General features: G+C 72.9%; 51 protein-coding genes and 1 pseudogene (1 of these 52 running past the window's edge). 21 read left to right on the top strand and 31 right to left on the bottom strand.

Annotation, left to right across the window (positions count from 1 at the left end):
• From KR546_RS13135 to dacB, 7 genes are all read left to right on the top strand, one after another.
• On the top strand, window positions 1–1,209 hold the 3' portion of the coding sequence (locus tag KR546_RS13135; RefSeq protein WP_238445171.1) for an HD family phosphohydrolase. It extends 1,098 nt beyond the left edge of the window; the window shows 1,209 of its 2,307 coding nt (coding positions 1,099–2,307); its start codon lies off the left edge, out of view; the stop codon is at window positions 1,207–1,209.
• Window positions 1,206–2,027 carry an MGMT family protein gene (locus KR546_RS19755; protein WP_338019155.1) on the top strand — a complete coding sequence of 274 codons (822 nt, stop codon included), beginning with the start codon at window positions 1,206–1,208 and terminating at the stop codon, window positions 2,025–2,027. Before KR546_RS13135 ends, KR546_RS19755 begins: the two co-directional genes overlap by 4 nt.
• 371 nt (window positions 2,028–2,398) lie before the next feature.
• Window positions 2,399–3,562, top strand: a complete 1,164-nt coding sequence (locus tag KR546_RS13120; RefSeq protein ID WP_238445170.1) for a sigma-70 family RNA polymerase sigma factor — start codon at window positions 2,399–2,401, stop codon at window positions 3,560–3,562.
• Between the two features lie 186 nt (window positions 3,563–3,748).
• On the top strand, window positions 3,749–4,996 hold the full coding sequence (locus KR546_RS13115) for a YibE/F family protein (RefSeq protein WP_238445169.1): 1,248 nt from the start codon (window positions 3,749–3,751) through the stop codon (window positions 4,994–4,996).
• 142 nt (window positions 4,997–5,138) lie between these two features.
• A complete protein-coding gene (locus KR546_RS13110) occupies window positions 5,139–6,992 on the top strand; it encodes a cation:proton antiporter domain-containing protein (protein ID WP_238445168.1) in 1,854 nt (617 codons plus the stop codon).
• Window positions 6,993–7,150: 158 nt separating this feature from the next.
• Window positions 7,151–8,296 (top strand): sigma-70 family RNA polymerase sigma factor, encoded by a 1,146-nt coding sequence (locus KR546_RS13105; RefSeq protein ID WP_238445167.1) that lies wholly within the window; start codon window positions 7,151–7,153, stop codon window positions 8,294–8,296.
• Window positions 8,293–9,912: a D-alanyl-D-alanine carboxypeptidase/D-alanyl-D-alanine endopeptidase gene (gene dacB, locus KR546_RS13100; protein WP_238445166.1), complete on the top strand. Its 1,620-nt coding sequence runs from the start codon at window positions 8,293–8,295 to the stop codon at window positions 9,910–9,912. The genes KR546_RS13105 and dacB overlap by 4 nt, the downstream gene beginning before the upstream one ends.
• 7 nt (window positions 9,913–9,919) lie before the next feature.
• Here dacB and KR546_RS13095 read toward each other — a convergent pair whose 3' ends face one another.
• Genes KR546_RS13095 through KR546_RS13085 form a run of 3 tightly spaced genes read right to left on the bottom strand, consistent with a single transcriptional unit; the run spans window position 9,920 to window position 12,389 of the window.
• Window positions 9,920–10,861 carry a DNA-3-methyladenine glycosylase family protein gene (locus KR546_RS13095; protein ID WP_238445165.1) on the bottom strand — a complete coding sequence of 314 codons (942 nt, stop codon included), beginning with the start codon at window positions 10,859–10,861 and terminating at the stop codon, window positions 9,920–9,922.
• On the bottom strand, window positions 10,858–11,265 hold the full coding sequence (locus tag KR546_RS13090) for a RidA family protein (RefSeq protein WP_238445164.1): 408 nt from the start codon (window positions 11,263–11,265) through the stop codon (window positions 10,858–10,860). Before KR546_RS13090 ends, KR546_RS13095 begins: the two co-directional genes overlap by 4 nt.
• A gap of 38 nt (window positions 11,266–11,303) precedes the next feature.
• Entirely contained in the window at window positions 11,304–12,389 is a 1,086-nt protein-coding gene (locus KR546_RS13085; protein ID WP_238445163.1) for a 5'-3' exonuclease, read from the bottom strand.
• Window positions 12,390–12,611: 222 nt separating this feature from the next.
• On the opposite strand from KR546_RS13085, the gene KR546_RS13080 reads away from it, so the two are divergent.
• Together KR546_RS13080 and KR546_RS19750 are read left to right on the top strand one after the other, a co-directional pair.
• Complete coding sequence (locus KR546_RS13080) at window positions 12,612–13,076, top strand: hypothetical protein (protein ID WP_238445162.1); 465 nt, start codon at window positions 12,612–12,614, stop codon at window positions 13,074–13,076.
• On the top strand, window positions 13,073–14,353 hold the full coding sequence (locus KR546_RS19750; protein WP_238445161.1) for an N-acetylmuramoyl-L-alanine amidase family protein: 1,281 nt from the start codon (window positions 13,073–13,075) through the stop codon (window positions 14,351–14,353). The genes KR546_RS13080 and KR546_RS19750 overlap by 4 nt, the downstream gene beginning before the upstream one ends.
• On the opposite strand, the gene KR546_RS13070 is transcribed toward KR546_RS19750, so the two are convergent.
• The 6 genes from KR546_RS13070 to KR546_RS13045 form a co-directional block, all read right to left on the bottom strand.
• A complete protein-coding gene (locus KR546_RS13070) occupies window positions 14,263–15,375 on the bottom strand; it encodes a DMT family transporter (RefSeq protein WP_238445160.1) in 1,113 nt (370 codons plus the stop codon). The two genes, KR546_RS19750 and KR546_RS13070, sit on opposite strands and share 91 nt — an antisense overlap.
• 39 nt (window positions 15,376–15,414) lie before the next feature.
• Complete coding sequence (locus tag KR546_RS13065) at window positions 15,415–16,227, bottom strand: methyltransferase domain-containing protein (protein WP_238445159.1); 813 nt, start codon at window positions 16,225–16,227, stop codon at window positions 15,415–15,417.
• Between the two features lie 31 nt (window positions 16,228–16,258).
• Window positions 16,259–16,813, bottom strand: a complete 555-nt coding sequence (locus KR546_RS13060) for a GNAT family N-acetyltransferase (RefSeq protein WP_238445158.1) — start codon at window positions 16,811–16,813, stop codon at window positions 16,259–16,261.
• Complete coding sequence (locus tag KR546_RS13055) at window positions 16,810–17,643, bottom strand: putative protein N(5)-glutamine methyltransferase (RefSeq protein WP_238445157.1); 834 nt, start codon at window positions 17,641–17,643, stop codon at window positions 16,810–16,812. The genes KR546_RS13060 and KR546_RS13055 overlap by 4 nt, the downstream gene beginning before the upstream one ends.
• Window positions 17,644–17,671: 28 nt before the next feature.
• Window positions 17,672–17,896, bottom strand: a complete 225-nt coding sequence (locus KR546_RS13050) for a hypothetical protein (protein WP_238445156.1) — start codon at window positions 17,894–17,896, stop codon at window positions 17,672–17,674.
• A 73-nt stretch (window positions 17,897–17,969) separates the two neighbouring features.
• Window positions 17,970–20,957 carry an AfsR/SARP family transcriptional regulator gene (locus KR546_RS13045; protein WP_238445155.1) on the bottom strand — a complete coding sequence of 996 codons (2,988 nt, stop codon included), beginning with the start codon at window positions 20,955–20,957 and terminating at the stop codon, window positions 17,970–17,972.
• A 102-nt stretch (window positions 20,958–21,059) separates the two neighbouring features.
• On the opposite strand from KR546_RS13045, the gene KR546_RS13040 reads away from it, so the two are divergent.
• A complete protein-coding gene (locus tag KR546_RS13040) occupies window positions 21,060–21,362 on the top strand; it encodes a hypothetical protein (protein WP_238445154.1) in 303 nt (100 codons plus the stop codon).
• Here the strand turns inward: KR546_RS13040 and KR546_RS13035 are convergent.
• Window positions 21,341–21,841, bottom strand: coding sequence for a GNAT family N-acetyltransferase (locus tag KR546_RS13035; protein WP_238445153.1), 501 nt, complete (start codon window positions 21,839–21,841; stop codon window positions 21,341–21,343). The genes KR546_RS13040 and KR546_RS13035 overlap by 22 nt on opposite strands.
• 192 nt (window positions 21,842–22,033) lie before the next feature.
• Between KR546_RS13035 and KR546_RS13030 the strand changes: the two genes are divergently transcribed.
• On the top strand, window positions 22,034–23,428 hold the full coding sequence (locus KR546_RS13030) for an HNH endonuclease signature motif containing protein (RefSeq protein WP_238445152.1): 1,395 nt from the start codon (window positions 22,034–22,036) through the stop codon (window positions 23,426–23,428).
• 23 nt (window positions 23,429–23,451) lie between these two features.
• Here the strand turns inward: KR546_RS13030 and KR546_RS13025 are convergent, their stop codons facing one another.
• Window positions 23,452–25,179, bottom strand: coding sequence for an ABC-F family ATP-binding cassette domain-containing protein (locus tag KR546_RS13025; protein ID WP_238445151.1), 1,728 nt, complete (start codon window positions 25,177–25,179; stop codon window positions 23,452–23,454).
• Window positions 25,180–25,299: 120 nt separating this feature from the next.
• On the opposite strand from KR546_RS13025, the gene KR546_RS13020 reads away from it, so the two are divergent.
• Window positions 25,300–26,190, top strand: a complete 891-nt coding sequence (locus KR546_RS13020; RefSeq protein ID WP_238445150.1) for an aldo/keto reductase — start codon at window positions 25,300–25,302, stop codon at window positions 26,188–26,190.
• Window positions 26,187–27,062, top strand: coding sequence for an NAD-dependent epimerase/dehydratase family protein (locus tag KR546_RS13015; protein ID WP_238445149.1), 876 nt, complete (start codon window positions 26,187–26,189; stop codon window positions 27,060–27,062). The genes KR546_RS13020 and KR546_RS13015 overlap by 4 nt, the downstream gene beginning before the upstream one ends.
• Window positions 27,063–27,091: 29 nt before the next feature.
• Here KR546_RS13015 and KR546_RS13010 read toward each other — a convergent pair whose 3' ends face one another.
• The 9 genes from KR546_RS13010 to KR546_RS12970 form a co-directional block, all read right to left on the bottom strand.
• Window positions 27,092–27,850, bottom strand: a complete 759-nt coding sequence (locus tag KR546_RS13010) for an IclR family transcriptional regulator (protein ID WP_238445148.1) — start codon at window positions 27,848–27,850, stop codon at window positions 27,092–27,094.
• 62 nt (window positions 27,851–27,912) lie between these two features.
• Complete coding sequence (locus tag KR546_RS13005; RefSeq protein WP_238445147.1) at window positions 27,913–29,448, bottom strand: trimethylamine methyltransferase family protein; 1,536 nt, start codon at window positions 29,446–29,448, stop codon at window positions 27,913–27,915.
• A 40-nt stretch (window positions 29,449–29,488) separates the two neighbouring features.
• Window positions 29,489–31,528: an ASKHA domain-containing protein gene (locus tag KR546_RS13000; protein WP_238445146.1), complete on the bottom strand. Its 2,040-nt coding sequence runs from the start codon at window positions 31,526–31,528 to the stop codon at window positions 29,489–29,491.
• Window positions 31,525–32,445, bottom strand: coding sequence for a dihydropteroate synthase (locus KR546_RS12995; RefSeq protein ID WP_238445145.1), 921 nt, complete (start codon window positions 32,443–32,445; stop codon window positions 31,525–31,527). Before KR546_RS12995 ends, KR546_RS13000 begins: the two co-directional genes overlap by 4 nt.
• A complete protein-coding gene (locus KR546_RS12990) occupies window positions 32,442–32,873 on the bottom strand; it encodes a virulence factor (protein WP_238445144.1) in 432 nt (143 codons plus the stop codon). The genes KR546_RS12995 and KR546_RS12990 overlap by 4 nt, the downstream gene beginning before the upstream one ends.
• A complete protein-coding gene (locus KR546_RS12985) occupies window positions 32,870–33,493 on the bottom strand; it encodes a DUF1638 domain-containing protein (RefSeq protein WP_238445143.1) in 624 nt (207 codons plus the stop codon). Before KR546_RS12985 ends, KR546_RS12990 begins: the two co-directional genes overlap by 4 nt.
• Window positions 33,494–33,495: 2 nt before the next feature.
• Window positions 33,496–34,227, bottom strand: coding sequence for a corrinoid protein (locus tag KR546_RS12980; RefSeq protein ID WP_238445142.1), 732 nt, complete (start codon window positions 34,225–34,227; stop codon window positions 33,496–33,498).
• Between the two features lie 179 nt (window positions 34,228–34,406).
• Complete coding sequence (locus KR546_RS12975; protein ID WP_238445141.1) at window positions 34,407–34,997, bottom strand: DUF3105 domain-containing protein; 591 nt, start codon at window positions 34,995–34,997, stop codon at window positions 34,407–34,409.
• A complete protein-coding gene (locus KR546_RS12970; protein ID WP_238445140.1) occupies window positions 34,994–37,369 on the bottom strand; it encodes an FdhF/YdeP family oxidoreductase in 2,376 nt (791 codons plus the stop codon). The genes KR546_RS12975 and KR546_RS12970 overlap by 4 nt, the downstream gene beginning before the upstream one ends.
• A 255-nt stretch (window positions 37,370–37,624) precedes the next feature.
• Between KR546_RS12970 and trhA the strand changes: the two genes are divergently transcribed.
• Window positions 37,625–38,272, top strand: coding sequence for a PAQR family membrane homeostasis protein TrhA (gene trhA, locus KR546_RS12965; protein ID WP_238445139.1), 648 nt, complete (start codon window positions 37,625–37,627; stop codon window positions 38,270–38,272).
• A gap of 172 nt (window positions 38,273–38,444) precedes the next feature.
• On the opposite strand, the gene KR546_RS12960 is transcribed toward trhA, so the two are convergent.
• Window positions 38,445–39,512 (bottom strand): alpha/beta hydrolase, encoded by a 1,068-nt coding sequence (locus KR546_RS12960; protein WP_238445138.1) that lies wholly within the window; start codon window positions 39,510–39,512, stop codon window positions 38,445–38,447.
• A gap of 287 nt (window positions 39,513–39,799) precedes the next feature.
• On the opposite strand from KR546_RS12960, the gene KR546_RS12955 reads away from it, so the two are divergent.
• Entirely contained in the window at window positions 39,800–40,519 is a 720-nt protein-coding gene (locus KR546_RS12955) for a DM13 domain-containing protein (protein WP_238445137.1), read from the top strand.
• Between the two features lie 34 nt (window positions 40,520–40,553).
• Here KR546_RS12955 and KR546_RS12950 read toward each other — a convergent pair whose 3' ends face one another.
• On the bottom strand, window positions 40,554–41,072 hold the full coding sequence (locus KR546_RS12950) for a DinB family protein (protein ID WP_238445136.1): 519 nt from the start codon (window positions 41,070–41,072) through the stop codon (window positions 40,554–40,556).
• An 87-nt stretch (window positions 41,073–41,159) separates the two neighbouring features.
• On the opposite strand from KR546_RS12950, the gene KR546_RS12945 reads away from it, so the two are divergent.
• Together KR546_RS12945 and KR546_RS12940 are read left to right on the top strand one after the other, a co-directional pair.
• Window positions 41,160–41,870, top strand: coding sequence for a Crp/Fnr family transcriptional regulator (locus KR546_RS12945; protein WP_238445176.1), 711 nt, complete (start codon window positions 41,160–41,162; stop codon window positions 41,868–41,870).
• A gap of 52 nt (window positions 41,871–41,922) precedes the next feature.
• On the top strand, window positions 41,923–43,326 hold the full coding sequence (locus KR546_RS12940; protein WP_238445135.1) for an FAD-binding oxidoreductase: 1,404 nt from the start codon (window positions 41,923–41,925) through the stop codon (window positions 43,324–43,326).
• Window positions 43,327–43,332: 6 nt separating this feature from the next.
• On the opposite strand, the gene KR546_RS12935 is transcribed toward KR546_RS12940, so the two are convergent.
• From KR546_RS12935 to KR546_RS12910, 6 genes are all read right to left on the bottom strand, one after another.
• A complete protein-coding gene (locus tag KR546_RS12935) occupies window positions 43,333–43,983 on the bottom strand; it encodes a cytochrome c biogenesis CcdA family protein (protein ID WP_238445134.1) in 651 nt (216 codons plus the stop codon).
• Entirely contained in the window at window positions 43,980–44,705 is a 726-nt protein-coding gene (locus tag KR546_RS12930; RefSeq protein ID WP_238445133.1) for a TlpA family protein disulfide reductase, read from the bottom strand. Before KR546_RS12930 ends, KR546_RS12935 begins: the two co-directional genes overlap by 4 nt.
• 203 nt (window positions 44,706–44,908) lie before the next feature.
• Window positions 44,909–45,742 carry a formate dehydrogenase accessory sulfurtransferase FdhD gene (fdhD, locus tag KR546_RS12925; RefSeq protein WP_238445132.1) on the bottom strand — a complete coding sequence of 278 codons (834 nt, stop codon included), beginning with the start codon at window positions 45,740–45,742 and terminating at the stop codon, window positions 44,909–44,911.
• A complete protein-coding gene (locus KR546_RS12920) occupies window positions 45,739–46,617 on the bottom strand; it encodes an SURF1 family protein (RefSeq protein WP_238445131.1) in 879 nt (292 codons plus the stop codon). Before KR546_RS12920 ends, fdhD begins: the two co-directional genes overlap by 4 nt.
• Window position 46,618: 1 nt before the next feature.
• Complete coding sequence (locus KR546_RS12915) at window positions 46,619–48,265, bottom strand: glycerol-3-phosphate dehydrogenase/oxidase (protein ID WP_238445175.1); 1,647 nt, start codon at window positions 48,263–48,265, stop codon at window positions 46,619–46,621.
• 184 nt (window positions 48,266–48,449) lie between these two features.
• Entirely contained in the window at window positions 48,450–49,463 is a 1,014-nt protein-coding gene (locus KR546_RS12910; protein WP_238445130.1) for an alpha/beta fold hydrolase, read from the bottom strand.
• A 166-nt stretch (window positions 49,464–49,629) separates the two neighbouring features.
• On the opposite strand from KR546_RS12910, the gene KR546_RS12905 reads away from it, so the two are divergent.
• From KR546_RS12905 to KR546_RS12895, 3 genes are all read left to right on the top strand, one after another.
• Complete coding sequence (locus KR546_RS12905; protein WP_238445129.1) at window positions 49,630–50,823, top strand: DNA recombination protein RmuC; 1,194 nt, start codon at window positions 49,630–49,632, stop codon at window positions 50,821–50,823.
• Window positions 50,824–50,950: 127 nt separating this feature from the next.
• Complete coding sequence (locus tag KR546_RS12900) at window positions 50,951–51,418, top strand: peroxiredoxin (protein ID WP_238445128.1); 468 nt, start codon at window positions 50,951–50,953, stop codon at window positions 51,416–51,418.
• 40 nt (window positions 51,419–51,458) lie between these two features.
• Window positions 51,459–53,216, top strand: coding sequence for an SLC13 family permease (locus KR546_RS12895; protein WP_238445127.1), 1,758 nt, complete (start codon window positions 51,459–51,461; stop codon window positions 53,214–53,216).
• A 1-nt stretch (window position 53,217) separates the two neighbouring features.
• Here the strand turns inward: KR546_RS12895 and ppk2 are convergent, their stop codons facing one another.
• Entirely contained in the window at window positions 53,218–54,033 is an 816-nt protein-coding gene (gene ppk2 / locus KR546_RS12890) for a polyphosphate kinase 2 (protein ID WP_238445126.1), read from the bottom strand.
• Between the two features lie 192 nt (window positions 54,034–54,225).
• Between ppk2 and KR546_RS12885 the strand changes: the two genes are divergently transcribed.
• The gene (locus KR546_RS12885; RefSeq protein WP_238445125.1) at window positions 54,226–56,187 is read left to right on the top strand and encodes an FG-GAP repeat domain-containing protein; all 1,962 of its coding nucleotides are present in this window, start codon (window positions 54,226–54,228) and stop codon (window positions 56,185–56,187) included.
• 2 nt (window positions 56,188–56,189) lie between these two features.
• Here the strand turns inward: KR546_RS12885 and KR546_RS12880 are convergent, their stop codons facing one another.
• Window positions 56,190–56,813 (bottom strand): DUF4126 domain-containing protein, encoded by a 624-nt coding sequence (locus tag KR546_RS12880; protein WP_238445124.1) that lies wholly within the window; start codon window positions 56,811–56,813, stop codon window positions 56,190–56,192.
• A 51-nt stretch (window positions 56,814–56,864) separates the two neighbouring features.
• Window positions 56,865–57,671: pseudogene (locus tag KR546_RS12875) on the bottom strand (hypothetical protein); the annotation flags it as partial.

Genomic DNA, 57,671 nt, shown 5'->3' with positions numbered 1-57,671 from the left:
CATCCCGTCGTCGCCATCGCCTCGATGCTGCCCGCGGTCGCCCTGGTCACCCTGTCCGCCCCGCTGTCCAACGGCGTGGCGGTGTTCACGGCGGGGGCCGTCCTGCTGTCCGTGCCGCTGTCGATCGGGTTGCAGTCCCGGTCCGACCTGCGGTCGGCGACGTTCCGGGCCGGCCTGGCCATGCCGGTGCTGGCAGCCATCTCGATCCTGGTGTTCGGTCCCCGGGCCGAGTTCTGGGAGGCAGTGGGTGCGGCGGCCCTCAACGGGCTGCTGATCGCCCTGCTGGTCCAGGGCGTGCTGCCGTTCCTCGAGACCCTGTTCCGCCTGCCGACCGTCACGGCCCTGCTCGACCTCGCCGACCGCAACCACCCGTTGCTGCGCGAGCTCGAGACCAAGGCGATCGGCTCCTACAACCACTCCGTGATGGTCGCCTCGCTGACCGAGCGGGCCTGTCGCGAGATCGGCGCCGACCCGCTGCTCGGCTCGGTCGCGGCGCTCTACCACGACATCGGCAAGATCCGCCGGCCCCACTTCTTCATCGAGAACCAGTACGGGATCCCCAACCCGCACGACGAGCTCGAGCCCGAGGTCTCGGCGGTCATCATCATGGACCACGTCATCGACGGTGTCCGCATGGCGACCGAGTACAAGCTGCCGCCGGAGGTCGTGGCCGCGATCGGCTCCCACCACGGCACGATGGTGGTCAGCTACTTCTACAACAAGGCGGTGGAGGCGGCCGGGCACGCCGACGACGTCGACGAGGACACCTTCCGCTACAAGGGCTCAAAGCCCCGCTCCAAGGAGGCCGCGGTCCTGGTGATCGCCGACTGCAGCGAGGCCGCGACCCGGTCGATGGCGATGAAGGAGGGGACCCTGTCGCGGGCCGCGATCGAGGAGACCGTCGACGGGCTCGTCCGGGCGCGGGTCGACGACGGACAGTTCGACCAGTCCGCACTGACCTTCGACGAACTGCGCCAGGTCCAGGAATCGGTCGTGGCCGCGCTGGAGGGGATCTACCACCCGCGGATCGCCTACCCCGGTGGCTCGCGGCCCGACGATGCCGGTGGGAGGTCCGCGCGGCCCGCCCTCGACGGGGCGTCGTCCGGTCGGGCCGACGCGGCCGGGCCCTCGCCCCGCCAGGCCGAGGCCACGCCCGACGAGCCGGCAACCGGTGAGCCGGCGCCCGACGTGGTCGCCCCCGGTCGGTGACGGCCTTCCGCCGGCGGGTCCGGCACCTGGTCGCCGGACTGCCTCCGGGCACGGTCGTCACCTATGGGGACGTGGCCCGCGAGATCGGTCACCCCGGGGCTGCCCGGGCGGTCGGCCAGGCCCTGCGCGACACCGGAGCGGACCTGCCGTGGTGGCGGGTGGTGTCGGCGTCCGGGCGCCTGGCCGACCACCTGGTGGATCGCCAGTCGGCCCGCCTGCGGTCCGAGGGGGTGGACGTGGTGGACGGGCGCGTGCGCAGGGGCGACGGCTCGAGTGACGACCACCGGTCGGCGTCGACAGCCGGGCCGCCGGCTGCCTACCGTGGCGGCCCACCCGTCGCGAAAGACGCTGTCGTGCCCCCAGCCGAACCCGGCCCTGCCTCGGGCCCGTCGGTGACCACCCCGGCGGCCGCCCCCGGGGCGATCCACCACCTGGAGCTGTACGTGTCGGACCTCGAGCGGTCCGCGCGGTTCTGGGGCTGGCTGCTGGGGAGGTTCGGCTACGAGCCGTTCCAGGAGTGGGACGACGGGATCTCGTTCCGCACGCCGTCGACCTACCTGGTGTTCGTCGAGGCACCCGACGACAGTCGCCGCCTGGATCGGCGGGCTGCCGGGCTCAACCACCTCGCCTTCGCCCTCACCAGCCCCGAGCTGGTCGACGACCTGCGTCACGACCTGGCAGAACGCGAGGTCCGGCTGCTCTACGACGACCGCTACCCCCATGCCGGCGGCGCGGACCACTACGCGGTGTTCTTCGAGGACCCCGACGGGCTCAAGGTCGAGGTCGTGGCGACGTCGCCCGAGGGCTCCGCGGGCTGACCCACGTGGCCCGATCGGGCAGGCTCGGGAACAACGAGGGTCCCGTGCCCCGTTATCCTCGTCGACCGCGGTCACCCTGCCCCGAGGTGGCCGGTCCACAACGGGCTCGCAGCCTGCCCGCCCGACGATCCCCACGTGTTCGTCCCATCGTGCGTCCGGAGCAGCTTGCCGGTGTCGACGGCCCCGTCGACAGTGGTGGCGATTTCGGTTTCGCACCACGATGTGCGACCATGGAGGGCCGACCGGGCCCGTCCCGGACGTCCCCGTCGAGCTGTCGCCAGCCCGGCGGACCACCGCTGCGGACGCGAGTCCGCCGTGACCGGGGCTGGCCCGACCCCGGCCACCAGCCGTGCGGGGCGAGAGGAGAAGCCATGAGCAGTGTCGACCTGCCGATTGCCGAAGTCGCTGTCGAGGAGTTGATCGAGCGTTCCCAGGAGCGCGGCTTCGTGCTGTTGAGCGAGATCAACGAGATCGAGCAGCCCGACCCGGCCCTGCAGGACTTCATCGAGGACTCGCTCGGCCGGGTGCGCCAGGCCGGCCTGGAGGTCATCGACGACGTCGCCGACGACGCCCCCGAGGGCGTGGAGTACGACACGGGCCACCTCACCACCGACCTGGTCCGTCAGTACCTCAACGACGCCGGCAAGCACGCACTGCTGACCAAGGAGGACGAGGCCGACCTGGCGAAGCGCTACCAGGCCCACCTCGCCGCCGAGGCCATGATGACCGCCGACGAGGACATGGACGCGGCACGCAAGCGCCTGCTGCGACGGATCTCCTCCGACGGCCGTCGTGCCAAGGAGCGCATGGTCCAGGCCAACCTCCGCCTGGTGGTCCCGCAGGCCCGCAAGTTCTCCGGTCGTGACCTCGACTTCATCGAGCTCATCCAGGAGGGCAACCTCGGCCTGCTCCGGGCGGTCGAGAAGTTCGACCACACCAAGGGCTACAAGTTCTCGACCTACGCCGTGTGGTGGATCCGGCAGGCGCTGCAGCGTGGAGTCGCGTCCAAGGCGCGCACGATCCGGGTCCCGGCCCACGTCTGGGAGCTGTACGGCAAGCTGCGCTCGGCCGAGACGCGGATCCGCCAGCGCAAGGGCGCCGACCCGACCGACGAAGAGGTCGCCGACGAGGTCGGCCTGACCGCCGAGCGGGTCCGCGAGGTCCGTGACGCGATGCAGGACCTCGTGTCGCTGGACAAGCCGATCGGCGAGGACGGCGACGCCACCATGGGCGACCTGATCGCCGACGAGGGTGGCTCCGACCCGGCCGAGTCGGCCCAGAAGGAGGACGCCGTCGCGCAGATCGAGGCCGCCCTGGGCGAGCTCGACGAGCGCGAGCGCGTCATCCTCATCCTGCGCTTCGGCCTGGACGGCCAGGAACCACGCACCCTCGAGGAGGTCGGCCAGCACTTCGGGCTGACCCGCGAGCGCATCCGCCAGATGCAGAATCGCGCGTTGTCGAAGCTGCGCCACCCGTCCCGTGCCCACCACCTGTCGGGCCTGCTGAGCGTGCTCGAGAAGGCGATCGCCGCGTAACGCTTCGCGTCAGGTTGGAGTTTGCAAGAACGGCAAACTCCAGCCCGGCTTCGTAGAGCGCCTACCTTCGCGTCAGGTTGGAGTTGCTCGCTTCGCTCGCAACGGCCAGCCCGGCTCCGGAGAAGGCTCAGTTCGCCGCGCTCGACGGGCGCCCGCACCCATTCGCCGAGACGAGGTCAGTTCGCCGTGGCGTTGGAACGACCACCACGACGTATTCCGGTCCTGGCGGTGGCGGTGGGTGTCATCGTCGTCGCCACGGTCGTGGGGCTGGTCGTGCTGTGGCCACCGGCGGTGGTCGACGACCGGCCCGCTCCCGCACCGCTGCTGCCGGCCACGATCACCTCCGTCGAGCCACTGCCCGAGGACGACATGGGCGGCGCACAGGCCACCGTGGGGTTCGAGGTGACCGGGGGTGACCTGGCCGGGCGGACCGAGGTCGTCGACACCCAGTTGGAGGGGATGCCCGACCTGTCGGTGGGCGACGAGGTCCTGGTGGCTCGTGCCGGCGAGGCCGACGAGACGCTCTACATCGCCGACTTCCAGCGCTCGTCACCGCTGGCCTGGCTCGTCGCCCTGTTCGTCGGCGTCGTGCTGCTGGTCGGCCGATGGCATGGCGTGCGGTCACTGCTGGGACTCGGGCTGAGCCTGCTGCTGGTGACCCGCTTCATCGTCCCCGGGATCCTTGCCGGGCAGCCACCGGCGCTGGTGGCGCTGGTCGGTGCGGTCGCCGTGATGCTCACCACCCTCTACCTCACCCACGGCGTGTCACCACGGACCACCGCCGCGGTCATCGGCACCACGATCGCCCTGGGGATCACCGTGGCCCTGGGCGTGGTGTTCGTGGACTGGGCCGCGATCTCGGGGTTCGCCTCCGAGGAGGCACGGTTCGCCCGCGTGGTGGTCGAGGGACTCGACGTCGCCGGTCTCGTGCTGGCGGGGCTGATCATCGCCGCGCTGGGCGTCCTCGACGACGTCACCGTGGCCCAGGCGGCCACGGTGTGGGCCCTCCACGACACCGATCCACGCCAGGGACCGTGGGACCTGTTCCGCTCGGCGATGTCGGTGGGGCGCGACCACATCGCCTCGACGGTCAACACGCTCTTCCTGGCCTATGCCGGTGCGTCGCTCACGCTGCTGGTGCTGTTCTCGACCTCCGGACGCCAGATCGCCGAGATCGCCACGTCCGAACTCGTCGCCACCGAGCTGGTCAAGACCCTGGTCGGCTCGCTCGGCCTGGTCGCCGCGGTCCCCATCACCACGGCCCTCGCGGCGGTCCTGGCCAGCAGGCGGGACGACCTCGAGGTCGAGCGCAGCCGGCGCGACCGTGGCCACCGCGGCGAGCTGCCGGGCACGGGGCCCGACGCGGCCGCAACGACCCGGACGCAGCCGCCCGCGGCGTCGTCCGGCACCTCCGAGCTGGGCCCGTCGACGTGACCGGTCACGACATCCCACGAGCCGGTCACCTAACCTCATCGTCCACCACCGGCCGACGTCCTGCCCCGTTGCCGCCCCCGGCCGCGGCTGCTGCCACCCGTCGCGGCCGTGATCTCGTCCCCGGTCCCACCCAGGAGCCTCGATGCCGATGACCTCGTTCGCAGCGGCCGCCTCAGCCGTCGGCCCGTGGCTGGCCACCGAGGCGTCCACTGCCAGCAGTGGGCTCGCCAACGAGCGCGGCCTGATGCTGATCGCCGGCCTGGGGGTGGTCGCCTTCCTGGTCGGCCACGTGACGCAGCGCTGGGTGTCGGAGGTGATCGTCTTCCTGGCCATCGGCGTGTTGGTCGGGCCGGACGTGCTGAACCTCGTCACGGCCCAGACCCTGTCGGCCCTGGACCCGGTCATCTCGGTCGCGCTGGGTGCGATCGTCTTCGCGATCGGTGAGCGACTCGAACTGCCGGTCCTGCGACGCCTGCGCTCCACCCTGACCCCGATCGCCCTGCTCGAGAACGCGGCCGTGTTCGGGCTGGTGTTCCTCGGCCTGACCTTCGTCGGACTCGGGCCCGGTGCGGCCTACCTGCTGGCCGCGATCGCCGTGTCGACCTCGCCCACCACCCTCGTCGCGGTGATCGCGACGAAGAACGCCCGAGGTCGCTTCACCGACCACATGCTGTCGCTCACGGCGTTGAACAACCTGGTGTCCGCGTTGCTGTACGGCCTGGGACTGCCGATCATCCTGACGGCGTCCTCCCCGGGGGTCAGCCAGGGCGTGCTGGCGTTCGTGCAGCTGATCGTGTTCTCGGCCGTCATCGGGCTGGTCGGCGCCTACGCGATGCGGTGGCTGATGGCCACGCTGCACCGCTCGGGTGAGCGCCTGCTGTTCGTCTTCGTCACGCTGATCGCGGTCGTGGCGGTCTCGCGGGCCGTCGGCGCCCCGGTCGTGATCTCCACGCTGATCATGGGCGCGGTGGTGGCCAACGACCCGCGGGACACCCGGCCGCTGTTCGGGGCCATCAAGACGCTCGAGGCACCGATCTTCCTGATCTTCTTCGTGGTGGCCGGGGCCGGCATCCACCTCGAGGAACTGGCCACGGTCGGGATCCCGGGCCTGGTCTACGTGCTCGCCCGCACCATCGGCAAGGTCGGCGGCGGCTGGGTCGGGGCCGAGCTGACCCGGTCCGGCCGGCGGGCCGGCTGGGGACCCTGGATCGGTGCGGCCCTGTCCCCGTTCGCCGGCATGGCCATCGGGCTGGCGGCCTTCACGCTGGAGCGGGCGACGGAGGCCGGCCTCGACGCCTTCGGGTCGCAGGTCTCGGCCATCGTGCTGGGGTCGGTGGTCGTGTTCGAACTCGCGGGGCCGATCGCCGTCGGACGTGCCCTGGACACCGTCGGGGACTCGTCGACGGACGAGGACGGCGGCGAGCCCGGGGCACAGCAGATCGTCAACAGCATCCTGGTCCCGCTGTCCAACCCCGGCATGGCGCGGCGCAAGGCCCCCCAGATCGTCGACCTGGCCGCCTCCACGGGTGCCGCGCTGACCGGCCTGCACGTCGTCGGCCCCGACCAGCCCGTGGACGGACCGATCCCACCGGCACTGCGGTTCGTCAGCCTGGTCGCGGCGGCGCGTGACGTGCCCTTCGACCACGTGACCGCGACCGGAGCCAGCGTGGCCGACACGATCGTGTCGACGGCCCGCCGAGTGGGCGCCGACCTGATCGTGCTGGGCGAGCCGTTCCCGCGTCGGGGATCGGCGTCGTCGATCGTCGAGGACGTGACCGGGCAGGCCGCACCCGACATCCGGGTCCTGGTGATCCCGACCAGCGACGGGGCGGTGGAGGGCAGCCAGCGTCCGTCCGACGTCGCCGCGGCGGTGGCCTCCGCGGCCGAGCAGGACCCGCTGTCGACCGGTGAGCTGCCCGCCGTCGTCGTGGCCAGCGAGTCGCTCGACGGTGCCCCGGCGGGCGACGAGGTGGATGTCGACCAGTCGTCGGACTGAACGCCCCGCGCTGCCGGTGTGGTCCCGGCCTCCCACGGCCCGGCGTCCGACGGGCGCTCTGACACCGTCCCGGTGCGACCGTACGCTGGCGCCAGCCGGGCGGGCGCGGCCCCCGGCCGGTGCACGGATCCCGGGCCGCATGGCAGGGCGGCCCATGGGTGGTTGACCACGACCAGGCAACGCTCCTCTCGGAGCTGTTCGAGCGCGCGGCCAGTCGTGGCTACATGCTCCTGTCGGAGCTCACCGAGCTCCACGACCCGCTGCTGCACCCCGACGACTGGGTCGAGGACACCGCGCAGCGTGCCCGGGACCTGGGGATGCAGGTCATCGACGACCTCGTCGAGGACTCCGAGCGCCCGGAGGTCAACCCGCTGTCGGCGTCGGCCGACTCGGTGCGCCAGTACCTCAACGAGATCGGTCGCACCGAGCTGTTGACCGCCGAGGAGGAGGTCGACCTCGCCAAGCGGTACCAGGCCGGCCTGCACGCCGCCCGGGTGCTGGGTGCACGCCAGGACCTCAACGCCCGTGAACGGGCCCAGCTGCGCCTGATCATGCGCCAGGGGCGGCGCGCGAAGGACCACATGATCCGCGCCAACCTGCGGCTGGTCGTGTCGGTCGCCCGCAAGTTCCGTGGTCGCGGCGTGGACCTCCTGGCGCTGATCCAGGAGGGCAACCTCGGACTGATCCGGGGGGTCGAGAAGTTCGACCACACCAAGGGCTACAAGTTCTCGACCTACGCCACGTGGTGGATCCGCCAGGCGCTGCAGCGGGGCCTGGCCAACACCGGCCGGACGGTGCGACTCCCGGTCCACGTCCACGAGCTCATGGGCAAGATCCGCTACGCCGAGTTCGCCCTGTTGCAGGTGCTCGGCCGTGATCCCACGGAGGAGGAGATCGCCGACGAGCTGGGCCTGACCGTCGATCGGCTCCGTGAGGTCAAGATCGCGGCCCAGGACGTCGCGTCCCTGGACAAGCCCATCGGCGAGGACGGCGACGCGACCATGGGGGAACTGGTCGCCGACGACGACGCGCTGGACCCGGCGGTCAGTGCCACGGCCACGATGGCCCGCCACGAGGTCCAGCGCGCGCTGTCCGCGCTGACCGACCGCGAGCGCACCGTCCTGATGCTGCGCTACGGGCTGATGGATGGTGAGGAGCACACGCTGGAGGACATCGGCTCGCAGTTCGGGTTGACTCGGGAGCGCATCCGCCAGATCGAGAAGAAGACCTTGACCAAGTTGCGTCACCCCTCGCGGGGCTTCCAGTTGCGTGGACTCCTCGACAGCGTCGAGGTCTCCCGGTGAGGTCGACGGTGATGCATGCCCGGGTCGGCGCCGGGCCGGGACGGCTGGCGACCGCGCTGGCCGGGATGCTGGTGCTCGCGCTCGTGCTCGGCCAGCCCGCGGCGACGGCGGCCCAGCCCGTGGACGCCACCCCGTCGCCGCCGGGGACCGACGCCCCACCCAAGGATGCGACGGCCGCCGATCCGGCGACCGACCTGCCTGCCCGGCTCGACGCCGTCATGGCGCGGTTCGGGGACCTGACGGGCTCGTCCACGGTGTCCGTCGTGGTCACCGACGACCAGGGCGAGCGCATCTGGTCGGCCGGGCCCGACCGGGCGCTGATGCCGGCCTCGACGATGAAGGTGCTGACCGCGGCCAGCGTGCTCGACGAGTTCGGGCCCACCGGGGTCGTGCACACCGGGGCGGCCGCGACCGCGCCGGTGGACGGCGACGGGGTGGTCGACGGCGACGTGGTGGTGGTGGGCAGTGGCGACCCGACCCTGACCACCGACGACTACCGACGGTGGATCTACCCGTCCCGGCCGTCCACGGAGATCGAGGGCCTGGCCGACACGATCGTGGCTGCCGGGATCACCCGGATCACCGGCGACCTGGTGGGGGACGGGTCACGCTTCGGTCCCTCGCAGACGGCCGCAGGGTGGCCGGAGCGCTACTTCGCCGACTTCGACGCCCATCGGCTGGCGTCCCTGTCGGTCGACACCGGCCGGGACGTCCTGGTCGACGAGTCGTCCAGCCCGCCGCGGGTGGTCATGGGCCACGACGCCGATCCCGCCCTGGGCGCGACGGTGGCGCTCGCCGAGGCGCTCGCCGACCGCGGCGTGACGATCGATCGCTACGCCCGGCGATCCCTGGGGCCGAGTGCGGGCATGGTCCCGCTCGGCCGGGTGAAGTCGCCGCCGATGACCGAGGTGCTGGGCTTCATGCTGCGCGAGTCGGACAACCACATGGCCGACACCCTGGTGCGCACGGCCGCCCTGCGGGAGACCGGGGACGGCTCGTGGTCGGCGGCCGACGGCCGTGTCCGCGAGGCACTCGACGGCCTGGGCGTGGACACGGGTGGCCTGGTCGTGGCGGACGGCTCCGGGTTGTCCCGCAACAACCGCGTCACCCCGACCCAACTCGTCCTGACCGACGTCGGCCTGACCACCGCGTTCGGCGACACCTGGTCCTCGATGCTCGCCGTGGGTGGCGAGTCCGGCACGCTGCAGAACCGCCTGCTGGGCACGTCGGCCCAGGGCCGCCTCTACGGCAAGACCGGCACCCTGGCCGACGTCCGGGCGCTGGTCGGCCACGTGGTCGGGACCGACGACGCCCGCTACCACTTCGCGATGATCGTCAACGACGTGGACACGGGGATCCGCTACCTGGCCTCGGTGCTGGCCGACGAGCTCGCGCTGGTCCTGACCGACGCCCTGGACGGGTGCCGACGCGTCCGCGAGGTGACCGTGGAGGTGCCGGCGGAGGAAGGCACCGGCGCTGCGGATGCGAGCCCGGCTCCGGAGTCGTCGGACGCCCCGGCGCCGACCGAGACCACGACGGCGGTGCCCGCGACGGTCGACGACCCCGGCCCGTACCTGCAGGACGGTGGCTGGCAGCGGGTCTGCCCCGACGACTGAGTCGTCCTCACCGTCGTCGACGGGCCCCGAAGCTGCGGACCTGGTGACGCGGGCCACGCTTGGGGGCGAACGACCCGGCCAACTCGCACAGCCGCGCCACCCGGCCCCGGTGGCCCGCGAACGGGGCGAGCAGGGCGAGCATCCGCTCGTCGTCGGCGCGGGGTTCCCGTGCCAGGTTCCACGCGACGGTGTTGGGCAGGTGGAAGTCCCCGACCTCGATCGCGTCCGGGTCACCGCGGGCCAGCCGCTCCACGATCGCCGCGGTCCAGGCACCGATGCCACGGATCGCGGTCAGGCGGACCCGGGCGTCGGCCGGCGTCATGGCGATCGCCTCCTCCAGCCGGTCGATGCGCCGGTGGGCCTCGATGAGCGTGCGGGCGCGCGTGCCGTCCACGCCAGCCGCGGTGTACTGCCAGGTCGGCGTGTGACCCCACCACTCGGCCGGTGGGGGCAGGAGCAGGTCGTCCGGCAGGTCGGGCCCGCCCGGCGCGGGGTGGTCGGCCACGCGGACCAGGTGCTGGAACGACTCGACGGCCTCGCCTCCCGTCACCTTCTGGGCCAGGATCGTGGGGGCGAGCACGTCGACCACCTGCAGCGTGCGACCGATGCGGAATCCGGGGAGGCGGCGGTCGTAGCGGGCCACCACCTCGTGGCGGTCGGGCGCGAAGCCGCGGCGGTCGTCGTGCAGTCCCAGCAGGTCCGGGACGTGCTCCAGGGCGTGGTCCGCCCCCGGGCCTGCCGCGACCGCGTCGAGTCGGCCCGTCGCCGCATCCAGGTCGACGCGCAGGGTGGCCGGGCCCTGGGGGGTCCACGTGGCCCGCACCAGCGTGCGGTCGTCCAGCCGCATGGTCGGGTCGCGGTGGCCGACCCGCAGGGCGGCCAGCGTCCGACGCAGGTCGAGTGGTCCGTCGACCTCGAGGGTGCGGTGCCGCACCGGGGTCCCGGTCACGCCGCACCTGGGCGTGGCCGGCGGGCCGTCGCCTCGATCTCGATGCGCATCCGCGGGTCGGCAAGTCCCGCGACGACCAGCATCGTGGCTGCCGGCCGTGCGACCGCGAAGGCCTCGCGCAGGACCGGCCAGCAGGGTGGGAAGTCGTCGGCGTCGACCAGCAGGTAGCGGACCCGGACGACGTCGTCGAGGCCGGCTCCGGCGGGAGCGAGCGCCTGTGCGACGTTGTCGAGGGTCGTGCGGCACTGGTCGACGACGTCGTCGGCGATCGTCATCGTTGCGTAGTCGAACCCGGTGGTGCCGGCCACCCAGACCGTGTCGTCGTCGTAGACCGCCCGGCTGTAGCCGACCTGCTCCTCGAAGGTCGAGCCACTGGACACGTGGTGGCGGGGGCCGGTGGTCATGCTGGCCTCGGGGTCCGTGGCGGGTGGTCCGTCGGGGGTCAGAACAGTTGTGGCTGCTCGCCGTGCTGGGGCACGAGCCGGCCGAGGTCGACCGGCGCCGGCCCCACGGGGATGGCGTCGTCCGGGTGCAGATCCGTGTCGGGGTCCGCCGCCTCGGGTTCGGCCGCCTCGGGGTCGGTCGCCACAGGGTTGGCCGCCTCGAGATCGTCCCACTCCTCGAGGACGTCGGGTGGCGGCGGCTCCCGCGGTGGCTCCCAGGCCGGTGGCAGGACGGCGTTGCGCTCGGCCAGGTCCAGGTGCTGGGCCAGTCGTCGGCCCGCCCGCGACTGGTCGAGCGCGTCGAGGGCCTGGCGGGCCCGGTCGACGTCGAGCGGTCCCACCGCGTCCAGGTCGACGGTCACGTCCAGCGGGGTCATGACGGCGAGGTTGTCGTAGGCGACGGCCCGGCCCTGTCGCAGGGCCCGCTCGTCGCGAGGGGGCAGGAAGCACAGGTTCGCGTAGAGCCCGTCGAGGTCGCCGTGCTCGGCCAGCAGGCGGGCCGCGGTCTTGGCGCCGATGCCGGGCACCCCCGGCAGGCCGTCGGAGGGATCACCTCGCAGGGCCGCGAGATGGCGATAGGCGACGGGCTCGACGCCGTACTCGGCCACCACGGTCGACGGCTCGTAGACCACCAGGTCCGACATCGTCGCCCGCGGTCGCAGCAGCCGGACCCGGTCGTCGACGAGTGGGAGCAGGTCGCGGTCGCCGGACAGGATCGACGTGCGCCAGCCACGGCTGGTCGCCTGGTGGGCCGCGGCCGCCAGCAGGTCGTCCGCCTCGGCGCCCGCGACGGTGGCGGTGGCGATGCCGGCGTCGGCGAGGTGGCCGGGCAGCTCCCGCAACCGGGTGCGCAGGTCCGGGTCCGTCGACCGATCGGCCTTGTAGGTGGGATGGGACTGCTTGCGCTGGTTCACCTCGTCGTCCAGCGCCACCAGCACCAGGTCGAAGGGCCCGTGGTGCCAGACGCCGGCCACGAGGGTCACCACACCACCCAGGACGAACGCGCCGACGGCGTCGTCACCGTCGCGGATGGCATGCCACGCGCGATGCGCCATGGAGTTGCCGTCCACGGCCAGCAGGTGCATGCAGTCGTCCTCGTCGTGGGTTCGTGCCCGGGGTCCTCGCAGGGAGGGAACCGGTCGCCCGACGGTCACGTCCGGACGTCCGGTCACCGTATCGGCGGGCTGTGCCACGCCACTACCCTGAACGCGAACGTCGAGGGTCCCCGGCGGCCCGAACGCCCGCCCGACCAGCGCCCCCGCAACGCCCCCATCAATCCCCCTCGATCCCCAGAATCCCAGGAGTGCATGTCCGTGTCGACCACCGCCGTCCGCTTCCTGGTGGCACGTGGCCAGCCGCTCATGGCACTCGACATCGACGGTGAGCGGCCCGACGGCCCAGTGCTCGAACCGGGCCTGTACCGCTCGCTGCTCGAATCCGGCATGGTCGTGATCGAGTCGTTCTTCGGTACCGACCTGCCTCGCGGCGCCCGGCTGGGCTGGGTCCTCGAGACCGGGGAGTTGCGCCTGGAGACCGAGGGTGGGGACAAGCTGCTTCGCATGGACCGATCGGGTGTCGACCGGGAGTGGCGTCGGGCGGCGCTGGCGATGAAGGGCACGATGCTGCTGGCCGGACACGCCCTCGACCTCGACCCGGACGAAACACCCCGGGACGTGGCCCGCCGACTGGACGAGGCTGCCCGACGACGTGACCTGCTCGGTGCGATCGTGGGCGTCGGCGAGGCCACCACGGGCTTGCCCCTGTTCTCGTGACGCCACGCGACACCGGCTCCGGCCACCGGCGGGCGAGGACACCCGACTCGCCCCGCCCGGTCACGGAACGGCTCGGCCTGGTCCTGGTCGCCGCGGTGGTCGCGACCGCCATGGTGGCCGCCACCGTCGCCGATGGTCCCGCTGCCCCGACCGACGTCGAGACCACCCGTCCGGTCGGCGCCGAGCTGGCCGCCGCGGCCACCGCCAGTCCCCGTCCCACGCCGACGCCCCCGCCACGCCCGGTGGGGGATCCGGCCTCCTGGGTCGTGGCCGGCCCGGACGGCGCCGCGCTGGCCGCGACGCCCGGCGGCCCGATCGACGAGGTCGCCGCACCCGGCCTCACCTGGCCCATCCTCGAGGAGGTCGACGGCGGCTACCGGGTGGCGACGCACTGCGCCCGTGACGGCTGGGTGGACGCCGACGACGTCGAGCGTCCGGACGTCGCCCGGGGTGCGGGCATGGCCGGGGCCGTGATCGTCGTGGATGCGGGCCACGGTGGGCTCGACGCCGGGGCGAGTGGCCCCGCCGGGGTGCTCGAGAGCGAGGTCAACCTCGCCGTCGCGGTGCGCCTGCGTGACCTGCTGGAGCGCGCCAACGACATCGACGACGAGACCGGCGAGGTGACCCCGGGCGACACGGTCCCCCCGGTCGCCGCCGTGGTGATGACCCGGGACCCCGACGACGGCAAGGGTGGTGACCAGCGCACGGCGCTGACCTTCCGCGGCCGCCTGGCGACCGGGGCCGGCGCCGATGCCTTCGTGTCCGTCCACCACAACGCGGGCGACACCCGGACCTTCGACGAGCCACCGACGGAGGTGTTCTACTCGGTGGCCGACGAGGAGTCGGGCCGACTGGCCGGGCTCGTCCTCGAGGAACTCCGTCGGTCGCTGGCGCCCCTGGCGGACCAGTGGCGCGGCACGACGCTCGCGGGGACGATCGGTCGTGAGGACCCCGACGGCACCGACTACTACACGGTGCTGGAGGAGGCCCGGGTGCCGGCGGTGATCGCCGAGGCGGTGTACCTGTCCGACCCGGCGGCCGAGGAGCTGGCCGCGACCGACGAGTTCCAGGAGATCTACGCCGCGGCGTTGTACCGCGCGCTGGTCCGGTTCCTCGCGACCGAGGCCACCGGGTCCGAGGTCAACGAACCGATCGAGTTCACGCCGGGCGGCGCTGAGCCCTACGACTACTCGTCGTGCAGCCTCGCCGTTCCCCCAGAGGACGGGGGAGAGGACGGGGGCGAGGACGACGGGGCCGAGGACGATGGGGGCGAGTGAGCCGGACCCGGGCCGGCCGCGTCGACCGCCGTCGTCGTGGTCGTCACCGGGGCCGCGTCACGCGTCGTGCCACGTGCCGCAAGGGCGACCCCCAGCAGCACCACCGGGCCCGACAGCAGCAGTCCCGTCGGGGGGAGCTGTCCCAGCAGCCACCAGGCCAGCAGTGACCCGATCACGGGCTCGGCGAGGACGGCGGTCGCCACCAGCGTGGGCGGCAGGTCACTGAGCACGGTCTGGAGCAGGAAGTGGCCCAGCAGTTGGGGGCCGGCGACCATGGCCGCCACGGCCCACCACTGGCGGCCGGACCACGGTGCGAGGGGGGCGTCGGCCAGCAGCGCGACGACGACCAGCGTGATCGTCGCCGCACCGAACACCACGGCGGAGTACTGCGCGGCGGGAACGGCGGCGCGGTGGCGTCGGCCGACCAGCAGGGTGCCGGCGACGGCGGCGGCCGCCGCCAGGGCCATCAGGTCACCGGCCAGGGCGGTCGGCGAGGTGGTCCCGAGCACGTCCGAGGCGGTCAGCGCCACGCCGGCGACGACCGTGATGCCCACGCCGAGCACCGTCATGCGACTTGGTGGCTCGTGGAGGAACACCCGGGCCCCGATCGCGACGAACACCGGGCTGAGCGTGACCAGCGTCGTGACGGCGGCGACCGAGGTCAGGCCGAGTGCTGCGTGGAACAGGGCGAAGTGCACCGCCAGGAAGACCCCCGACGCGGTGATCCAGCGCCACTGCCGCGCGTCCAGCCGGACCCGCCGCGACCGCAGCGCCACCAGTGCCAGCACGGTGGCACCGCCGGCGCAGCGCCACAGTGCGACGCTGATGCCCAGCCGCGGCTCGGGCGGGTCGCCCAGCAGCCAGGTCGCGATCACCGCCGACGTCGACACGGCGAGCACCGCGACGGCCAGCAGGACACCGGCCCGCCTCGTGTCCGGGGCGGCACCGACAGCGGGGTCAGGTGACTGGGTGATGGGCAGGGTCCCGGGTTCGGGCGTCGCGCCGGAGGCTAACGCGGACACGGTCCCGGCACGCTCGTGCGGCGGGTGGGACGTCGTCGGTCAGGCCGGGGGGTGGCAGCGGACCTCGCCGTGCGGGACGACGAACCAACCGTCGGGATCGCTGGCCCAGCGTCGCCACGCGTCGGCGATCCCGGCCAGGTCGTCGTGGTCCGCCAGGCCGCGGTCCAGGGCCTGCGTGGCGAAGGCCGACGACTCGCTCCGCTCGGCCCACAGGCCACCCCACCAGGCGCGGTCCTCGGGCGTCGCGAAGCACCACGTGGAGGCTGACGGGCGCACGTCGGTGCATCCGGCCGCGTTGGCCCAGGCGAGGAGGTGGCGACCCGCGTCCGGCTCCGCCCCGTTGCCCCGGGCGACCGTCGTGTACAGGTCGCGCCAGGCGTCCAGCCCGGGGACGTGTGGGTACCAGGCGAAGGCGCCGTAGTCGGCGTCACGGGCCGCGACGGTGCCCCCGGGGCGGGTCACCCGGGACAGCTCCCGCAGCATGGCGACCGGGTCCGACACGTGCTGGAGGACCTGGTGGGCGTGGACCAGGTCGAAGGCGTCGCCGGCCAGGTCGAGGTCGTAGCCGTCCGCGACGGCGAACTCGACGGTGTCGACCCCGGCCGCGTCGGCGTGGTCGCGGGCCTCGTCCAGCGGCGCTCCGGCCACGTCGATGGCCAGAACCCTGCCCGGTGCGACGTGGCGAGCGAGGTCGACGCTGAGGGTGCCCGGACCACAGCCCACGTCCAGCACGGACGTGCCGGGTCGGAGCTCGTCGCGGAGGTAGGCGGCGCACGTGGCGACGGTCCGGCTCCGGTGCGACCGCAGCACGCTGTCGTGGTGGCCGTGGGTGTAGGTGTCACGTGGGGACATCTGGTGACCATAGGCCAGGGTGCACGACGCGTCACAACCCTTCCGGTCGCGCCGGCTGGTCGCCGGGGGCGAGGTCGACGGCCCACAATTGGTGGGGACGGCCGGCATGGACCACCTCGTCGACGGCCGCCATCCCGAGTCGCCCCGCCACGGCCTGCGACGCCGTGTTGGCGGGCACGATCGCGGCCCACACCCGGTCGACGCCGTGGCGCGCGGCGTGGGCGAGCATCCCGGCCGCTGCCTCCGTGGCGCAGCCGCGATGCTGGTGGGCGACGGCGACGTGCCAGCCGATCTCGACCAGCGTGGCGTCCCAGCCGCCGGGCTGGAGCACCACGTCGCCCATGAACGCGCCGTCGCGCCGACGCCAGATCCCGCACCATCCGGAGTCCGGGACCCCGGCGACCCGGCGTCCCAGGAACTCGCCCAGCAGACGACGCGACGTGGCAAGGTCCTCCGTGGCACCCCACCAGATCACCGCAGGGTCGCTCCACACCTCGTGGAAGTCCTCGAGGTCGTCGCCGGTCAGGGGCCGCACCCGGTAGCGGCGCGTCGAGAAGCCCGTCGATCCGTCCGACTCGCCACTCACGTCGCGTCCGATCGACGTGCCCCGGGTGATTCCCCGACTGCGAGCCGTTCACCGACGACGACCGTCGCCTCCAGCTCGTCGGACGTCACCACCCGCGTCCACAACCCTCGGCGTTGCACCAGGTCGACGGTGCGACCGACCTGGTCGCGGCTGGTCTCGATCGCGATCGCCCCGCCCGGCGCCAGCCAGTCGCCCACCTCGGCCAGGACCCGGCGCTGGACGTCCAGTCCGTCGGACCCACCGTCCAGCGCCACCACGGGTTCGTGGAGCCGTGCCTCGCGGGGCAGCAGCGCGATCGCCGCGGTCGGCACGTAGGGCGCGTTCACGGCGACCAGGTCCACCCATCCCTGCAGGTCGGGTGGGAGCGCCTGCAGCAGGTCGCCCCGGGCGACCTCGGCGTCCGCCGGGAGGTTGTCGCGGGCACACCGCACCGCGACGGGGTCGACGTCGACCGCCCACAGCCGGATCGCGGGCACGGCGGTGGCGATGGCGAGCCCGACGGCCCCACTGCCGCAGCACAGGTCCACCACGACGGCGCCGGGCCGTGCCAGCGCGGCGGCCTCCCGGACAAGCAGCTCCGTGCGTCGTCGTGGCACGAACACGCCGGGGGTCACGCCGACGCGCAGGCCCAGGAACGACGCCCAGCCGACGACCTGTTCGAGTGGCCTTCCCTCGATCCGGGAGGCCAGCATCCGCTCGAGCTCCGCGGGCGTGTCGGACGTCTCCAGCAGCAGGTCCGCCTCGCGCTCGGCGAAGACGCAGCCGGCCGCCCGCAGCCGGGCCGCGATCGCGGCCCGTCGGTCGTCGGAACGGGCGGTCGACGGGTCCATCCCGCCGACGCTACCCCCGTGGTGGTGGTCAGCCGCGCTCGGGCGGCCGGGGCACGTGGCGGGTCCACGCCGATGCCGGCAACCAGAAGAAGGCCCACGGCCCCGCGGCCCGGCGCACGTCGGCCATCACCTGCTCGGCCCGGGCGGCCCGCTCGGCCGGGGTCGACCGCCGCCGTCGCCGGCGGTCGCGCCGGTGCGTGGTCGTGCGTGGCAGCCGCTCTGACGTCGGGTGGTGGGTGGTGGTCGTCGGCATGGCCGCTCCGTCTCCGCGAGTGCCACCACCGTCGTCGCCGGTGGTCGCGGACCGGTTGCGAATCGGTCGCGGTTCAGGGGAACGTGGTGTCCACGAGGTCGAGCAGCACCTCCCGGGCCAGCCAGGCCGCGTCCGCGTCCCCGAGCCCGCGGCCGCGTTCGCGGGCTCGCGCGGTGGGCTCGGGGCCCAGTACCCGGGCGGCCTCGTCGCCGGCGTCGACCAGTTGGCGGCGCTGCTCACCGAGCAGCCCCGGGGCCGCGTCCGAGACCTCGCCGGCCGCCAGCAGGACGAGCAGTTCCTCGTGGCGGTCGTGCCGGGCCATGACCACCATCGCCTCGCGCACGGTGTTCCACTCGTACCGCCACGACCCGCGACGCCCCCACTGTCCCAGCAGCGCGGCCAACCCCCGCGCCGCCGCCACGTCGTCCCCGACCCGCCCGGCCTGCGCCGCGATCAGCATCAGGATGATGCTCTCGGCCAGCCAGTTGCGTGCCGCCCGGGCGTGCTCGACCGCGGACCGGAGGGTCGCGAGGGACTCGTCGGGTGACAGTCCCGGGGTGGCGGACAGGCCGGCCTCCGCCCAGGCGAGCAGTCCCGGGCTGCCCAGGTCCGACGCCATCCGGTGCAGGCGCCGCGAGCGCGTCGCCGCCCGGGCCAGTTCCCCCCGGTACGCCTCGAACGGGACGATCCCGGCCTCGACCAGGCCCAGGCCGACCGCGTCGAGACCCGTGTCGCGCGCGCGCTCGAGCGCGTCACGTGCCCCAGCGAGGTCGTAGGCGCGTCCTCGCAGCTCGACGTCACACCGCCACCACGTCACGGGCAGTGGCTGGCCGACGGCCTCGGCCGCCACGACGGCGTGTGCCAGTGCGGCGATCGCGGCGGCACGGTCGTCCAGGTGTAGCCGCCACAGGGCGCCGTGTGCCCAGACCTCGCTGGCCAGGGGATGTGGCTGCCCGCCGAACGTCTCGAGCGTCCCCTCGACGACGGCAGCCAGGTCACCGCGGACCCCCCACCACATCGGCTGGGCGACGCCCGCCGCGATCCGCAGGGCGACGTCCGCGTCGCCGCCATCCATGGCCCAGTCGTGGGCCGCCAGGATCTCGTCGAGGGTGTCGTCGACGAGCATCGCCATCGCCGGCTCCGCCGCCGACAGGTAGTCGGCGGCGACGCGGTCGGCCAGGCCGGCCACCCACGTCGCGTGTCGGGCCCGCATCCGCGCCAGTCCGCGACCGCCGAGGGCCCGACGCGCGTGGGCGCGGACGGTCTCCAGCTGGCGGAACCGGGATGGCGTGCCGCCGAGGGACTCGACCAGGCCACGGTCGGCCAGGGCGGACACGTCGCGTTCGGTCTCGGCCGGCGTCGTGTCCGGCTCGGCGCACACCTGCACGACCATGTCGGCGTCGAAGGGGCCGGTGAAGACCCCCAGCCGGCGCAGCAGCGTGCGCAGCCGCGGCGAGAGCAGCGCCTCGGACCAGGCGACCGTCCCGGCGAGGTCACGTCGCCGGCCGGTGGCGTCCCACGCCACGTCCAGCAGCCCGAACCGGTCGTCCAGCCCGCTCGTGACGGCCTCGACCCCGAGTCGTTCCACCAGCGGCGCGGCCAGTTCCAGGGCCAACGGCAGTCCGTCGAGGCGCTCGCACAGGACCGCGACCCGCTCCGGGTCCACGTCGTCGAGCGTGCCGCCTCGCCGGGCCACGGCTCGCTGCAGCAGTGACGCGGCCGGCCCGTGGGCGCCCGACGCCAGGGGCGCCAGGGCGACGACGTGCTCGCCGGCCAACCCCAGGGGCTGCCGGGACGTCGCCAGCACCCGCAGCCGCGGGCAGTGGCGCACGAGTCGTGCCACGGTCGCGCGGGCGTCGTCGAGCACGTGCTCGCAGTTGTCCAGCACCAGCAGCAGGTCAGTCGCGCCAACCAGTCGTTGGGCGGTGGTGAGGGGATCGTCCTCCGGGCCGGACCTGCCACCGATGGCCGTCAGCACCGCCCTGGCGATCGACGAGTCGACCGGGCGCACCACCAGGTCCGCCCATGCCACCGGGCCGGGGCCGTTGCCGGCCACCACCGCCGCGAGGGCCGTCTTGCCGACCCCACCGGTCCCCGTGATCGTGACCAGCCGCCCGTCGACCAGTGCCGCGGTGACCGTCGCGGCGTCGGCGTCCCGACCGACGAGCGCGGCCAGGGCCGGTGGTGAGGGCACGCGGTCGGCGAGCCGGTCGAGCTCCGGTCGTGCCACCCGGGCGGCCGGTCCGGGCCGGTCTCCGACACCGGCGCCGGCGGGTGCCCGTGGAGCGGCGGCGCCCGGCGGGTCGCGGGACAGGAGCCGCTCGTAGGCGTCCTCCAGCGCGGGGGAGGGATCGAGGCCGAGCTCGTCCGCGTGGTGTCGCCGCGCCCGGTGGTAGGCCTCGATCGCGACGGTGCGCTCGCCTGCGGCGTCGTGGGTGGCCATCAGGGCCAGCCACAACCCGTCCCGGTCAGGATGCCTCGCCAGCACGGCCTCGAGCTCGCCGGCCAGGCCGTCGAGTCGTCCGGTCGTGACCCGGGCGCGTGCCCACGCCTCGACCGCCTGGAGGCGGGCCTCGACCCATCGACGTCGCCAGGCCGCGGCCGCGTCGGTGTCGCCGAGCCCGGCCGGCTCGTCGGCGCGCCAGCGGGCAAGCGCGCGTCCCAGCACGTCCGCGGCCGCCGCGGCGTCGCCCGCGGCGAGGGCGTCGGTCCCGCTGGCCAGCTCGGTCCGGAAGGCCAGTCCGTCCACCGCCTCTGCGGGCAGGTCGAGGACGTAGGTACGGCCTCGCCGGGCCAGGACGTCGAGGTCCAGGTCGAGCATCGTGCGCACCCGGGAGACGTGGGTCTGGAGGGACTTGTCGACCGTGCGGGGCGGCGCGGTGCCCCACAGCAGGTCGATGATCCGCCCCACGCCGACCGGTCGACCGGCCTCGGAGGCCAGCAGGGCCAGCAGGTGGCGCTCGCGTCGTCCCGCGACGTCGCGTTGCCGGCCCCCCACGACGACCTCCAGCGGCCCGAGGAAGTTGACCGCGACGCCTGGCTGCAGGCCCCCGTCCACCACGCTCCCTCCAGCGGATCGCGACCGCCTCGCAACCCCCACTCACCACCCTAATCGTCCTAGCCACGAGTCCGGAGACACCGGGCTGGGGCCCGGGAGGACAGCATGTACAAGGTCACCGAAGTCATCGAGTGCCCCGCGAACGGCGACGTCGCCGGGCTCCCCCTGGACGAGTACGTCGCGCTCGTGCGTGGCCTGGACGTCGCGGAGCGGGTCGAGGTCGCGCGGCCGCTGGCGGAGCCGGGGTTCCCGGAGCCCGACCACGTCCTGGTCATCGAGGGCTGGTTCGCCGACCTCGCGGACGCCCAGGCCGTCCCGGACCGGCCGGAGTTCGCGCGCCTGGACGAGCTCGCCACCATGATCCACGCCGCCGCCGGGATCCGGCGCTACTTCTCCGAGGTCGCCTGACCCGGCACGGGCCCGTGGCCGGGTCGGGGTTCGCCGTCCAGCGCAAGCTTCATGCCCAGGTGCGTGGCGGTGAAACCCAGCGACTCGTAGAACCGATGTGCGTCGGGACGGCGGCGGTCGGTGGTGAGCTGGACCATGCGACAGCCACGGGTGGCGGCCCGGTCGATGGCCCAGCGGAGCAGGACGGCGCCCAAGCCCTCGCCTCGGCGGTCCGCGGCGACCCGGACACCCTCGACCTGGCCGCGCCAACTGCCACGGTGGGTCAGGGACGGGACCAGGCTGAGCTGGAGCGTGCCGATGGGCCGGCCGTCGTCGTCGAGCACGACCAGCTCCTGGTTGGGGTCCTGGTCGATGGCGGCGAACGCTGCCCGGTACGTCCCGAGGTCGTCGGGGTCCTCGCGGGTCCGGCCGAGCTCGTCGTCAGCGAGGAGTTCGACGATCGCGGGCAGGTCCTCGGCAGTGGCAGCACGCACGTGCACGGTTCGGCCTGTCGTTCGGCGAACGGGGGGTCCGGGGACAGCATGCCCGCACCGCCGGGTCGATGACGGGCCCCGGCCCGCCCGGCGCGAACCCGCGCGCCTCCGACATCGAGGACGTCGAGCGCGCGCCGAACGCACGTGGAACTGCACGGAAGGCATTGGAGTGTCGCAGGGAGGTCGTACGGTTCCACCATGACGTCGAAGCCGCTCCGCCCCGTCGCCGACCTGGCCGGCAGTGCCCCGGTACCCGCGGCCGTCCCCGAGCTGGACTGGGCCGGGTCGCCGGCGGAGGCGTCGGTGGGCCGACTGTTGGACGCCGTGCACGCGTGGGACCGGATGGCCGTGCAGGTGGTGGAGTCGTTGGTCCGGGTCGTCGAGTCCGGGGCCACCGACGAGGCGCTGGGGGTGGCGGTGGAACTGGTGCTGTCGCAGTCGGCACGCATGGTCCGCTTCGAGCGCACCACGCTGTTGCGGGTCGCCACCACCCTCGTCGCGATGCCGTCCGTCCGCCAGGCCTTCCGAGAGGACTGGATCTCCTTCAGCCACGTCAAGGCCATCGTCACCGCGGTCCGTCGCGTGCCCGTGGCCGACCGCGACCAGGTCGATGCCCTGGTGGGTCGGATCGCCCACGACTACCGCGACCACGAGGCCGATGCGGTGGTGCACGAGGTCGACTGGCTGGTCGACCACCTGGTCGCCCGGCACCAACAGGATCGCGAGGCGCAGTCGGTCGAGGTCAACCGCACCTGCCTGACCCCGCGACTGGACGGGTCCGGCACGTCGTTCTCGGAGTGGGACGCGGACCACTTCCCGCTGTTCGTCCAGGCGATCGACAACGCCGCGGATCATCGGCATCCGTTCCAGGCCGAGCCCGACACGGACGACCTGCCGGAGGATGCCGACGACACGGCGCCCACGGAGGCGCACCGCAGGGCGTGGCAGGTGCGGGGCCGTACTGCTTCGCGTCGAGCGAAGGCACTCTTCGAACTGGTCACCGGCTGCGACCACGACACCCTCGCCCCGATGGCCGACGGCACCCGGTCGTCGGGCCGCCCCTCGGTCTCGATCACCTGCACCGTCCAGGCCCTGCTGGAGGGCACTGCGCCTGCCTGGGTGCTCAACCGGCTCGGGGGCCGCATCTCGGTCACCTCGGCCACCGCCCGGCGGTGGCTGGACGTCGCCGGGGCGGACGCGAGCGTGTTCCTGTTCGACGACTGCGGCGAGGTCGTCGGGTACGGCCGTCGCCAACGCCACGCCCGAGGATGGCTGCGGGACGCGATCGTCGCGCGTGACCTGCACGACACCGCACCCTGCTCGACCACCCCGGCGGCGTTCTGCGACGTCGACCACGTGCGCGCCTGGGAGTCCGGCGGCCCGACCGACGCACCCAACCTGGGCCTGCTGTCGCGCCGATGGCACACCGACAAGACCGACGGTCACTGGCGGCTGACCCGCCACGCCGACGGCACCCGCACGTGGACCCAGTCCCGCTCCGGCTACGCGATCTCCCAACCTCGGCCCCCGCACCTCGCCACACGCCCGACCACGACCCAGCCCCGACCGGACCAGCACGGCCCGAGCCCCTGAGGTGGCCGTGTGAAGGATTCCGGTCAGACGGTGGCCTCGAGCCACTCGTGCTCGACCGCGGCGAGCTCGTCGCGGACCGCCTGGAGGTCGGCGTGCAACCGGGTGGCGGTCTCGACGTCGCTGCCGGCCTGGGCCAGTTCGGACTCCAGCTCGCGGGCCCGGCGCTCCAGTCGATGCATCTGCGTGTCGAGGGACCGGACGTGGCGGCGGCGTCGCTGGCGGGCGCGGTTGTCCTCCGCCGTGGCATCGTCGCCGTCCGACGTGCCCGATCCCGTGGACGACGTGGTGTCGAGCAGGCGGCGGTAGTCCGCCCAGTCGGCCACCTCGGTCAGTCGCCCCCCCTGCACCGCCAGCATCCGGTCGGTGGTCCGGTCCAGCAGGAAGCGGTCGTGCGATGCGACCACCAGGGTGCCGTCGAACCCCTCCAGGTGGTGCTCCAGGGCCCGGAGCGTGTCCAGGTCGAGGTCGTTGGTCGGCTCGTCCAGCAGGATCACGTTCGGGGCGGCCACCAGCAGGTGCAGCAGCGCCAGGCGACGCCGCTCGCCACCCGAGAGGTCGTTGACCCGGGTGTGGGCGAGGCGGTCGTCGAACCCGAACCGCTCCGCGAGCCGGCCGGCGGACAGCTGTGAGCCGTCGGCCATCGGCACGAAGTCGGCGATGGCGGTCACGGTGTCGATGACGGTCGTGTCACTCGGCGCCGTGCGTGCCTCCTGGTGGTACATCGCCCGCTCCACGGTCGGACCCCAGTCGACCACGCCGGCGGCCGGCTCGACCTCGCCGTGCAGGGCGGCCAGCAACGAGGTCTTGCCCGACCCGTTGCGGCCGACGAGCGCCACACGGTCACCCCGGCCGACCAGCAGGTCCACGCCCGACAGCACCGTGCGCTCCCCACGCTGCACCGCCAGCCCCTCCACCTCTAGGACCTTGGTGCCCAGCCGGCGTCGTCCGGTGGGGAAGGCCAGCTCACGGTCGTCGTCGGCCGCGTCGTCCGCCACCTGGGCCTGCAGCCTGACCGCCTGGTCGACCCGGTGGTCGGCCTTCGTGCCACGCGCCTTGGGAGCGCGTTGCAGCCACGCCAGCTCGCGACGCAACTGGCTGCGGCGGGCGCGTGCCGCCCGGTCCCGGACGTCGGCGCGCTGCGCGCGGTCGGCCAGCACGTCCGAGTAGGTGCCGTCGATCCAGGTCGGCACGTCGTGGAGGTCCAACAGGCGGGTGGTGACCCGTTCGAGCAGGTAGCGGTCGTGGGTCACCAGTGCCAGGCCACCGTTGCGGTGTCGCAGGTGGTCCTCGAGCCGTTCGATCGCGTCGGCATCGAGGTGGTTGGTCGGCTCGTCGAGCACCAACAGGTCGGCCGGCGTGACCAGTGCTCCCACCAGGGTGACGCGGCGTCGTTGGCCCCCGGACAGGCGTCCGACCGGCTGCCCGGGGTCCACGCCGAACTGGTCCAGCAGGGGCTCGGCCTCGTGGCGTCGCACGTCGGGGGCCGCCGCCGCGGCCTCGATCGCGAGCAGGTCGTCGGGCAGGTCGGGGTGCTGTTCGAGGTGGACGATGCGCGCGTCCCGGTTGACCGTCACCTGGCCCTCGTCGGGCTGGACCTCCCCCGCGAGGATCTTCAACAGGGTCGACTTCCCGGACCCGTTCGGTCCGACCACGGCGACCTCGTCGCGGTCGGACAGTCCGAACGACAGGTCGTGGAACAGGGTCCGGCCGTCGTAGCCGTGGCCCAGTCCGGAGGCGGAGAGGATGTGCATGTGCGACAGGCTAGGGGTGTCCCGCGGGCCCGCACGACCGGGCTCCGACGGCCCGACCGGGAACGCCTACGCTGTGCCCGCACTCGTGCGTCTTCCCCCGACCCGCGACAAAGGATCCCGATGGCCACGCCTGCCGATGCGGCCACCGACATCGACCAGCCCGCCCATCGCGCCGGCACCTTCCACTTCCTGGGTGGCCCCGAGGTCACCAGGATGGGCTACGGCGCGATGCGCATCACCGGACCCGGGATCTGGGGACCGCCCGACGACCCCGACGAGGCGATCGCGATCCTGCGCCGGGCCGTCGAGCTGGGGGTCGACTTCATCGACACGGCCGACTCCTACGGACCGTTCGTGTCCGAGGACCTCATCCGGGAGGCCCTGCACCCCTACGACGGGTTGACCGTCGCCACCAAGGCCGGCCTGCTGCGCACGGGTCCCGAGAAGTGGATCCCGTGTGGCCGCCCGGCCTACCTGCGCCAGTGCGTCGAGATGAGCCTGCGTCGCCTGGACGTCGAGCAGATCGACCTGCTGCAGCTGCACCGGATCGACGCCGACGTGCCGATGGCCGACCAGGTCGGTGAGCTCGCCGACCTGCGCGAGGAGGGCAAGATCGCCGCGATCGGGCTGTCCCAGGTCGACGTCGAGACGCTCGAGGACGCCCGCGAGATCACCGACATCGTGGCCGTGCAGAACCTCTACAACCTCGCCGACCGGTCCTCCCACGACGTCCTGGAGCGGTGCGAGGCGCTGAGCATCGGGTTCGTCCCGTGGTTCCCCATCGCCGGCTCCGAGCTGGTCGACGGCGGCGGAGCGGTGTCCGACGTCGCCGACGACCTCGAGGCGACCCCGGCGCAGGTGGCGTTGGCCTGGCTGCTGGCGACCTCGCCGGTGATGCTGCCGATCCCCGGGACGTCCTCGCTCGACCACCTCGAGGAGAACGTCCGGGCGGCGGAGCTCGAACTGTCCAACGAGCAGATGACCGCCCTCGACTCGGTGGCCAGCGCATGATCCTGGTCACGGGTGCCAATGGCTTCGTCGGGTCCCGCCTGTGCCACGAGCTGGCCGATCGGGAGGTCGAGGTGCGCGCGCTGGTGCGTCGCGCCGGCACGGCACCCGACCGGGACGGGGTCACCGAGGTGGTCGGGGAGTTCGACGACCCCGACGCGGCCCCGGGATTCGTCGACGGCGTCGATGCCGTGGTGACGACCGTGGCGCCGATGGGCGCCGACCAGGAGACCCAGCACCGGGTCTCGGTGGACGGGACGACGATGCTGGCGGCCGTGGCCCGTGACGCCGGTGTCGGTCGACTCGTGCACGTGTCGACCTGCGCCGTCTACGACCGGGACCCCGAGCAGGGCGATGTCGACGAGACCTCGGCCTACGTGGACGACGACGGCGGTGCCTACGCGGTGACCAAGCGCGACGCGGACCTCGAACTGGCCGAGCTGGACGGGATCACCCGCGTGCTCGTCCGTCCCCCCGCGATCATGGGGCCCGGCCCGACCTCGGTGTGGAACACCCTGCGACCGGCGCGACTGGAAGAGGACCCGTCGTCGCTGGCACCGAACCCGGACCAGACCTTCGCCTGGGTCCACGTCGACGACCTCGCCCGCTTCCTGGCCGACGTCGCGACCGGCGTCGCCACGCCCGGTCCGGCGGACGGGGACGTCACGGCGGTCAACGTCGCGGCCCCGGACGCCACGTGGCGTGACTACCTCGAACCGGTCGCCACCGCGCTCGGGGTCGAGCCGACCTGGTCCGACGAGCCCGCCTGGACCGGTCGGATCATCGCCGAGCGGGCCCGGTCCTGGGGCTGGACCCCGACCGTGACCCTGGAGCAGGCGATCCGCGAACTGGTCGACGACCTCGACGACCGCTGATCCCCGGGAGGTCCGGCGCGGGCCTGGGCTCAGGCGGCTGCCCGGGCCAGGATCGCCCGGGACGTGTGGGCGATGGTCAGGCCGATGGCGTCCGCCATGCCCTCGGCCGGGAACCGGTAGGTCGGCCCGTGGGCGTGGATCGTGCCCATCAGGACCCCGTCGTGGTCCAGCAGGCAGGCCGCCACCGACGAGATCCCGTCGGCGAACTCGTCGCGCACGACCGCGTAGCCCTTCCGTCGGATCGTCACCAGGCGTGCGCGGATCGCGTCGGGATCGACGACCGTGGTCGCCGTGTGCTGGTCCAGGGGCCGTGCCAGGTACGCGTCGACGCGCTCGGGGTCCCACCGCGACATCATCGCCAGGCCCGGCGAGCCGATGTGGGCCGGGGTGACGAGGTTGGTGTAGTCGCGGACCTGGACCGGGTTGGGGCTCTCGACATGGCTGACGTAGCGCACGCCGTCCCCGTCGGGGACGGCCAGCCCCGTGGCCTCGCCGAGGCGCTCGGCCAGCGACTGGAGGTGGGGGTGGACCAGCGTCCGCAGTGACGTCCACCCGTGCAGGACCGGGACCAGGTCCGACACCCGGGTGCCGATGTGGTAGCCGTCGGGAGTCCGCTCGATCGCCCGGAGGGCCTCGAGCGTGGTGAGCAGCCGGGACACGGTGGAGCGGGGCAGGTCGACCTGTCCGGCGACCGCGCTGAAGGTCCGCGACCCCGACGCGACCAGGTCGAGGATCGCGAACGCACGATCCACCGACTGCACGGTGGGCGGGGCGTGGGTGCGGGGCATGGTGGCTCCGGAGTGGTCGGGCGTCCTGGCGTCCGTGTCAGGCGCCGTTGCAGATGTGGGCGTCAGACGTCCGAGTCGGGGAACTCGGCCTTGCGGCGGCTGATCCACTCGGTCATCTCGGCGTCGATCGCGTCGTCCAGCGGTGGGGCCTCGTAGCCGGCGAGCAGTTCCTTCCAACGGGCGTTGGCCCGCTGCTCGGCACCCAGCGCGCCATCGGCTTCCCACTGCTCGAAGCTGGCGTGGTTGGCCATCGCCGAGACCCAGAACGCCGACTCGAAGTTGGCCAGCGTGTGCGGGTGGCCGAGCCAGTGCTCACCGGGGGGATGGCTGCGCATGGCGTCCAGCGCCATCGCGTTGTCGTCGGTGGCCACGCCCGCCGCGTACCGCGGGACCATGCCCGCCTGGTCCGCGTCGAGCACGAACTTCTCGTAGCCCATGACCAGGCCGCCCTCGAGCCACCCGGCGCTGTGCAGCACGAAGTTCACCCCGGCCTGCATCGTCGCGAGGAAGCTGATGGCCGACTCGTAGGCGGCCTGGTAGTCCAGCGTCTTCGACGAGGTGAAGTTCCCGCCCGAGCGGAACGGGACGCCCAGCCGTCGGGCCAGTGCGGCGACCAGGAACAGCACCAACTGAGGCTCGGGCGTGCCGAAGGTCGGCGCGCCGGTCTGCATCGACATCGACGGGGCGAACGAGCCGAACACCACCGGTGCGCCCGGCCGGACCAGCTGGGTGAAGGCCATGCCGGCCAGCGCCTCGGCCAGCGTCTGGGTCGCGGTCGCCGCCACCGTCACCGGCGACATGGCGCCGGCCACCATGAACGGGGTGATGATGCAGGCCTGGTTGTTCTCGGCGTAGACCTTCGCCGAGCCCAGCATCGCCCGGTCCCACGACATCGGCGAGTTGGCGTTGCACAGCGACAGCAGCACGGTGTCGGTCTCGAGCCGGTCGGCGCCGAACACGATCCTGGCCAGCTCGACGGTGTCCTGGGCGCGCTCGGGTGCGGTCACCGAGCCCATGAACGGCTTGTCGGAGAGCCGGACGTGGGCGGCGACCATGTCGAGGTGACGCTTGTTGACCGGCAGGTCGACCGGCTCGCACACCGTCCCGCCGGAGTGGTGCAGCGCGGGCGAGAGCCAGGCGAGCTTGACGAAGTTGTGGAAGTCCTCGAGCGTCGCGTAGCGCCGGCCATGGTCGAGGTCGGACACGAACGGTGGTCCGTAGGCCGGCGCCAGCACCATGTGCGGGTCGCCGATCACCACGCTGCGGTCGGGGTTGCGGGCGTGCTGGGTGAACGACGACGGCGCGGTCGCGGTCACCAGCTCGCGCGCCATGCCGTCGGGGAAGCGCACCCGGGTGCCGTCGACGTCGGCCCCTCCGTCGGCGAAGATCTGGAGGGCCTCGGGGTCGTCGTGGATCTCGATGCCGACCTCGGCCAGCAACAGGTCGGCATGGTGCTCGATCTGTTCGAGGCCCTCGGTGGACAGCACCTCGACCGGGTCGAGTGAGCGGGTCAGGTACGGGACGCTCGCGACGGCGTCGGCCGTGCGGGCGGCCTGTCGGGCGGCACGTCCGCCACCGGGGCGGGTTCGGCGTGGCATGGTCGGCTCCGGTTCGGTCGGGCTCGGGGGATCGGTGCGGTCAGGGCGTGGTCGCGCGGCGGCGTCGCCGGCGACGGGGCGCGGTGTCGGCCCCCGCGCCCGCGCCATGCGACGGCCGCGACCGGGGGAGTGGCACCACGGCTTCGAGCCGGGGGTAGGGCGCCGAGGTGTGGGGCAGGCCCATGGCCCCGACGAACTCGTCCTGGAAGGCTGCCTCGGTCGCGGTCTCGACCTTGACGACCCGGCCGGCGAGGGCGGTGACCTCGTCGCGGGCGGCCCGGGACAGCAGGGCCTGGACCGCACCCGTGCCGGCCGCGTTGCCGATCGCGCTGACGGCGGCCGGGTCACAGTCCGGGACCAGTCCCAGGACCATGGCCCGCAACGGGTCGATGTGGCTGCCGAAGGCGCCCGCCAGTCGGATCCGGTCCACCGCCCCGACGCCCGCGTGGGCCATCAGCAGCCGGCAGCCGGCCTGCAGTGCCGCCTTCGCCAGCTGGATGGCGCGGACGTCGTTCTGGGTCACCTCGATGTCGCCGTGGAGGCGGTAGGCCAGGGTGCGGCCGCGGGTGACGATGCGGCCGGCGGCGCCGGTCCCGGTCGGGTCCACGATCGTGCCGTCCACCGTGATCACGCCCGCGAGGTGCAGCTCGGCGAGGACCTCGATGATGCCGGAGCCGCAGATGCCGGTGACCCCCGTGGCGGCGACCGCGTCGGCGAACCCGGACTCGTCGGACCACAGGTCCGACCCGATCACCCGGACACGGGGCACGAGGGTCTGGGGGTCGATGCGGACCCGCTCGATCGCCCCGGGAGCAGCCCGCTGGCCGGACGAGATCTGGGCCCCCTCGAACGCCGGCCCGGTCGGTGACGACGCCGCCCACACACGCTCGGCGCTGCCCAGCACGATCTCGGCGTTGGTGCCGACGTCGATCAGCAGGCTGAGCTCGTCTCGCCGGTGCAGGCCGTCCGCCAGCGTCATCGACATCGCGTCGGCACCGATGTGGCCCGCGACGCACGGCGGGCTCCAGACCCGTGCGCCCCGCGGCAGGTCGTGCAGGTCCAGCTCGTGGGCCGTGACCTGCACCGCGTCGGTCGTTGCCAGGGTGAAGGGCGCTGCACCCAGTGGTCGTGGGTCGAGCCCGTACAGCAGGTGGTGCATGATGGGGTTGCCGACCGCCACGACGTCCAGGACCCGGTCCGTGGTCACGCCTGCCTCGTCGCACAGCTCGGCGACGAGCTCGGCCAGCGCCGTGCGCACGGCCGTCGTCAGCTGGCGCTGGCCGTCGTCGTGCATCATCACGTGGCTGACCCGGCTCATCAGGTCCTCGCCGAAGGCGATCTGGGGGTTCATCCGACCGGCGGACGCCAGCACGCGGCCGGTGGTGAGGTCGCACAGGTGGCCGGCGATCGTGGTGGACCCGACGTCGACCGCGACCCCGACCAGGCGGTCGACGAACCCGGGCCACGCCGCCACCAGCTCGCCGTCGTCGGTGCGCACGGCCACGGTCACGGCACGGTCGCCGTCCTCAAGTGCCGCCTGCAGGTCGGCCAGTGCCGACACGCCGATCGAGACCTCGTCCAGCTCCCACTGGTCGGCCAGCGCGGCCTGCAGTGCCTGCCATTCGCCCACCCGCTCGTCCATCCCGGAGGCGGGGACCTCGACGTAGAACGGTCGCACGACCGGGTCGAGGGTCACCCGCAGGTCACCGACCTCCTTGCGCACCACCTGGCGGTGCACCTGGCTGGCGGCGGGGACGTCCAGTACGACGTCGTCGTGGATCGCGGTCGCGCACCCCAGCCGGCGACCTTCCAGCGGACGACGGGCACCCATCGCACTGTCGGCGTAGGTGGCCTCGGTCGGGCCGGGTGCGCTGAGCCGGTCGGCACGCGCGTCGGTGCCGGGACGCGACCCCACGGCGACCTGGCACCGGCCGCAGATGCCACGACCGCCGCACACCGAGTCCAGGTCGACCCCCAGCTCGCGGGCCGCGTCCAGCACGGTCGTGCCCGCGGCCAGCTCACCCCGTCGTCCCGACGGGGTGAACGTGACCGCGACCCGGTCGCTGCCGGTCGGACTCATCCGTCGTCCCGACTCCCGCCCCGCCGGCCACGACGACCGCCGCGACGTCCTCGTGCGGCTCCCTGCGTGCCGCCGGGATCACGGTGCGAGGCGATCCAGGCGGCACAGTCCGGGTCGTTGCCGGCCAGGACGTCGGCCGCCATGACGGCCGAGCGGATCTCACCCTCGATCGGGTTGGTGATCGCCGAGCTCAGCCCGTTGCTGATCGCCATGGCCAGGAACGCGGCGTTGATGCCCGGCCGGTTGGGCAGTCCGAACGACACGTTGGACGCACCGCAGGTCGTGTTGACGCCCAGCTCGTCACGCAGCCGGCGCACGAGGGTGAACACCTGTCGTCCGGCGCCACGCATCGCGCCGATCGGCATGACCAGCGGGTCGACCACGACGTCGGCGGCCGGGATGCCGTGGTCGGCGGCCCGGTTCACGATCGTGCGGGCCACCTCGAAACGGACGTCGGGGTCCTCCGAGATGCCGGTCTCGTCGTTGGTGATGGCGATGACCGCCGCGCCGTGCTTGGCGACCAGGGGGAGGACCTGCTCGAGTCGCTCCTCCTCGCCGGTCACCGAGTTGACCAGCGCCTTGCCCTCGTAGACCGCCAGGCCAGCCTCGAGCGCGGCCACGATCGACGAGTCGATCGACAACGGCACGTCGACCAGTGACTGGACGAGCTTGACGGTCTGGGCCAGGATCGCGGGCTCGTCGGCCAGCGGGATGCCGGCGTTGACGTCGAGCATGTGCGCACCGGCCTCGACCTGCGCCACGGCGTCGGCCTCGACGCGGGAGAAGTCACCCGCCTGCATCTCGGCTGCCAGCACCTTGCGGCCGGTCGGGTTGATGCGCTCGCCGATGACGGTGAAGGCTCGGTCGTGCCCGATCACCACCTCGCGCGTGGGGGAACTGATCACGGTCTCGGTCACGTCGGCACCTCGTCGGTGGGCTCGGATGGGACGGGAGTCGCGCCGGTCGTGGCGGTCTCGGAGGTGGGGGAGGAGTCGTCCGCAGGGGTGCGCGCATCGTTGTCCACCAGTGCGGACAGCACGTCGCGGGAGTGGGCGGCCACGAGTCGCTCGACCTCCGCCTCCACCTCCGCGGCCAGGTCCGGCCCACACGGCCGGGTGCGTCGGTCCCACTGCTCGAGGTAGGCGTCGGTGCCGGCCAGCCCCGCGCCCATCGCGGCTCGGTCCACGGCATGGGCGAAGCGCGCGGGCAGTTCGGCCCGGACCGGTTCGCCGCCGTCGTCGCCTGGGTCGGTCGCCCGGACCTGGACCGGGATGTCACGCCACCAGATCGAGGTCAGGGTCGGCCCGGTGGACCGGCCACGGCGACGGGGGGCACGGGGACTCACGGGGCCAGCACCGGGAGCCGGGCACGGGCCGCGACGACCTGGCCGCCGAGGTCGCCCGTGCCGACGTCGTGGCGCTCAAGTCGTAGCCCCAGCCGGTCCGCGGCCTCCTGGGCGCGCAGGTGCAGGTCGTCGGTGGGGAACTGGGCGAGCCAGCACAGCCGGGTGTAGTTGCCGAAGTAGTCGTCGCGCAGCTGCGGGTGGCGGTCCAGGCCCAGCCCGCGCCAGACCAGGCGGTCGAACTGTCGTAGGAGGTAGTCGGTGAGGTAGAAGGTCCCGGGCTCCGCGTCGTGCAGGTCGGCGAATCGCTCCGACCCTGCCAAGAACTCGTAGCAGTGCGAGCCGCCGAGCATGGTCGCGCCGTGTCGCTCGAGCACCGGTGCGAGGGCGCCGCCGGTGCCGCAGTCGGCATAGCCCACCAGCACCTCGTCGTAGTCCGCGCCGATCTCGCCCAGTCGGGCGTCGACCGCCGCCGGGATGTCACGGGGTCGGTTGTGCAGGTCGGCCGTGAGGAACTGCAGGTCGACGTGGTCCATCCCGTTGGTGTCCAGGATCCAGCGCAGCTCCTGGCCGAGCGCCCCGCAGGCCAGGACGAGCAGCCGAGGGGGCGCGGGCGCGGCCACGTCTACGCCGCCGCGCGCCGGGCCAGCACCAGCGCCTCGGCCGTCTCGGCCGCCACGGCGGCGTCCCGGCAGTAGGCGTCGGCCCCCACGGCCGAGCCGAACTCCTCGTTGAGGGGGGCGCCGCCGACCAGCACGATGTAGTCGTCGCGCAGCCCGCGCTTGCCGAGCTCCTCGATGACCACCTTCATGTAGGGCATCGTGGTCGTCAGCAGGGCGGACATCCCCAGGATGTCCGGGCGATGTTCCTCGAGCGCGGCGAGGTAGGCGTCGGCATCGTTGTTGATGCCGATGTCGATCACCTCGAACCCGGCTCCCTCGAGCATCATCCCGACCAGGTTCTTGCCGATGTCGTGGATGTCGCCCTTGACCGTGCCGATGACCACCTTGCCGATCTGCTCGGCCCCGGTCTCGGCCAGCAGTGGCCGCAGCAGCTTCATGCCGGCCTTCATCGCGTTGGCCGACAGCAGGACCTCGGGGACGAACAGGATCCCGTCGCGGAAGTCGATGCCGACGATCCGCATGCCCTCGACCAGTGCCTTGGACAGGACGTCCTGGGGATCCCAGCCACGGTCGAGCAGGAGCTGGGTGGCCTCGGCGATCTCGTCGGCCAGGCCGTCGTAGAGGTCGTCGTGCATCTGCTCGACCAGGTCGTCGTCGTCCAGCGACGACAGGTCGATGTCGTCGACGTCGTCGTCGAGGTGGTCGTCCGGAGCGTCGTTCGTGGCGTCAGCCATGCTGGCCTCGTGCGTTCGTACTGGCGGGCGGTGGCGTTGCTCCATGAGCAACGGGTTCCACCATACGGAACCGTCCCGCATGGTGGGAGAATGCCACACCCGCGACCACCTGTCGAGCGTTCACGACGAATCCGCCGAGAAACCCCTTGCAGAGGGGTGTGGAGACCGCCGCCGGGCGGTCAGGTCAGCGGCTCACCGATGCCGCCGGCGCAGGCCGCCCCGGGCTCGGGGGTCTGCGGACCCTGGGCGTACTCGGCGACGAACCGGTCGAGCCGCTCGTCGTCCGGGCCGTCGAGCTGGACCTGGACACCCCACGCGCTGGCGACCACCGGGGACGGGAGGTCGGCGCGGGGCGACACCAGCACGTGGGTGTCGACGGCGGCACGGGCGCGCAGGGCGTTGACCTGCGCCTCGTCGAGCCCGGGGTCGTGGGTGATCCAGACCGCGCCGTGCTCGAGCGAGTGGACGCCGTTCTCGTCGGCGATCTCGGTGTCGTAGACCCCGCAGTTCTGCCACGCCGGTGCGTGCGGACCACCGACCGGCGGGTTCTGCGGGTAGTCCACGTCCTCCTCGGTGTGGTCCTGGGCCAGGTCCGTGAACTCCTCGACGCCCTCGATGGGCCCCGTCGCCGTGGCCTGGCCGGCGTCCTGCGCGTCGGCCGTGGTCGGTGCGGCGGCCGGCTCGTCACCACCCCCACACGCGACGACGACCACGACCAGGGGGGCGGCCACGAGACCACGCAGCCGTCCGGGGCGACGTCGGGCCGTCATGACCGGCCCGAGACGTCGGCCGCGGCGACCGCGCGCAACCGGATCGGGACGTGCTTGCTGACCGGGGTGTTGGACTCGCGGGCGACCGCGTCCAGGTCCACCAGCACGTTGGCCTCCGGGAAGTAGGTCGCGCAGTTTCCCCGGGGGAGGTCGTGGGGCAGGGCCAGGAACGTCTCGGCGAGCCGCTCACCGTCCTGGCTGACCAGGTCGACGACGTCGCCCTCGACCAGCCCGTGGGCGGCGAGGTCGTCGGGGTTGAGCAGCACCACCCGGCGTTCGCCCCGGACGCCGCGGTAGCGGTCGTCGTGGTCGTAGATCGTGGTGTTGAACTGGTCGTGGCTGCGGATCGTCATCATCACCAGCACGTCGTCGGGCAGGTCGGTGACCGGGACCTCGGCGACGCTCAGGCGGGCACGGCCCTCCGGCAGGGACGAGAAGTCGCCGTGTCGGGCCGGGTTCGCCAGCTCCAGTCCCTCGTCGGCGCGGACCCGCGTGTTGTAGTCGTCGAAGCCGGCGACCGACGCCTCGACCAGGTCACGGATGCGGTCGTAGTCGTCGACCAGCCAGCCCCAGTCGACCGGGTGCTCGGCGCCCAGCGTCGCGCTCGCCAGCCCGGCGACGATGGCCGGCTCGGACCGCAGGGCGTCGGACACCGGCGTGTTCGTGCCCCGCGACGTGGTGACGATCCCCATCGAGTTCTCGACGGTGACGAACTGGGGGCCGGCCGCCTGCTCGTCCACGTCGGTCCGCGCCAGGCACGGCAGGATCAGCGACGTCTCGCCACAGACCAGGTGCGACCGGTTCAGCTTCGTGGCGACGTGCACCGTCAGCTCGGCGCGTTCGAGGCCCTCGGCCGTCGCGATCGTGTCCGGCCCGGCCGACAGCAGGTTGCCGCCCATCGACATGAGCACGCGGATGCTGCCGTCACGCAGCCCGCGGATCGTGTCGACGACGTCGACGCCGTGGTCGTACGGGGGCGCGAAGCCGACCGCCTCGGCGAGCCGGTCGAGGAAGGCCGGCGGGGGCTTGTCCCAGATGCCGACCGTGCGGTCCCCCTGGACGTTGGAGTGGCCCCGCACCGGGCACAGGCCGGCGCCCGGCTTGCCGATCGCGCCGCGCCACAGGACGAGGTTGGCGAGCTGGCGGATGGTGTCGACGGCATGGGTGTGCTGGGTCAGGCCCATCGCCCAGCACACGATGATCCGGTCGGTGCCGGCCAGCAGGTCGGCGAACGCGGCGATCCGGTCGCGACCGATCCCGGCCTCGCGCTCGACGGTGGCCCAGTCGACGGTGTCGAGGTGGGCGACCAGCTCGTCGTGGCCGGTCACGTTGGCCTCGACGAACTCGTGGTCGATGCCGTCCCGGCCGTCCCGGTCCCGTGCGAGCAGCTCCTTGAGCACACCGGTCACCAGCGCGAGGTCGCCACCGATCCGGACCGGCAGGTGCATCGACGACAGCTGCGTCCCGGTGATCGCCTCCTTCACCCGGCGCGGGTCCTTGAAGTCCTGGGGGTTGCGGACCGCGTTCAGCCCGGTCTCGGCCACCGGGTTGACCCCGACGATCGTCGCCCCGCCCTCGGCAGCGTGTTGCAGGGCGGTCAGCATCCGTGGGTGGTTGGTCCCCGGGTTCTGGCCCATGATGACGATCACGTCGGCCTCGTCGAAGTCCTCGAGCAGGACCGTGCCCTTGCCGATGCCGATGGTGGGGGACAGCGCCGAGCCGGACGACTCGTGGCACATGTTCGAGCAATCGGGGAGGTTGTTGGTGCCATAGGCCCGGACGAACAGTTGGTAGAGGAAGGCGGCCTCGTTGGAGGTCCGGCCGGAGGTGTAGAACGAGGCCTGGTCGGGCGAGTCGAGTCCCTGGAGGTGCTCGGCCACCAGGGTGAACGCGTCCTCCCAGCCGATCGGGCGGTACCGGTCGTCACCGGGGCGGCGCACGACGGGCTCGGCCAGTCGCCCCCAGGCGTTGAGGTCCTTGTCACGCCAGCCGGCCAGTTCGTCGATGCTGTGCCGGGCGAGGTGGTCAGCGGTCACGACGCGGCGGTCCCCGGCGTCGGCCACGGCCTTGGCGCCGTTCTCGCAGAACTCGGCGAACGAGCGCTCGCCCCGCGGGTCCGGCCACGCGCAGGAGGGGCAGTCGAAGCCCCCACGCTGGTTGACGTCGCGGAGGAGCGGCAGGCCACGGGTGACGCCCGTCCGCAGCAGCTGCCTGGCGGTCACCGCCACGGCCGTCACCCCGGCGGCCGTGTCCTTGATCGGCGTGCGCTCGAAGTCGCCGGTCAACGTGGTCGGCCCGAGCGCCCGACGTCGCCGCGCCAGGTCGTCGGTCGACTCGGGGGTGGACGCGCGTGGACTGGTTGGTGCGGACATGTCGTGCGTCCTCACGGTTCGACGTGCCTGCGAAGGTAGGCAACCCGGCGGAGGCCCGCGCTGGCCCGGCACCGAGCGTCGGTGTGCCGGTGCCGTGCCCGTCGGCACGGGATCGGCACACGCCCCCTGTCGCCGCGGTCGGAGGCGGTGGCCGGCGGGCCCGGTTCGTGCGTCGGGCGGCGCGGACCGCCTGGATACCGTGCCGACACGTCGCCGCGCCCGCTGGCCGACGGACTGCAGGACGAGGGGGATGCCGTGGACACGCTCACCGAGCGCGCCGGGCGTCCGACCCTGCGCGGACGCCTCCACCTCGTCGGCACCGCCCTGCTGGTGGTGGGCTGCCCGTGGCTGTTGCTCGTGGCCAACTCGCCCGGTCGTCGGTGGGCGGTGGCGGTGTTCGTCGTCTCGGTCGTGGCGATGCTGGGCACCAGCGCCGCCTACCACGTCGTGGCCTGGCCGGCCCGGTGGCTGCCCGTGCTGCGACGGGCCGACCACTCCGCGATCTTCATCGGGATCGCGGGGACCTACACCCCGTTCATCGTGACCGCGCTCGACGGGTCGTGGCGGACCTGGATGCCGGTCGGTGTGTGGGCGGGTGCGATCGCCGGGATCGTGGTCAACAACGTCGCCCACCACGCCGCCTCGTGGGTCCGCACGGCCCCGTACCTCGTGCTGGGCTGGGTGTCGGTGGTGCTGATCCCGTCGCTGTGGCGGTTGTCGCCCGCGGTGCTGGTCCTGGTCGTGGCCGGCGGACTCGCCTACACCGTCGGGGCGATCGTCTACGCGCGCCGCCGCCCGGACCCCTGGCCGGCCACGTTCGGCTATCACGAGGTCTTCCACGCCCTGACCCTCGTCGCCGTCGCCCTGCACGCCGTCGCCGTCGGGCTGGCCGTCTCGTCCTGACCCTGCCGGGCCGATCGCGCACGTTGCCGTTCGGGGACCTCGCACCAGTCCGGTGGCGTTCGGTCCGTGTGCTGCACCGGTGGAACGCCGGGCACGGTCCTGCCAGTCCGTGACATCCTGGTGTTCGCGGCGCCCGGGTCCGTGACCGAACCCGGGCGCCGCAGGCGGCAGTTCAGCGGCCGGTGCCACGCGCCCGGTTGAGGTTGACGCGGAGGAACGCCTCGACGTCGTCCCAGCTCGGTCCGGTCGACTCCTCGATGGTCTCGTGGCCACCCCGGTTGGTCTGCCAGGTCGTGGCCTCCTCGGCGTCGATGATGTCGGTGACCGAGTGACCTGCGGACGGCACGAGCGTGAACTTCGCCTCGTTGCCCTCAGCGGTGGTCGCCTCGTAGACCAGCAGGCTCTGGTTGTAGGGCAGGAGTGGGTCGGCCAGGCCGTGCAGGACCCACACCGGGATCTCCGCGCCGTCGATGTAGCTGGTCGGGTCTGCTGACTCGGTCTCGTCGGGGCAGTCCTGGATGCTCAGCAGCGTCGTCGGGAACACTTCCCCGGGGCACGCGACCAGCAGGCCCTCCGGCGACGTCGGGGCGTCATGGGGGTAGGCGAAGCCCATCGGCAGGTCGTTGGCCGCCGCGAAGGCGTCCATGGACAGGAAGTCCGTGGGCGGGAAGAAGGGCACGGCGACCTGGACGGCGCTGGACGTGCCATCGACGCCCTCCTCGCCCGGCAGCTCCAGGGTGTCGCTGGTCGTTGCAGCGAATGCCGTCGCCCAGCCACCCGACGAGTTGCCCATGAAGGCGAACCGGTCCGCGTCCAGGCCGTAGGCGTCGGCATGCTCACGCAGCCACCGCACGGCCGCCCGGACGTCGTGGCCCTGAGCCGGGAAGCGGGCGTCGGAGCTTGAGCGGATGCTGATGGTGGCCACGGCGTAGCCGCGGGCGGTGAACTCCTCCGCCACCGCCCCCGCGTCCGCGGAGTCCTTGGCCGAGTTGCTGAACCACGCCGAGCCCGAGTGCCAGATGACCAGGGGCAGTGCCGCGTCGCCCGCGACGTCGGGGAGGTACAGGTCCAGCAGGTTGCCCGGCACGGCGGGTCCGTAGGCGAGGTCGGAGATCTCGGTCGTCTCGCCCACCGGCGCGGCGCTCGTCGGCGTGACGATGGCCAGGGTGAGTGCCAGGGTGGCAGCCAGGCCGAGGACCAGCCTGGTGGTGCGTCGGTGGAGGCTGCTGGTCGGATACATGTGTGGTCCCCTCATGATGATTTTGGGCTTCTGGGCCCTTCGGACGGCCGGAAAGGGCCGTGTTCGCTGTGCGAACGAACGTGCGCATCGTGTACATCGATCCATCCAAGCACGTGTGCGACCTCGCCGCAAGGGGTCTGGGAGGAGGTCGTCCCGGCGTCGCGGGTCTTGCCGAATCGTGAACGGTCGTGCCCCACGGGGTCCTGCGGGAGGGCGGGGGCGTCCATGCGACGTTGTCGTGGGCAGCTCCGGCGCGACTGGCGCGACGGTGCACGACAGGCATCGCCATGGACCTGCCCACCGACCGACGTCCGTTGCTCCTGGCCGGAGGGGCCGTGTTGGTGGTCCTGCTGGTCGCGGCGTTCCTGTGGTTCCGACCGGACGCGTTGTTCACCGACCGGGTCGTCGACGACGAGCTGGACGCCGGCGTCGCCGCTGCGCTCGCCACCTCCCCGACGCCCGGCCCGGAGGTCGTGGGCCCGACCTCCTCGGCGGAGCCGGTGGCATTGACGCCCTCGGCCGAGCCGTCGTCTCCCACCGCGTCGCCCAGCCCGGCCAGTGTCGAACCGGAGCCGGCGGCCGAGCCGGAGCCGGCAGCGGTCGAGCCCGAGTCCGGCCCCGCCGAGGACACCCCCGCCGAGGACACCCCGGCCGAGGTCGAGGGGGCGGGGCCGACGGTGCTGGCACGGGGCGAGTGGATCTCGCTCGAGCACGAGACGACCGGGACGGTGGCGCTGCTGGACGACGACGGTGACCTCCAGGTGGTCCTCACCGACCTCGCGACGTCGAACGGACCCGACCTGCGGGTGATCCTGTCGCCGAAGGCCGGCGTTCCCGGCGACTGGTACGGCTACGACGACGGTGCGACGTCGCTGGGTGGGCTGAAGGGCAACGTCGGCACCCAGGTCTACGACGTCCCGGACGATCTCGACCCGGCCGACGTCGCGAGCGTCGTGATCTGGTGCGAGCGCTTCTCGGTCGGGTTCGGCGTGGCCGACCTCGCCTGACCGTCGGGCCGGAGTCACCGGGTGTCGCCCGGGGTCAGCTCGCGACGTCGCCGTCGATCGACTCCCGCAGCAGGTCGGCGTGGCCGCAGTGGCGCGCGTACTCCTCGATCATGTGCACCAGGATCCAGCGCAGGCTCCACCGCTCGCCCGCCCGGTCGGTGCGCACCGACAGCTGGTCCAGCGACGCGCCGGCCGTGCGCGCCCGGGCGTCGTCCACCGCGGCCTCGAACGCGGCGAGCAGTTCGGCCCGCGACCAGTCCTGGCCACGGGTCATCTCCGCGTCACGGTCGTCGGTGAAGTCGAGCGAGGCGAACGGTTCGGCCATGGGCTCGCCGGCGAAGCGGGCACGGAACCAGGTCTGCTCCACCCAGGCCATGTGGCTGACCAGGCGTGCGAGGGTCAGGGTCGACGGGGGGTGGGTGATGCGCAACTGGTCGTCGTCGAGCCCCCAGGTGCGGTCGATCAGTGCCGCCCGGTGGAAGTCCAGGAAGGCGGTCAGCGTGGCGCGCTCGTCACCTGCGCGGGGGAGTGGAGGAGCGGGAGGTCGCGGCATGACGCGTCACGCTAGCGCGCACGGACCCGCCGACCCGCGCCGACGGCCACGCCGCCCCACGGGCTCCTAGGGTGGAGCAAGGGCTTGGTGAGGGGCAGCGAGGTGGATGTCGACCTGTCCGACGCGCTCGCGGCATCGGCGTTGCGCACGGTCCCGTCCGAGCTGCTCGGCCACCTGCTCGCCGACGCGATCGAGGAGGTCGTCGAGGAGGGGTCGATCACGCATCGGCAGGGAGACGCGACCGCGCACCTCGAGCTGGTGGTCAGCGGCGTGGTCCGGGTGTTCGTGACCGCACCGGACGGCCGCACGATGACCATCCGGTACTGCCGCCGTGGCGGTCTGCTTGGCGCGATGTCGCTGTACCGGGACGGCTTCGTCATGCCCGCGACGACCCAGGCACTGGTGGAGACCCGGGTGCTGCGCTTCTCGCCTCGGCGGGTGGTCGACATGGTCGGCCATCGGCCCGTGGCCGAGGCCCTGCTGCGCGAGGTGAGTGCGCGCGCCGACCGGTTCCTCGACGAGATCGCGGGCAATGCGTTCTCGACGGTGCGCCAGCGAGTCGTGCGGCACCTGCTCGACCTGGCAGCGGATCACCACGGCGCCCGGCAGGCGGACGGCGTCGTCGTGTCCGTCAGCCAGCAGGAACTCGCGGACGCGGCCGGCACGGTCCGCGAGGTGGTCGTCCGGACCCTGCGGGAACTGCGCGACGAGGGGCTGGTCGAGACGGGGCGCACCACCATCCTGGTGCGTGACCCCGCCCGGCTCGCTGCCGAGGAGGAGTGGAACCTGAGTTCCTGACGCGACGACGCAAGGCCCGCACCCTCACGGGTGAGTGAGGGGGACGACGGTGGTGACGGAGACGACTCGGCGCACGCTCGATGCCCGTGGGCTGGGCGCGCTGCGGGCAGGGTTCACCGGTCGCCTGGTGACGGCGGAGCATGCGGACTACGACCGACGTCGGGCGGTGTGGAACGGTGCGATCGATCGTCGGCCTCGGCTGATCGCGCGGTGCGCCGATCCCGCCGACGTGATTCGCACGATCGCGTTCGCACGGGACCAGGACCTGGAGATCGCCGTGCGCAGCGGTGGTCACAGCTTCCCGGGCCTGTCGGTGGTCGATGACGGTGTCGTGGTCGACCTGTCGATGATGAAGGACGTCACGGTCGACACCCGGGCGCGCACCGTCCGGGTCCAGGCCGGCGTGCTGCTGGGCGAGCTCGACCGGGCGACGCAGCAGCACGGGATGGCGGTGCCGACCGGAGCAGTCAGCCACACGGGGGTCGCCGGCCTCACCCTGGGTGGGGGGATCGGCTGGCTGATGCGCAAGTACGGGCTGACCATCGATCGGCTGCGTGCCGTGGACCTCGTGACTGCCGACGGGCGCCGGCTCGTGGCGTCCCGGTCCCGCAACGCCGAGCTGTTCTGGGGGCTCCGCGGCGGCGGGGGCAACTTCGGCGTCGTCACCTCGTTCACGTTCGACCTCCGACCGGTGGGACCCACCGTCCTGTCGGGCCTGGTGCTGTGGCCCCTGGAGGAGGCGGAGGTCGTCGCACGTGCCTACCGCGCGTGGTGTGCCGGACAGCCCGACGACCTCACCAGTGCGCTGCTGTTCCGCCATGCCCCCGACGCCGACGACATCCCCGAGGAGGTCCGGGGACGACCCGTGGTCGGGGTCATCGGCTGCTGGTCGGGACCGATCGGTGCGGGCGAGCGGGCCTGGGCGCGGATCCGGGCGCACGGGACGCCCCTGGTCGACCTCACCCAGCCGCGCGCGTTCGTCGACCACCAGTCGATGTTGGACGGGTCCTACCCACACGGCATCTGGGTGCACACGCGGGCGTGCAACGTCGCCGAACTGTCGGACGGGGTGATCGCCACCGCCGTCGAGCACGTCGGTCGCATGCAGTCGCCCCGGTCGAGCGTGATCGCCTGGCAGCTCGGTGGGGCCGTCGCCCGTCCCGGCCCTGACGCAGGTGCGTTCGGCGGTCGCGACGCCGGGTTCGTGTTCAACATCACCGGGATCACGGCCGGTGCGGAAGGGTTCGCGCACGAGCGGGCCTGGGTGCGTCGCTTCGGCGACGCCCTGGCAGCCCACGAGACCGGGGTCTACGTCAACTTCCTCATGGAGGAGGGCGACGACCGCGTCCGGGCCGCCTACGGGTCGGCCACGCATCGTCGGCTGCGTGCGCTCAAGCGTGTCCACGACCCCGACAACGTGTTCCACCTGAACCAGAACATCGCCCCGTCGGAGTGACGGGCGTCAGTACTCGATGACCAGGCTGACGATGCCGACCACGACCAGCAGGGCACCGGAGACACGGGTGACGACCCCGTGGTGGCGGGCCAGGAAGCGGGTGAAGGACCGCTGGCGGGCCGAGGCCAGCAGGGGCAGAAGTACCAGTGGCCAGCCGAAGCCGATCCCGAAGACCAGGAAGTAGGCCACCCCGTCGAGCAGCGCGCCGGTGCCCGACACGCCGCCGAGCAGGAACGCCGACAGGATGACCGGCCCGGTGCACGGCAGGGTCATCGGTCCCAGCGCGAGCCCGTACAGGAACGCGCTGCCCGACGCCGAGCGCACCACCGGCGCCGTCCCGGTCCCGAGTCGCTCGAGCGGGTTGCGACCGGCCAGCATCAGCAGGCCCAGCAGGATCACGGCACCGAACGCCACTGGGAGGATCCACGGCACGACGTCGGCGAACACCCGGTTGACGGTGTAGAGGACCGCTGCCACCGCGGTCATGGCGGTCAGCACCCCGGCCAGGACCCACAGCCCCATCCACCGCACCGAGCGCTCGTCGGTCTCGGACTTGGCGGCCAACAGGGCGAACAGGCCCGGGTACAGGGGCAGCAGGCACACGTTGCCCAGGATGGCGGCGTTGCCCAGCGCGAAGGCCTGGAGGTACTCGTTCACGCAGCGGTGTCGAGCTGTGCCAGGATCTCGTCGGCCGACTCGAACCCAGTGGTCAGCTCGCTGACCGTGCCGTCTGCGGCCACGGTGAACTTCGGCGTCGACGGCGGCACCAGCACCCCGTTGCCGAACTGCTCGGCCAGCGTCGCGAGCGAGGCGTCGTCCAGGACCGCGAAGGTCATGTTCGAGAAGCCGTTCTCCGCGGCGTAGGCGTCGAGCCTGGCGGGGTCGAGGTCGGTCTCGACCGACAGGGCGAGGAACACCGCGTCGTCGCCGGCCTGGGCGGCGGCCTGCTGGGTGTCGCCCAGCTGCGACCGGCAGTTGCTGCACCAGGTCGCGAACGTCTCGACGAACACCGGCTGCCCGGCGTGGTCGGCCAGCGTGACGGTCGAACCGTCGGGCTTCGTGGCGACGATGTCCAGGGACGGTGTGGCCGCGGCCTCGGTCTCGGCCGAGTCCTCCTCGGACATCGCGTCCGAGGCCTCGTCGGTCATCTCCTCGGACGGCGCCATCTCCTCGGACGGCGCCATGTCCTCCGACGGCGCCATGTCCTCGGACGGCGCCATGTCCTGGGTCTCGTCCGGCTCCGTCGCCATCTCCTCGGTGGCACTGGCGGTGTCGGTCGGGTCGGCCCCGTCGTCACCTCCACAGGCCGACAGCACCAGGCCGGCGGCCACGCCCACGACGAGCAGGCGTCCACGGTGGCGGGTCGAGGTCAATGACATGGTCGGCCTTCGGGTCGAGGGTCCAGCAGTGATCGTCGATGGTCGCACGTCGCAACGTCCATGGTCGCGGCCCACCTTCCCGAACGCCATGAACGAACCATGAACGCCGATCGGTCGGCCTCGGCGGGGCGTTCCACCACGGTGTGCTCCGGTCGTGCCTCCGCGCACGGCACTCGCACACCCCGCACCCGAGGGGCGCGGGATCAGGGGGCCGAGCGGACCCGGTCGGGGCGGGTGTGGACGTTGGGGTCCCGACCGGCGGCGAAGCCCACCAGCGTGAGGGCGAACGCGTCCGCGACGTCGACCGCCAGGCTCGACGCTGCGCCCATGGCCACCACCACCTCCATGCGTGCAACCGCCGCCTTCATGAGCAGCTCGTAGGAGGCACGGCCGGACAGCACCAGCACGTGCTCGGCGAGCGACCGGCCGTCCAGCACCGCCGATCCCACCAGCTTGTCCAGGGCGTTGTGTCGGCCGACGTCCTCGCGCAGGTCGACCAGGTCGCCGTCGGGGGTCGCCGCGGCGGCGGCGTGGACACCGCCGGTCAGCCCGAAGGTCGGCTGGGCCGCACGCAGGCTGGCCCCCAGTCCGCGGACGACGTCCGCGTCGACGGTCACCCGCGACGCGACCGGCGTGATCCCGGAGTCGGCCAGTGCCTCCAGCGTCCGGCGTCCGCAGACCCCACAGGCCGACGTGACCAGGCCGTGGCGATCCAGGGACGACAGGTCCGGCAGCCGGTCGGCCGCCAGGGTGACCTGCACGGCGTTGCCGACCGCGTCGTCGTCGGCACCCAGCGCGCACGGCGCCACGTCGACCACGTCACGTCGTCCGGACAGGATCCCCTCGGCGACCAGCCACCCCACGGCCAGCTCGTCGTCGTGGCCCGGGGTGCGCATCGTGACCGCGACGTCGCTGGTGGCACCGGCCAGGGTCGCCAGTCGGATCGTCAGCGGCTCCTCGATCGCCACGACGTCCGCGCGGGCACGGCCGTCCAGCGATCGCACGGTGACCTGGTGGGTGGAGGGCCGCTCGGTCATCGCGGGTCCCGGTCTCGCAGGAGCGGGTCGACGTCGCTGTCGACGCCGTCGCGGTGGTCGCGGACCCGGCGCACCAGCACGAACGCGTAGCCGACCCCGACGATCACCGTGAAGGCGAACCACTGGAGCGTGTAGGACAGGTTCTGGGTCGGGTCGGGCGTCGGGGCGGGCTGGGGGACCGGCAGGGGCCCGTCGGACGGCACCTGGCTGGTCAGGTGCACGACCATGGGGAGGAGGTCGGCCTCGGACTGGCGGTCGAGGCGGTCGACGTCGGCGTGGAAGACCGTGGACAGCACCCCGTCGTCGGCGTCACGCGCCCCGAGTCCCTCGGGCTGTCGACCGCTGACCTCGAGGAAGCCGGTCACGGTGACCGTGCCGGCGATCGGCGTGTCCGCGGTCGGGTCCGCGCTGCTGGGCCCGTCCGGCGGGACGAAGCCACGGCGCACCAGCACGGCCGTGCCGTCGCCGAGTTCCAGGGGCGCCAGCAGGTCGAACCCCAGCTGGCCGTCGAGGTCGCGGTTGCGCTGGGCGACCTGCTCGTCGGCCGCCCAGGTGCCCGAGACGGTGACCGGCGTGTACTCCAGCGTCGCGGCCTGCTCCTCCGTGACGGACGGTCCCAGCACCTGGGCGAGCGGGACCGGCGCGGCGTCGAGTCGTGCCGACTGTGCCGCTGCGACCGCCTGCTCCTGCTGGTAGCGGTCCCACTGCCACAGGCCGAGCATCGGGAAGGTGACCAGCACGACCAGGACCACGACGTGCCCGACGATCCAGATCGGCCTCAGCAGCGGATGGCGGCCACTCCCGCGGTCGTCGGTCGGCCGTGGCCCGGTCGCCGTCGGGGCGGCGTCCTCCCGGCGGGTGCGGGGGCCCACCACGTCAGGCCGCCCCGGTCCGCACGTCCGGGGCACCCATCCGGGCGGCGTCGGCGGTCCGGTCGTCGGGCATCGCCTGCGAGTCCCGCTCCGCGGTCACGCGGCCCCGGTAGTGGGCGAGCTCGCGCTCACGGGTCTCGTCGTCCCAGTCCAGGACCTCGGCCATCCGCCGGGCGACCGGGGCGGCCGCGGCCAGGCCGCGGTCCCACGACTCGATCGAGATCCGGGTCCGCCGGGTCAGCACGTCGTCGAGGTGGAGCGCACCCTCGTGGCTGGCGGCGTAGTGCGCCTCGACCTCGAGGTAGTCGTCGGCCTTGGGCAGTGGCGTGGCCAGCTCGGGGTCGTCGGCGACCAGGTCCAGCAGCTCCGTCGTGCGGGAGCCGTAGCGGTCGAGCAGGTGCTCGATGCGGGCCACGTGCAGCCCGGACTCGGCCGCGAGGTCGTGGCGCTGGTTCCACATCGCGTGGTAGCCGGTCGCGCCGAGCAGCGGCACCCGTTCGGTGATCGAGTCCGGCACCTTCTCGGCCAGTCCGTGGGACGCGGCATCGACCGCGTCGGCCGCCATCACGCGGTAGGTGGTGTACTTGCCCCCCGCGATCGTGACCATGCCGGCCACGGTCGAGGCGACGGCGTGTTCGCGGGACAGCTGCGAGGTGTCCTCGGACTCGCCGGACAGCAACGGTCGCAGCCCGGCGTACACGCCCTCGACGTCGTCGTGGGTCAGTGGCGTGCGCAGGAACCGGTTGGTGCGGTCCAGCAGGTACTGGATGTCGGTGGCCGAGGCGGCCGGGTGCGACTTGGCGAGCTCCCAGTCGGTGTCGGTGGTGCCGATCAGCCAGTGGCGACCCCACGGGATGATGAACAGCACCGACGTCTCGGTCCGCAGGATGATCCCGCTGTCGGACGGGAAGCGGTCGCGCGGGACGACGAGGTGGATCCCCTTGGACGCCCGGACCTGGATGCGGCCGCGGCCCACCATCTCCTGGATGTCGTCGGTCCACACCCCGGTCGCGTTGATGACCTGGCGACCCCGCACGTCGATGGTGTCGCCGCCCTCGAGGTCGTCGATGCGCACGCCGGCCACCCGTTCGCCTTCGCGCAGCACGTCGACGACCCGGGCCGACGTGGCGACCGCCGCCCCGTAGCGCACCGCAGTGCGGGCGATCTCCATGGTGTGGCGGGCGTCGTCGACCTGGGCGTCCCAGTAGCGGATCGCGCCGACCAGGGCGGTGCGACGCAGCCCGGGTGCCAACCGCAGGGCGCCACGACGGGACAGCTGTTGGTGACGGGGGAGGTTGCGGGCGCCGCCCAGCTGGTCGTAGAGGGTGACTCCGGCCGTCACGTAGGGGCGCTCCCACACGGCATGGGTCAGCGGGTACAGGAACGACACCGGCTTGACCAGGTGGGGGGCGAGGTCGGTCAGGAGCCGGCCACGCTCGGACAGCGCCTCGCGGACCAGCCCGAAGTCGAGCTGTTCGAGGTAGCGCAGGCCCCCGTGGATCAGCTTGGACGACCGCGACGACGTCCCGGCTGCGAGGTCGCGCATCTCGACCAGGGCGACACTCAGGCCGCGGGTCGCCGCGTCCAGCGCCGCGCCCGCGCCGGTGACGCCGCCCCCGATCACCACCACGTCGAAGGTCTCGGTGCGCATCCGGTCCAGCGCGGTCGCCCGCTGGGCCGGACTGAGCGCGTCGAACTGGTGCAGGCGGGGTGACGCAGGTGTCGACGTCGAGGTCGGAACGGTCGTTGACACCGGGTCGGCTCCCACGGGTCGGGGCTGGCGAGGGTACTTGGCAGGCGACCGTCCCGACCCTGCCGGTGGCGTTGCCGGGATGTCAGTCCGCCTGCCCGTCGAGGCCTTCGCGCCAGTCGGCCACCAGCTCGCAGTAGGTGTCGGGGACCTCGATCATGGCGACGTGGCCCACGTCGGGGAGGTCGATCCGGGTCGCGTCGGTACGCGCCGCCAGCAGGTCGTCGATCACGCGCGTGCCGACCAGGCGGTCCTCGGTGCCCCACAGGACCAGGATCGGCGCCGTGATGGCGGCCACGGTGTCGCGCACCCGGTTGCGGTCGGTGACGTAGGTGCCCAGGAGGGTGTTGGTCGCCCGTGCAAGGCTGTCGACCCGCCACGGGCGTTGCTGGCTGGCGGTCGCCTGCTCGATCCCGATCGCGCGCATGGCCTCGCGCATCGGCTGGTTCGTGCCCAGGACCAGGCCCTCGGTCCCCGCGAACACGTCCTCGGGAGTGGCGGTGGCGTAGAGGCGACGGACGGCGGCGCGACCGAGTCGCCACGACAGCAGGAAGGGGGCGAAGCGGGCCAGCACACCACGGTCGAGGGCACGCAGGGCCTCGCGGTCGGGCGGCCACGGCGGTGGCAGGGCCGGGGAGACCAGCACGAGCCGGCCCACGCGCTCCGGCGTGGTCCCGGCGAGCATGGCAGTGAGCAGCCCGCCCATGGAGTTGCCGTGGACCTCCGCCTGCTCCCACCCCAGCGCGTCCAGCAGGTGGGGCAGGAAGCGCTCCTGGACCCGGATCCGGGCCGCCCGGGGGCCGGGCGGCTCGGTGTTGCCGAAGCCGGGCAGGTCGACCGCGACGACCGGTCGACCTGCCCGGGCCGCCAGGGGACCCATGACCTCGAGCCAGTTGGTCGCGGCTCCCGCCAGGCCGTGGACCAGCAGGATCGGCAGGCCGTCGCCGTCGCCGAGGTCGCCCGACGTGGGCGGGTCGGCCCGCAACACCGACACCGGGTGCCCGGACACGACGACCGTGTCCGAGCGGACGCCCGCCCAGCGATCGTCGCGCTCGCCCCAGTCCGTGGGGGCGTCCGCGACGAGGTCCAGGGTGCCCATGTTCGGTGTGTCTCCCGTGCCGGCGGTGGGTCGATCGGTGGTGCAGCGTACGTCCCCACGGATCCTCGTCCGGCCGGGTCCGTCGTGCGTCGGTTCCGTGGGTTTGTCCCACCCCAGCCGTACGGTTCTCCTCGTCGCGCCCCCCGACGGAACGGACCCCGACGACATGACGACCGTGGCCTGGGTCGCGCTGGTGTTGGTGGTCGCTGGCGTGGCCGCGATCGCGGCCACGATGGCGGTCCGGAGCCTCACGAGGCGCCAGGACGCGGCAACCGAGCACCACTGGGACGCCCTGCGCACCGAGCTGGACGCGCAGCGCTCCGTGCTCGAGGAGCGCAACAGCCGGGCCCTGCACGACGCGGTCCGCACGGTCGTCGACCTCGCCGGGGACAAGCTCACCACCGAGAACGCCGCCTCCCGGGCGATGCTCGAGGAGCGGGACCGCACCCTGGAGGAGCGCGCGTCCCGGATGACCGCCGAGTTCGAGCGCATGCGTGAGCTCGTCGCGGAGCTGGACCGCGAGCGCTCCCGGGGCATGGGCGACCTGCAGCGGCGTCTCGAGGAGGCGTCGCGGGCCACCGGCGAGCTGTCGCGCACCACCGGGGCGCTCAAGGAGGCGCTGGCGTCGTCGCGGGCTCGGGGCCAGTGGGGCGAGCGCATGGCCGAGGACGTCCTGCGGGCCGCCGGGTTCGTCAAGGGGATCAACTACGAGGTCCAGCAGACGACCTCCCGCGGTCGGCCCGACATCACCTTCCTGCTGCCCGCGGGCCGTCACCTGCACATGGACGTCAAGTTCCCGCTCGACAACTACCTGAAGTCGCTGGAGTGCGACGACGAGGCCGTCGCCCACCAGGCCGTCCGCGCCTTCGTCAAGGACGCCCGCAACCGGGTCCGCGAGCTGGCCCGTCGCGACTACGGCGACACGACCGAGGGGTCGCTGGACGAGGTCCTGCTGTTCCTGCCCAACGAGCAGGTCTACGCCTTCCTGCACGACGTCGAGCCCGGCCTGCTCGACGAGGCCCTGTCCCAGCGCATCATCCTGTGCTCGCCGGTCACCCTGTTCGCGGTGCTGGCGGTCATCCGCCAGGCCGTCGACGACCACATGACCGAGCAGCGCTCGGCCGAGATCCTCGACGCCCTCAACGGCTTCTCCGACCAGTGGGAGCGCTTCGTGGAGCACCTCGAGAAGGTCGGCGACCGGATCACGTCCGCCCAGCGTGCCTTCGACACCGTCAACGGGGTCCGGCGGCGCCAGCTGGAGCGCCAGCTCGAGGCGATCGACGACCTGCACCACGACGAGCGGGCCGCCGCCGTCCTGGCCCTGGCGCCACGCGAGGACGTCGACGAAGCCGCGAGCTGAGCGATTTCGGGTCGCAATCGCCCGGAGGCCGGACGGGGTTGGCTATCGTCACCTCCCATCCCGTGCACGGGTGCCCCCGTGCCCCCGGCACCACGAACCACGGCACGACGCCCAAGGATCGTCCCACATGGCCCTCCCCGTCGGGCTGACCGCCCCGGACTTCACCCTCCACGACCAGGACCGCAACCCGGTCAGCCTCGCCGACTTCCGTGGGGACCGGGCGGTCGTGCTGGTGTTCTTCCCGTTCGCCTTCACCGGTACCTGCCAGGGCGAGCTCTGCTCGATCCGCGACCAGCTGCCGGACTTCGACAACGAGCACGTCGTGACCCTTGCGGTGTCCACCGACTCGACCGCCAGCCTGAAGGCCTGGGCGGACCAGCAGGGCTTCACGTTCCGCCTGCTGTCGGACGCCTGGCCCCACGGTGAGGTCGCCCAGGCCTTCGACGTGTTCAACGAGCACGTCGGCGTGGCCGAGCGGGGGACCTTCGTGATCGATCGCGACGGCGTGATCGTGCACGCGGTCCACCACGGCATCGGCGACGCACGCGACGAGAGCGACTACCTGGCGGCGCTGGCCGACATCGGCGCCACGTGAGGTCGCCGACGGGACGCGGTGCGCGTGGCGGGGGTGACCCGTGAGCAGCGACGCGTGGGTGACCGTGATCGTGCTGGTGCTGGCCTTCGGGATGCTGGCGTGGGACCGGCTCGCGCCCTCCGCGGTCGTGTTGTCCGCTGCCGTGGCGCTGCTGCTGGCCGACGTGATCACCACCCAGGAGGCGCTGTCGGGGTTCGCCAACCCGGCGCCGATCACCGTCGCGGCGCTCTACGTGCTGGCCCGTGCCGCCGAGAAGACCTCGCTGCTGACACCGCTGGCGGCCCGCCTGCTGGGGGAGGGGCGGACGCGGCTCGACCTGGCCCGCCTGCTGGTCCCGACCGCCGGGGCCTCGGCCCTGCTCAACAACACGCCCCTGGTCGCGATGCTGACCCCCGACATCGTCGCGCTGACCCAGCGACGCCACCTCGCCGCCTCCCGGTTCCTGATGCCGCTGTCGTTCGCGGCCATCCTCGGTGGGACCATCACGGTGCTGGGCACGTCGACGAACCTGGTGGTCTCCGGCCTGCTCCAGGACATCGGCCAGGCGCCGTTCGGCCTGTTCGAGATCACCCCGGTCGCCCTGCCGGCGGCGGTCGCGGGGATGGTGGTGCTGATCGGCTTCGCCTGGCGACTGGTGCCCGACCGCTCGACCGTGCAGGAACAGGCCGAGGACTCGGTGCGCGAGTTCGTCGTCACGATGGTGGTGCTGCCCGGTGGACCCCTGGCCGGCCGCAGGCTGGGCGACACCGACCTGGTCGGTCGACGCCACGTCTACCTCGCCCAGGTGCTCCGCGAGGAGCAGACCTTCTCGCCGGTGGACATGGACCTGGTGCTGGAGGGCGAGGACCGGCTGGTGTTCGTCGGCGAGGTCAGCGAGATCGTCGGGCTGTACCGGCTCGCGGGGCTGCGCTCGTCGGCCCAGGACCACCTCGAGGCCGTCGCCCAGCCGTCCCACGGCCTGCACGTGGCGGTGGTGGGACGGACCTCGCCGCTGGCCGGTCACACCCTGTCCGACGTCAACTTCGTGTCGCGCTACCAGGCAGTCGTGCTGGCCATCCACCGCGACGGCCAGCGGGTCACCGAGGCCCCGCGCGACGTGCGGTTCCGGCCCGGTGACGCCCTGCTGGTCCTGGCCGACGACCAGTTCCGCTCCAACTGGTCCGAGCGACGCGACTTCCTGTTGATCTCGTCGCTGGGCGGCGACCCGCCGCACATGTCCTCGCGGGCGCCGTTCGTCGCGGCGATCACCGCGGCGATGGTGCTCGTCGCGGGGCTGGGCTGGCTGAGCATCCTGGAGGCGTCGCTGCTCGCCGCCGGCGCACTGGTGGCCACGCGCACGCTGACCTCCAACGAGGTCCGCGACGCCATCGACTTCGACGTCATCATCCTGATCGCCTCGTCGTTCGCGCTCGGGGCGGCCGTGGAGACCACGGGCCTGGCCGAGCTGCTGGCCGACTCGGTGATCGGTGCGTTCGACGGGTTCGGCGACGTCGGGATCGTGTTCGGCCTGCTCGTGGCGGTGACCCTGCTGACCGAGCTGGTCACCAACAACGCCGCCGTCGTGGTCGTCTTCCCCATCGCCACCGCGGTCGCGATGCAGACCGGCGTGGACCTGCGCATGATGGCGGTGGCGATCGCCGTCGCGGCCTCGTGTTCGTTCCTGACGCCGATCGGGTACCAGACGAACACGATCGTGTACGGCCCCGGTGGCTACCGGTTCTTCGACTACGCCCGGGTCGGCCTGCCGCTCAACCTCACGGTCGTCGCCATCGTCACCGCCATGGTCGTGAACCTGTAGCTCAGTAGACCTGGGGGACGAAGGTCTGCTCGTCCATCGGCGGACGCACGTACGGGATCTCCTCGCGCTCGGGCAGTTCCACCGGCTCGGGCACCAGGTCCTCGTAGTCGAACTGCGACAGCAGGTGGTGGATGCAGTTGAGGCGGGCGTTGCGCTTGTCGTCGGACGGCACGACGTACCACGGGGCCTGCTTGATGTCGGTGTGGGCGAAGGTCGTGTCCTTGGCCTTGGAGTACTCGGTGTAGAGCCGGTGCTCCGCGAGGTCCATGTCCGACAGCTTCCAGCGCTTCAGCGGCTCCTCGTTGCGCGACTCGAACCGGCGGCGCTGCTCCTCGTAGCTGACCGAGAACCAGTACTTGATCAGCACGAGCCCGCCCCGCACCAGCATGCGCTCGAACTCCGGGACCGTCCCCAGGAACCGCTGGTACTCGTCCGGGGTGCAGAACCCCATGACCCACTCGACGTTCGAGCGGTTGTACCAGGACCGGTCGAACAGGACGATCTCGCCGCCGGCGGGGAGGTGTTCGACGTAGCGCTTGAGGTACCACTCGGTCTGTTGGCGCTCGGTCGGCTTGGGCAGGGCGACGACCCTCACGGCGCGCGGGCTCGTGCGCTCCGTGATGCGCTTGATCACGCCACCCTTGCCGGCCGATCCCCGACCCTCGAAGATCACCAGCACCTTGATGTTCTCGCGCTGGACCCAGTACTGGAGCTTGACCAGCTCCTCCTGGAGACGGCGCAATTCGGCCTCGTACCACCGCTTCTTCAGGCGACCCTTCTTGTTGTACTCCGGTTCCGGGACATGATCAAGCGCCATCTGGGGGACCTCCCGCTGGTCGGGGCGTGCGGTGCTCCCGACTCTAGGCAGGCCGAACCCCGCACGGTGCACGATCGGCGCACGGGGGTGGGCCGATCACACGGACGTCCACGACGCGGGACGTGCATGGTCACTACGTTGCATCATCCAGCAGACCCGTGGGGCCACCGGTCCCGGAAGGCTCGATCCCGCGTGACCCGCCCGCACCTCGCCGCGCCGCCCCGGCGGTCCCCGGTCCACCTGGCCATCCTCGTCCTGGTGCTGGTCGTGGCGCTCGCGGGCGTTGCACGTCCGGCGTCGGCGGACCCGCAGGTCGACGACTGGGGACGGGACCCGGACGTCCTGTCGGGCAGCATCGAGGAGATCTGCGGCGACGGGCCGGGCCACGACTCGGCGGCCGCCCGCCCCGGTCGCGTGGCGATCATGGACTGGCTGGCGGAGACGTTCCCCGAGACCTCCGGGCTGAGCGGGTTCACCTGTCGCGAGATCCACAACCCGCGGACCTCCTGCCAGGGTCGGCGAGCGCCGGCGGAATCGGACTGCTGGTCGACCCATGCCGCCGGACGGGCGATCGACGTGTTCGTCGGGGGGGCCGGGGACCAGGACGGGACCCCGGTGGGCAAGGAACTGGGTGACCGGATCGCCAACCTGCTGCTGGCCACCGTCGACGGCATCCCGAACTACCGGGCCAGGGTGATGGGTGTCCAGCAGCTGTTGTGGGACGGCCGGTGCTGGAGTGCCCGCCAGCATGCCGACGCCGGTGTGACCGACATCAACGACCTCGACGGCGACTGCGTCGACCTCCATGACGACCACGTCCACATCACCCTGTCCGAGGCGGGCGCGGACGGGCTCACCAGCTTCCACACCGGCGAGGTCTTCCTGGGTGGCAGCGACGAGGGACAGGGTGACGGTCCGGTCGACCTGCCGGCGGGGGATCCACGCGACGCGCACCTGCTGGCATGGAACGCCGAGGACGGCCGCCTCCTGCTGCGTGGTGTCGCCGAGGACGCGACGTTCACCGACGAGGAGGCGTCCGAGGAGCTCGAGACCGGCTGGACGGCCGTGGCGACACCGGACGTCGGCGGCAACGGCAACGACGAGTTGTTCGCCTACGACAAGGTCGACGGCCGTCACCTCCTGCGCGAGATTCGCTCGGACGGGAGCCTGGGCAGCGAGTTGCCGGGCGAGACGACGCTCGATCCGGGATGGTCGCTGGTGGCCACGCCGGACGTCGACGGCGACGGGGACGACGAGCTCCTGCTGTACCGCGGCGACGACGGCTCGTGGGCGCTCCATGAACTGCGTGAGGACGGTGACCTCGGACCGGCCCTGGCGGTCGCCGACGTCCCGCTGGACGTGTTCTTCAGCAACGCGGCCACGCCGGACGTGGACGGTGACGGGGACGACGAACTGCTGCTGTACCGGCGTTTCGACGGACACCACGTGGTGCTCGACTTCGCCGACGCCGAGGCCCTGGCCGCCGTGGAGGAGGCCGACGAGGCGGAGGACACCGACGAGGACGAGGATGCGGACGAGGGCGAGGACGGCGTGGACGACGACGCCGACCCGACCCTGGTCGACCTCGACACGGATGCCGACGACGACGGCCTCGCCAACGTGACCGTCGCGATTGCCCCGCTCGCGCCCATCCTGGTCGACGAGGACGGGCTGCCGGTCGACGCCGAGGTGCTCCCCGAGTCCGACGAGGAGTCGTCGGACGCCGACGAGTCGTCCGAGCAGCCGGAGGCCGACGCCGCGGAGACACCGGCCCTCGGAGGGCCGCTGACCGCCGGGTTCACCACCCTGACCGCGGTCGACGTGGACGCGGACGGGATCGACGAGCTCGCCCTGTACCGCGAGGGCGACGGCTGCCTCGCCGTGCGCGAGCTGCAGCGTCCGGTGGTCGTGGTCGACGAGGTCGTGGAGGACACCGAGGACGCAGGGGACGAGGCCGCCATCCTCGCCGGTGAACAGGTCCAGCCCTGCCTCACCACCGCCGATCGCCAACCCGAGGCGGCCGGCGAGGACGCCGACGACGAGGACGAGGCGGCCGGCGATGGCCGCGAGCTCGACCCCGAGACGTGGCTGCTGGAGTCACGCGACGCGCTGGCGCCCGGCTGGACGAGCCTGGTGGGCGCGGCGGTCGACTGAGGTCAGGTCGGCGTGGACGCGGGTGGTCGGATCGATCCGCCGGCGTCACCGTCGTCGCCGCGACGTCGCAACCGCCGGATGCCGGCGCGGACGACCCGCCAGGCCATGGCCAGGATCGCGGCACCGGCGATCAGCAGGACCACGGCGGCGATCCCCGCCACCAGCGGGTACTCGGCCACCAGCCAGATCATCCCGGCGACCATGCCGTCCTCGAACAGTGACACCGCGATGTTGGACACCGGTTCGGGGGAGGTGTTGATCGCGACCCGGGTGCCGGCCTTGGTGGCGTGGGCGCCCAGCGCCGCACCACCGGTCGTCAGGACACCGAGGATCGTCGAGATGTCCGAGTCGGCCGCGATGGCGCCACCGAGCACGGCGGCCCCGAGCGGACGAAGGACCGTGTGCACCGCGTCCCAGGCATTGTCGAGGTAGGGGACCTTGTCGGCGACCGCCTCGACCAGGAACGCGGCGCCGGCGATCACGATGACGGGCCAGGACTGGACCGCCTCGGGCACGCCCTCGAGCCCGGCGAAGCGTCCCAGCAGCCCCAGCAGGGTGACGGTGGCGTACAGGTTGATTCCCGACGCCCAGCCGGTGCCCAACAGTGCGGCGAGACCGCCGTCCATCCCGGGCCCTTCCTCACCTGGCGTCGTCCGATCGTATCGTCGAGGCCGGTCTCAGGACCCTCCCGCACGCCGTCGCAGGCGGATGACGGCACCCGGCTCCAGCACGTCGACCAGGTCGTCGGCACCGACCAGTCCGGTCGTCACCATGGTGCCGGCGGCGAAGACCTGCGAGCCCGTCGAGCCCAGCATGCCCAGCAGGTCCGCGGCCTCGCCACGGGGCACGGCGCCCGCTTCGACCAGTCGTTGCAGTGCCCGCTGGCGGGCCCAGCCGTCGGGGACCGCCGCCAGCGTCCGCCGGCGATCGGCGCGCTCCATCCCGGCCACGGACGGGGCCGCCAGCACCACCAGCCGCTGGGCCTGGGAGGCGCGCGCGTCACGCAACCGTCGCACCAGCCGGTCGACCTCGTCGCCCCGGGTGGTCACCGGCACGACCGGTGCGATCGAGGCCGCCGCAGGGCGGCCGCTGGCCGGTGCGATCGCGGGTGACGTGGCGCCGGGGCGGGCAGCGGCCCGGTCACGTGCCCGACCCAGGCGTTCCTCCATCGCACGCCGGTCCGCCACGGCCTGGTCGGCAGCCCTGGCCGCCCGGTCGGCGCGCTCGGTGGCCTCGTCGAGGTGACGTCGGACGTCCTCGAGCTCCCGCTGGGCGTGTTCGCCGGCGGACTCGGCGGCGCGTCGGGCGGCCTCGTGCTCGGCCAGCTCGTCGCGGAGCTCGTCGCACTGGCGCTGCAGGGCCTCGACCTGGATCCGGAGCCGCTCCGTGTCCTCGTCGAGCTCGGCCGGTGGCGCGGCCCGGGGTTCGGCGCGTGGCGCGGGCCGGGACTTGGCACGTGGTTCCGGTCGGGGCTGGGGCCGGGG

This window comes from Salsipaludibacter albus (assembly GCF_019798055.1).
Classification (GTDB): Bacteria; Actinomycetota; Nitriliruptoria; order Nitriliruptorales; family Nitriliruptoraceae; genus Salsipaludibacter; species Salsipaludibacter albus.
This window is presented reverse-complemented; position numbering and strand designations above follow the sequence as displayed.

Bases quoted from the DNA above. Each gene is read 5' to 3' on its own strand.
- KR546_RS13120 (WP_238445170.1), top strand. From the start codon at position 2,399: ATGAGCAGTGTCGACCTGCCGATTGCCGAAGTCGCTGTCGAGGAGTTG.
- KR546_RS13110 (WP_238445168.1), top strand. From the start codon at position 5,139: ATGCCGATGACCTCGTTCGCAGCGGCCGCCTCAGCCGTCGGCCCGTGG.
- KR546_RS13090 (WP_238445164.1), bottom strand. From the start codon at position 11,265: ATGACCACCGGCCCCCGCCACCACGTGTCCAGTGGCTCGACCTTCGAG.
- KR546_RS13085 (WP_238445163.1), bottom strand. From the start codon at position 12,389: ATGCACCTGCTGGCCGTGGACGGCAACTCCATGGCGCATCGCGCGTGG.
- KR546_RS13080 (WP_238445162.1), top strand. From the start codon at position 12,612: ATGTCCGTGTCGACCACCGCCGTCCGCTTCCTGGTGGCACGTGGCCAG.
- KR546_RS13065 (WP_238445159.1), bottom strand. From the start codon at position 16,227: ATGTCCCCACGTGACACCTACACCCACGGCCACCACGACAGCGTGCTG.
- KR546_RS13055 (WP_238445157.1), bottom strand. From the start codon at position 17,643: ATGGACCCGTCGACCGCCCGTTCCGACGACCGACGGGCCGCGATCGCG.
- KR546_RS13050 (WP_238445156.1), bottom strand. From the start codon at position 17,896: ATGCCGACGACCACCACCCACCACCCGACGTCAGAGCGGCTGCCACGC.
- KR546_RS13040 (WP_238445154.1), top strand. From the start codon at position 21,060: ATGTACAAGGTCACCGAAGTCATCGAGTGCCCCGCGAACGGCGACGTC.
- KR546_RS13030 (WP_238445152.1), top strand. From the start codon at position 22,034: ATGACGTCGAAGCCGCTCCGCCCCGTCGCCGACCTGGCCGGCAGTGCC.
- KR546_RS13025 (WP_238445151.1), bottom strand. From the start codon at position 25,179: ATGCACATCCTCTCCGCCTCCGGACTGGGCCACGGCTACGACGGCCGG.
- KR546_RS13020 (WP_238445150.1), top strand. From the start codon at position 25,300: ATGGCCACGCCTGCCGATGCGGCCACCGACATCGACCAGCCCGCCCAT.
- KR546_RS13015 (WP_238445149.1), top strand. From the start codon at position 26,187: ATGATCCTGGTCACGGGTGCCAATGGCTTCGTCGGGTCCCGCCTGTGC.
- KR546_RS13010 (WP_238445148.1), bottom strand. From the start codon at position 27,850: ATGCCCCGCACCCACGCCCCGCCCACCGTGCAGTCGGTGGATCGTGCG.
- KR546_RS13005 (WP_238445147.1), bottom strand. From the start codon at position 29,448: ATGCCACGCCGAACCCGCCCCGGTGGCGGACGTGCCGCCCGACAGGCC.
- KR546_RS13000 (WP_238445146.1), bottom strand. From the start codon at position 31,528: ATGAGTCCGACCGGCAGCGACCGGGTCGCGGTCACGTTCACCCCGTCG.
- KR546_RS12980 (WP_238445142.1), bottom strand. From the start codon at position 34,227: ATGGCTGACGCCACGAACGACGCTCCGGACGACCACCTCGACGACGAC.
- KR546_RS12975 (WP_238445141.1), bottom strand. From the start codon at position 34,997: ATGACGGCCCGACGTCGCCCCGGACGGCTGCGTGGTCTCGTGGCCGCC.
- KR546_RS12970 (WP_238445140.1), bottom strand. From the start codon at position 37,369: ATGTCCGCACCAACCAGTCCACGCGCGTCCACCCCCGAGTCGACCGAC.
- KR546_RS12960 (WP_238445138.1), bottom strand. From the start codon at position 39,512: ATGTATCCGACCAGCAGCCTCCACCGACGCACCACCAGGCTGGTCCTC.
- KR546_RS12955 (WP_238445137.1), top strand. From the start codon at position 39,800: ATGGACCTGCCCACCGACCGACGTCCGTTGCTCCTGGCCGGAGGGGCC.
- KR546_RS12950 (WP_238445136.1), bottom strand. From the start codon at position 41,072: ATGCCGCGACCTCCCGCTCCTCCACTCCCCCGCGCAGGTGACGAGCGC.
- KR546_RS12930 (WP_238445133.1), bottom strand. From the start codon at position 44,705: ATGTCATTGACCTCGACCCGCCACCGTGGACGCCTGCTCGTCGTGGGC.
- fdhD (WP_238445132.1), bottom strand. From the start codon at position 45,742: ATGACCGAGCGGCCCTCCACCCACCAGGTCACCGTGCGATCGCTGGAC.
- KR546_RS12915 (WP_238445175.1), bottom strand. From the start codon at position 48,265: ATGCGCACCGAGACCTTCGACGTGGTGGTGATCGGGGGCGGCGTCACC.
- KR546_RS12910 (WP_238445130.1), bottom strand. From the start codon at position 49,463: ATGGGCACCCTGGACCTCGTCGCGGACGCCCCCACGGACTGGGGCGAG.
- KR546_RS12905 (WP_238445129.1), top strand. From the start codon at position 49,630: ATGACGACCGTGGCCTGGGTCGCGCTGGTGTTGGTGGTCGCTGGCGTG.
- KR546_RS12900 (WP_238445128.1), top strand. From the start codon at position 50,951: ATGGCCCTCCCCGTCGGGCTGACCGCCCCGGACTTCACCCTCCACGAC.
- ppk2 (WP_238445126.1), bottom strand. From the start codon at position 54,033: ATGGCGCTTGATCATGTCCCGGAACCGGAGTACAACAAGAAGGGTCGC.
- KR546_RS12880 (WP_238445124.1), bottom strand. From the start codon at position 56,813: ATGGACGGCGGTCTCGCCGCACTGTTGGGCACCGGCTGGGCGTCGGGA.